The organism is Thermodesulfobacteriota bacterium (assembly GCA_026415035.1).
In the GTDB taxonomy this organism is placed as follows: domain Bacteria; phylum Desulfobacterota; class BSN033; order BSN033; family UBA1163; genus RBG-16-49-23.
The window spans coordinates 1-57,671 of sequence record JAOAHX010000017.1 but is presented as its reverse complement, the minus strand read 5'-3'; the positions used below and the strand labels follow the sequence as shown (position 1 = coordinate 57,671).

The 57,671-nt window shown below is 57.8% G+C and carries 49 protein-coding genes and 1 tRNA gene (1 of these 50 running past the window's edge); 13 read left to right on the top strand and 37 right to left on the bottom strand.

Features of this window, described 5'->3' with window-relative positions; genetic code table 11:
- From N3G78_10575 to N3G78_10560, 4 genes are all read left to right on the top strand, one after another.
- Positions 1–1,169: the 3' portion of an MFS transporter gene (locus N3G78_10575; GenBank protein MCX8118365.1), read on the top strand. 124 nt of this gene lie to the left of the window's left edge; 1,169 of the gene's 1,293 nt are visible here — the last part of the coding sequence; its start codon lies beyond the left edge, outside the window; its stop codon occupies positions 1,167–1,169.
- Entirely contained in the window at positions 1,166–1,879 is a 714-nt protein-coding gene (locus N3G78_10570) for a nucleotidyltransferase family protein (protein ID MCX8118364.1), read from the top strand. The genes N3G78_10575 and N3G78_10570 overlap by 4 nt, the downstream gene beginning before the upstream one ends.
- Before the next feature lie 80 nt (positions 1,880–1,959).
- Entirely contained in the window at positions 1,960–2,958 is a 999-nt protein-coding gene (locus N3G78_10565; GenBank protein MCX8118363.1) for a phosphotransferase, read from the top strand.
- A complete protein-coding gene (locus N3G78_10560) occupies positions 2,955–4,421 on the top strand; it encodes a glycosyltransferase (GenBank protein ID MCX8118362.1) in 1,467 nt (488 codons plus the stop codon). The genes N3G78_10565 and N3G78_10560 overlap by 4 nt, the downstream gene beginning before the upstream one ends.
- Positions 4,422–4,426: 5 nt before the next feature.
- On the opposite strand, the gene N3G78_10555 is transcribed toward N3G78_10560, so the two are convergent.
- Complete coding sequence (locus N3G78_10555) at positions 4,427–5,644, bottom strand: MFS transporter (protein MCX8118361.1); 1,218 nt, start codon at positions 5,642–5,644, stop codon at positions 4,427–4,429.
- Between the two features lie 10 nt (positions 5,645–5,654).
- Positions 5,655–5,990: a cupin domain-containing protein gene (locus N3G78_10550; GenBank protein ID MCX8118360.1), complete on the bottom strand. Its 336-nt coding sequence runs from the start codon at positions 5,988–5,990 to the stop codon at positions 5,655–5,657.
- A 348-nt stretch (positions 5,991–6,338) separates the two neighbouring features.
- On the opposite strand from N3G78_10550, the gene N3G78_10545 reads away from it, so the two are divergent.
- Genes N3G78_10545 through purL form a run of 3 tightly spaced genes read left to right on the top strand, consistent with a single transcriptional unit; the run spans position 6,339 to position 12,763 of the window.
- The gene (locus N3G78_10545; protein ID MCX8118359.1) at positions 6,339–8,201 is read left to right on the top strand and encodes an aldehyde ferredoxin oxidoreductase family protein; all 1,863 of its coding nucleotides are present in this window, start codon (positions 6,339–6,341) and stop codon (positions 8,199–8,201) included.
- 28 nt (positions 8,202–8,229) lie between these two features.
- Positions 8,230–8,973 (top strand): formyltransferase family protein, encoded by a 744-nt coding sequence (locus tag N3G78_10540; GenBank protein ID MCX8118358.1) that lies wholly within the window; start codon positions 8,230–8,232, stop codon positions 8,971–8,973.
- Positions 8,945–12,763, top strand: a complete 3,819-nt coding sequence (purL, locus tag N3G78_10535) for a phosphoribosylformylglycinamidine synthase (GenBank protein MCX8118357.1) — start codon at positions 8,945–8,947, stop codon at positions 12,761–12,763. Before N3G78_10540 ends, purL begins: the two co-directional genes overlap by 29 nt.
- Before the next feature lie 13 nt (positions 12,764–12,776).
- Here purL and N3G78_10530 read toward each other — a convergent pair whose 3' ends face one another.
- From N3G78_10530 to accD, 12 genes are all read right to left on the bottom strand, one after another.
- Complete coding sequence (locus N3G78_10530) at positions 12,777–13,667, bottom strand: lysophospholipid acyltransferase family protein (protein MCX8118356.1); 891 nt, start codon at positions 13,665–13,667, stop codon at positions 12,777–12,779.
- A 43-nt stretch (positions 13,668–13,710) separates the two neighbouring features.
- The gene (locus N3G78_10525) at positions 13,711–13,890 is read right to left on the bottom strand and encodes a Trm112 family protein (GenBank protein MCX8118355.1); all 180 of its coding nucleotides are present in this window, start codon (positions 13,888–13,890) and stop codon (positions 13,711–13,713) included.
- 51 nt (positions 13,891–13,941) lie between these two features.
- Positions 13,942–14,535 carry a D-glycero-beta-D-manno-heptose 1,7-bisphosphate 7-phosphatase gene (gene gmhB, locus N3G78_10520; protein MCX8118354.1) on the bottom strand — a complete coding sequence of 198 codons (594 nt, stop codon included), beginning with the start codon at positions 14,533–14,535 and terminating at the stop codon, positions 13,942–13,944.
- Positions 14,525–15,319, bottom strand: a complete 795-nt coding sequence (locus N3G78_10515) for a UDP-2,3-diacylglucosamine diphosphatase (protein MCX8118353.1) — start codon at positions 15,317–15,319, stop codon at positions 14,525–14,527. Before N3G78_10515 ends, gmhB begins: the two co-directional genes overlap by 11 nt.
- A gap of 12 nt (positions 15,320–15,331) precedes the next feature.
- Positions 15,332–16,630, bottom strand: a complete 1,299-nt coding sequence (locus N3G78_10510; protein MCX8118352.1) for a UDP-glucose/GDP-mannose dehydrogenase family protein — start codon at positions 16,628–16,630, stop codon at positions 15,332–15,334.
- A 3-nt stretch (positions 16,631–16,633) separates the two neighbouring features.
- Positions 16,634–17,536, bottom strand: a complete 903-nt coding sequence (gene rfbD, locus N3G78_10505; protein MCX8118351.1) for a dTDP-4-dehydrorhamnose reductase — start codon at positions 17,534–17,536, stop codon at positions 16,634–16,636.
- A 33-nt stretch (positions 17,537–17,569) separates the two neighbouring features.
- Positions 17,570–18,586, bottom strand: a complete 1,017-nt coding sequence (gene rfbB, locus N3G78_10500; GenBank protein ID MCX8118350.1) for a dTDP-glucose 4,6-dehydratase — start codon at positions 18,584–18,586, stop codon at positions 17,570–17,572.
- Between the two features lie 63 nt (positions 18,587–18,649).
- Positions 18,650–19,105 carry a dTDP-4-dehydrorhamnose 3,5-epimerase family protein gene (locus N3G78_10495; GenBank protein MCX8118349.1) on the bottom strand — a complete coding sequence of 152 codons (456 nt, stop codon included), beginning with the start codon at positions 19,103–19,105 and terminating at the stop codon, positions 18,650–18,652.
- Positions 19,106–19,152: 47 nt separating this feature from the next.
- Entirely contained in the window at positions 19,153–19,884 is a 732-nt protein-coding gene (locus tag N3G78_10490) for a sugar phosphate nucleotidyltransferase (GenBank protein ID MCX8118348.1), read from the bottom strand.
- Positions 19,885–19,908: 24 nt separating this feature from the next.
- Positions 19,909–22,056 carry an LPS assembly protein LptD gene (gene lptD / locus N3G78_10485; GenBank protein MCX8118347.1) on the bottom strand — a complete coding sequence of 716 codons (2,148 nt, stop codon included), beginning with the start codon at positions 22,054–22,056 and terminating at the stop codon, positions 19,909–19,911.
- On the bottom strand, positions 22,053–23,345 hold the full coding sequence (locus N3G78_10480; GenBank protein MCX8118346.1) for a bifunctional folylpolyglutamate synthase/dihydrofolate synthase: 1,293 nt from the start codon (positions 23,343–23,345) through the stop codon (positions 22,053–22,055). The genes lptD and N3G78_10480 overlap by 4 nt, the downstream gene beginning before the upstream one ends.
- 4 nt (positions 23,346–23,349) lie before the next feature.
- Positions 23,350–24,213: an acetyl-CoA carboxylase, carboxyltransferase subunit beta gene (gene accD / locus N3G78_10475; protein ID MCX8118345.1), complete on the bottom strand. Its 864-nt coding sequence runs from the start codon at positions 24,211–24,213 to the stop codon at positions 23,350–23,352.
- A gap of 133 nt (positions 24,214–24,346) precedes the next feature.
- Here accD and N3G78_10470 point away from each other — a divergent pair, with 133 nt between their 5' ends.
- The 3 genes from N3G78_10470 to N3G78_10460 all read left to right on the top strand — a co-directional run bounded on the left by N3G78_10470 (position 24,347) and on the right by N3G78_10460 (position 27,655).
- Positions 24,347–25,618, top strand: coding sequence for a class I SAM-dependent RNA methyltransferase (locus tag N3G78_10470; GenBank protein ID MCX8118344.1), 1,272 nt, complete (start codon positions 24,347–24,349; stop codon positions 25,616–25,618).
- Between the two features lie 550 nt (positions 25,619–26,168).
- The gene (locus N3G78_10465) at positions 26,169–27,158 is read left to right on the top strand and encodes a hypothetical protein (GenBank protein MCX8118343.1); all 990 of its coding nucleotides are present in this window, start codon (positions 26,169–26,171) and stop codon (positions 27,156–27,158) included.
- 137 nt (positions 27,159–27,295) lie between these two features.
- Positions 27,296–27,655, top strand: coding sequence for a hypothetical protein (locus tag N3G78_10460; protein MCX8118342.1), 360 nt, complete (start codon positions 27,296–27,298; stop codon positions 27,653–27,655).
- Positions 27,656–27,834: 179 nt separating this feature from the next.
- On the opposite strand, the gene N3G78_10455 is transcribed toward N3G78_10460, so the two are convergent.
- The 5 genes from N3G78_10455 to N3G78_10435 form a co-directional block, all read right to left on the bottom strand.
- On the bottom strand, positions 27,835–28,467 hold the full coding sequence (locus N3G78_10455; GenBank protein MCX8118341.1) for a YkgJ family cysteine cluster protein: 633 nt from the start codon (positions 28,465–28,467) through the stop codon (positions 27,835–27,837).
- 285 nt (positions 28,468–28,752) lie between these two features.
- Positions 28,753–30,624 carry a GNAT family N-acetyltransferase gene (locus N3G78_10450; GenBank protein MCX8118340.1) on the bottom strand — a complete coding sequence of 624 codons (1,872 nt, stop codon included), beginning with the start codon at positions 30,622–30,624 and terminating at the stop codon, positions 28,753–28,755.
- Positions 30,625–30,667: 43 nt separating this feature from the next.
- Positions 30,668–31,591, bottom strand: a complete 924-nt coding sequence (hisG, locus tag N3G78_10445) for an ATP phosphoribosyltransferase (GenBank protein ID MCX8118339.1) — start codon at positions 31,589–31,591, stop codon at positions 30,668–30,670.
- Positions 31,537–31,914, bottom strand: a complete 378-nt coding sequence (hisI, locus tag N3G78_10440; protein ID MCX8118338.1) for a phosphoribosyl-AMP cyclohydrolase — start codon at positions 31,912–31,914, stop codon at positions 31,537–31,539. Before hisI ends, hisG begins: the two co-directional genes overlap by 55 nt.
- Positions 31,915–32,009: 95 nt before the next feature.
- Positions 32,010–32,831 (bottom strand): DUF72 domain-containing protein, encoded by an 822-nt coding sequence (locus N3G78_10435; protein ID MCX8118337.1) that lies wholly within the window; start codon positions 32,829–32,831, stop codon positions 32,010–32,012.
- Between the two features lie 135 nt (positions 32,832–32,966).
- Here N3G78_10435 and N3G78_10430 point away from each other — a divergent pair, with 135 nt between their 5' ends.
- The 3 genes from N3G78_10430 to N3G78_10420 are packed head-to-tail and all read left to right on the top strand — an operon-like array spanning position 32,967 to position 38,752.
- Complete coding sequence (locus tag N3G78_10430; protein MCX8118336.1) at positions 32,967–36,437, top strand: alpha-amylase family glycosyl hydrolase; 3,471 nt, start codon at positions 32,967–32,969, stop codon at positions 36,435–36,437.
- A gap of 14 nt (positions 36,438–36,451) precedes the next feature.
- Positions 36,452–37,873 (top strand): class II fumarate hydratase, encoded by a 1,422-nt coding sequence (locus N3G78_10425; GenBank protein ID MCX8118335.1) that lies wholly within the window; start codon positions 36,452–36,454, stop codon positions 37,871–37,873.
- A gap of 57 nt (positions 37,874–37,930) precedes the next feature.
- Complete coding sequence (locus N3G78_10420; GenBank protein ID MCX8118334.1) at positions 37,931–38,752, top strand: cytidylate kinase family protein; 822 nt, start codon at positions 37,931–37,933, stop codon at positions 38,750–38,752.
- A gap of 80 nt (positions 38,753–38,832) precedes the next feature.
- Here N3G78_10420 and N3G78_10415 read toward each other — a convergent pair whose 3' ends face one another.
- The 18 genes from N3G78_10415 to N3G78_10330 form a co-directional block, all read right to left on the bottom strand.
- A complete protein-coding gene (locus tag N3G78_10415) occupies positions 38,833–39,570 on the bottom strand; it encodes an ABC transporter permease subunit (GenBank protein ID MCX8118333.1) in 738 nt (245 codons plus the stop codon).
- Between the two features lie 3 nt (positions 39,571–39,573).
- A complete protein-coding gene (locus N3G78_10410; GenBank protein MCX8118332.1) occupies positions 39,574–40,317 on the bottom strand; it encodes an ATP-binding cassette domain-containing protein in 744 nt (247 codons plus the stop codon).
- Entirely contained in the window at positions 40,314–41,264 is a 951-nt protein-coding gene (locus N3G78_10405) for a MetQ/NlpA family ABC transporter substrate-binding protein (GenBank protein MCX8118331.1), read from the bottom strand. Before N3G78_10405 ends, N3G78_10410 begins: the two co-directional genes overlap by 4 nt.
- A 9-nt stretch (positions 41,265–41,273) precedes the next feature.
- Complete coding sequence (gene ubiA / locus N3G78_10400; GenBank protein MCX8118330.1) at positions 41,274–42,134, bottom strand: putative 4-hydroxybenzoate polyprenyltransferase; 861 nt, start codon at positions 42,132–42,134, stop codon at positions 41,274–41,276.
- Positions 42,135–42,141: 7 nt separating this feature from the next.
- Positions 42,142–43,584, bottom strand: coding sequence for a menaquinone biosynthesis decarboxylase (locus N3G78_10395; GenBank protein ID MCX8118329.1), 1,443 nt, complete (start codon positions 43,582–43,584; stop codon positions 42,142–42,144).
- A gap of 48 nt (positions 43,585–43,632) precedes the next feature.
- Positions 43,633–44,274 (bottom strand): TetR/AcrR family transcriptional regulator, encoded by a 642-nt coding sequence (locus tag N3G78_10390; GenBank protein MCX8118328.1) that lies wholly within the window; start codon positions 44,272–44,274, stop codon positions 43,633–43,635.
- 48 nt (positions 44,275–44,322) lie between these two features.
- Positions 44,323–45,093 carry a prolipoprotein diacylglyceryl transferase gene (gene lgt, locus N3G78_10385; protein ID MCX8118327.1) on the bottom strand — a complete coding sequence of 257 codons (771 nt, stop codon included), beginning with the start codon at positions 45,091–45,093 and terminating at the stop codon, positions 44,323–44,325.
- Positions 45,094–45,219: 126 nt separating this feature from the next.
- A complete protein-coding gene (gene rpoC / locus N3G78_10380) occupies positions 45,220–49,338 on the bottom strand; it encodes a DNA-directed RNA polymerase subunit beta' (protein ID MCX8118326.1) in 4,119 nt (1,372 codons plus the stop codon).
- Positions 49,339–49,361: 23 nt separating this feature from the next.
- Entirely contained in the window at positions 49,362–53,822 is a 4,461-nt protein-coding gene (rpoB, locus tag N3G78_10375) for a DNA-directed RNA polymerase subunit beta (protein ID MCX8118325.1), read from the bottom strand.
- A 276-nt stretch (positions 53,823–54,098) separates the two neighbouring features.
- The gene (rplL, locus tag N3G78_10370; protein ID MCX8118324.1) at positions 54,099–54,488 is read right to left on the bottom strand and encodes a 50S ribosomal protein L7/L12; all 390 of its coding nucleotides are present in this window, start codon (positions 54,486–54,488) and stop codon (positions 54,099–54,101) included.
- A gap of 25 nt (positions 54,489–54,513) precedes the next feature.
- Positions 54,514–55,047, bottom strand: a complete 534-nt coding sequence (gene rplJ / locus N3G78_10365; protein MCX8118323.1) for a 50S ribosomal protein L10 — start codon at positions 55,045–55,047, stop codon at positions 54,514–54,516.
- An 80-nt stretch (positions 55,048–55,127) separates the two neighbouring features.
- Positions 55,128–55,835 (bottom strand): 50S ribosomal protein L1, encoded by a 708-nt coding sequence (rplA, locus tag N3G78_10360; GenBank protein MCX8118322.1) that lies wholly within the window; start codon positions 55,833–55,835, stop codon positions 55,128–55,130.
- A gap of 10 nt (positions 55,836–55,845) precedes the next feature.
- A complete protein-coding gene (gene rplK / locus N3G78_10355) occupies positions 55,846–56,268 on the bottom strand; it encodes a 50S ribosomal protein L11 (GenBank protein ID MCX8118321.1) in 423 nt (140 codons plus the stop codon).
- A gap of 77 nt (positions 56,269–56,345) precedes the next feature.
- The gene (gene nusG, locus N3G78_10350) at positions 56,346–56,876 is read right to left on the bottom strand and encodes a transcription termination/antitermination protein NusG (GenBank protein MCX8118320.1); all 531 of its coding nucleotides are present in this window, start codon (positions 56,874–56,876) and stop codon (positions 56,346–56,348) included.
- 70 nt (positions 56,877–56,946) lie between these two features.
- The gene (gene secE / locus N3G78_10345) at positions 56,947–57,201 is read right to left on the bottom strand and encodes a preprotein translocase subunit SecE (protein ID MCX8118319.1); all 255 of its coding nucleotides are present in this window, start codon (positions 57,199–57,201) and stop codon (positions 56,947–56,949) included.
- A 51-nt stretch (positions 57,202–57,252) separates the two neighbouring features.
- Positions 57,253–57,329: transfer RNA gene (locus tag N3G78_10340), tRNA-Trp, on the bottom strand.
- A 70-nt stretch (positions 57,330–57,399) separates the two neighbouring features.
- Positions 57,400–57,549 carry a 50S ribosomal protein L33 gene (gene rpmG / locus N3G78_10335; protein ID MCX8118318.1) on the bottom strand — a complete coding sequence of 50 codons (150 nt, stop codon included), beginning with the start codon at positions 57,547–57,549 and terminating at the stop codon, positions 57,400–57,402.
- A 46-nt stretch (positions 57,550–57,595) separates the two neighbouring features.
- Positions 57,596–57,671 (bottom strand): hypothetical protein (locus tag N3G78_10330; protein ID MCX8118317.1); only part of this gene is annotated, 76 nt, incomplete at its 5' end.

The following is a 57,671-nucleotide window of genomic DNA, read 5'->3' as shown; positions in this document are numbered from 1 at the left end:
CCAACACCGAAATCGCCCTCTACACGAGCTGGCTCTACCTCCCTTGGGTCATCAAACCCCTCTGGAGCCCCCTGGTCGAGCTCTTGAGAACGAAACGATTCTGGATCCTCCTCACCCAGCTCCTTGTCGGGGCCTCCCTGGCCTCCATCGCCCTCTCCCTCCCAACCTCCCGTTTTTTTCAGCTCACCCTCGCCTTCTTCTGGCTCATGGCCTTCTGCTCCGCCACCCACGATATTGCAGCCGATGGGTTCTACCTCCTCGGGTTGGAGGAGCATCATCGGGCCGCCTTCGTCGGCGTCCGGACCACCTTTTACCGTCTCGCCATGATCGCCACCCAGGGCGGGCTGGTCATCCTGGCGGGCACCCTCGAGGGAAGGGGGCAGTCGGTTCCGGCCTCTTGGACGATGGCTCTCTTGATGGTCTCGGGGCTCTTCTTCCTCTTTTTCCTTTACCACTCCCTGGTCCTCCCTTTTCCGGATTCGGATCAACCGGCACCCCGAAGGCCTGCGGCCTCTTTTCTCCCCGACTTCTTCCGTCCCTTCGGACTCTTCTTCAAAAAGAGGGAGATCTTCTCCATCCTCGCCTTCCTTCTCTTCTATCGTTTTGCCGAGACCCAGATCGTCAAGATCATCGCGCCCTTTCTTCTCGATCCCCGGCACAAGGGGGGACTCGAACTGACCACCTCCCAGGTCGGGATGGTCTACGGAACCGTCGGGGTCATCTCGCTCATGTTGGGAGGTCTCTTGGGCGGGTATGCCATTTATCGAAAGGGGCTCAGGTTCTGGCTCTGGATCATGGCAGCGGCCCTCCACCTGCCCGACCTCGTCTATGTCTACCTTTCCCAGGCCCTGCCCTCCCATCTCCTCTGGATCACCCTCTGCATCGGCCTGGAACAGTTTGGCTACGGCTTCGGGTTTACGGCCTATACGATGTTCATGATGATGATCTCGGAGGGCGAATACCGAACGGTCCACTACGCCATCGCCACCGGGATCATGGCCCTCGCCATGATGGTCCCCGCCATGGCAAGCGGCTGGCTCCAGGAACGGTTGGGCTATCCCGACTTCTTCCTCTATGTGATGGCGGCCACCATCCCCGGGTTTATCGTTACAGGCCTGGTGAAGATCGATCCCGACTTCGGAAAGAAGAAAGAGACGAAACGGGTATGAAGAAACGACGGTTCAGGACGGCTTTTATCCTCGGCGCGGGACTTGGAAAGCGCCTCAGGCCTCTGACCGAGAGGTGTCCGAAACCTCTTCTCGAGATCGGAGGCCGTCCCCTGATCACCTATGCGATGGATCACCTTATCGATGCCGGCGTAGACCGCCTCATCGTCAATACCCATCACCTTCCGGAGGCCTTTCGCCAAGCCTTTCCGGAGGGAAGGTGGCGGGGGGTTCCGATCCTCTTTCGCTATGAACCCGTGCTCCTCGACACCGGAGGGGGACTAAAAAATATCGAGGACCTTCTAAAAGAGGACGAGGCGATCTTCTGCTACAACGGGGATATCCTCTCCGACCTTCCCCTCGAACGCCTCCGAGAGGCACACGAGGAGAGGCGGCCCGAGGTGACCCTCGCCCTTAGAAGCCAGGGCCCTCTCCTCAATGTAAATCTTGACGAAGACGGAGCCGTCTGCGACCTCAGGGGGATTTTGAAAAATTTAGGGAGGAGGGCCTGCCAGTTCACGGGGATCTATGCGGTCGAAACCTCCCTCCTCAAGTCCATTGAAGCGGGCAGGGTGGAATCGATCGTCGATGTCCTGGTAAGAAGGATCAGGGAGAACCCGGGCTCGGTTCTGGGCGTCGTCATCGACGAAGGAGACTGGAAGGGGATCGGATCGGTCGAAGCCTACGAAAGATTAAGGGTTGCAAAACCTTGAGTTCCAATCGTGGAAGGCCTTTGGGAGGTATCGCTTTGTCGGCCAAGGGGCCTGATATCCTAAGTCTGAAAAAAGAGGGGATGATCCATTTTGTAAGGGCGGCCTTCGGCCTCGAGGAGAAGACCCCTGTCGAACTCTCACCTCTCGAGGGAAGGGGTTCGGACCGAAGCTTTTTTCGGGCCACATGGAACCTCACCGATACGGCCATCCTGATCCATTACGATCCCAAACGGACCGAAAACGCCTACTACGCTGACATCGGCCTTTTTCTGAAAGAAATGGGATTGCCCGTTCCGAAAGTATACGGGCACGACCCCGATCTCTCTCTGGTCGTCATGGAAGATCTCGGTGAGACAGACCTCTTTTCCTTCCGAAACGCTCCCTGGGAGGTCCGGAGGCGGCTCTATCGAAAAACGCTATCGGTCGCTTCCAAGCTCCATCGCCTGACCGAAAAAGACCTTCCAAGAGGCGGCCTTAAGCTCATGGAAGGGTTTGACCTCGATCTCTACCGCTGGGAACAGAACTACTTCAAAACCCACTTTGTCAAAAACCTCTGCGGGATCGAGCTCGGAATGGCCGATGAGGAGAAGATCGAAGGAGAATTCTTAAACCTCGCCCTGAGCCTTCTTCGGACAAAACCGTGCCTCATCCACCGGGATCTCCAATCGCAAAATGTGATGGTCCGTGACGGCGAACCCTATCTCATAGACTTTCAGGGGATGCGCTTCGGAAGTCCCTTTTACGATCTCGCCTCCCTCCTCTGCGACCCTTATGTCGGATTCGAAGAGGGGGAGCGGATGGAGCTCCTCGAGCACTATTACAGCCTCTTCGATCCGAACCTATCGCGGAATGAGTTCGAGAAGATCTTCTGGGAGGCCTCGGCCCAGCGCCTCATGCAGGCCCTCGGTGCCTATGGATATTTGGGGCTCGAGAAGGGCCTCCGGAGGTTTCTCTCCTATGTCCCGGCCGGCCTGAAGAACCTCATGCTGGCCCTTGGCCATCTGGAAGGTTTTCCCAATCTCACGCAACTGGCCTACAGGTGCCGGGAGAGGATCGAAACGAAAGGATGGCATCGATGAAACCCCTGACGATCCTCCTTCCGGATGGCTCCCCATCGGTCCTGGAGAAGTTCCTTCCCTTGAGGCGGACGGACCTTGTCGAAACCCTGATGACCTTTACCCGGGAATCGATCTGTTCGCCTTTTTCAGAAACCATTTTTCTTTCGGGGAGCTCCCTCACAGAAGGCAAGGTCCTCAATCGAATCCTTACTCTGGTGAAGACGGGCTACCTCCTTCTCGTCCTCGACCCGGAGGCCGTCTCGATTCGACCCGAGGGATTGAAGAGGCTTCTCGAGATCGCGGAATCGAGGGGGGCTGGCCTGGCCTATTCCGACTACTTCGAAGAGAGCGGTTCCCTGAAGAGGATACACCCCCTAAACGACTACCAGTTGGGAAGCGTGAGGGACGATTTCGACTTCGGAGCCCTCATCCTCCTCTCGGTCGAGGCAGCCAGGCAGGCCCTCGTTCGCTACGGTCCTGTTGAGGAGGTGAACTGGGCAGGCCTTTACGACCTTCGACTGAAACTATCCATTGACCACCCGATCCAACACGTCCCCGAACCGCTCTACTCCCTTCGGCAGAGGGAGGAATCTCCTTACGAGGCAAGGTTATTTTCTTATCTCGATCCCAGAAATAGGTCGCTTCAGCTGGAGATGGAATCGGTCTTTACCGACCATCTGAAGAGGATCGGCGCCTATCTTCCCCCACGGGTCAAGACGGTCGAATCGGCAAAAGCTCCTTTTCCGGTCGTGGCCTCGGTCGTCATCCCGGTCCGGGACCGGCGTGAGACGATCGGAGAGGCCGTAAGAAGCGCCCTCTGCCAGGAGGCCGACTTCTCCTTCAACGTCATCGTCGTGGACAACCACTCCACCGATGGGACAAGCGACCTCCTCTCCGGTCTGGCCAAGATCGATCCGCGCATCATCCACCACATTCCCGAAAGAAGGGATCTCGGGATCGGAGGCTGCTGGAACGAAGCCCTCTCCCATCCCTCCTGCGGTCGCTATGCGATCCAGCTCGATTCGGACGACCTCTATAGCAGCCCCTACGCCCTTCAAAGGATGGTCGATAAGCTTCGGCAAGAAGGCCTGGCCATGGTCATCGGCTCCTACACCCTGGTCGACTCCTCCCTGAAGGAGATTCCGCCGGGTTTGATCGACCACCGGGAGTGGACCGACGAGAACGGCCACAACAACGCCCTTCGCATCAACGGCCTTGGAGCCCCAAGGGGGTTCGACACCTCCCTCCTTCGAGAGATAGGATTCCCCAATGTGAGCTACGGGGAGGACTATGCGGTGGCCCTGAGGATCTGCAGGGAGTACCGGATCGGCAGGATCTACGAAAGCCTCTATCTCTGCCGTCGCTGGTCGGGCAATACCGATTCTGCTCCAGGGATCGTCGAGCGAAACCAGAGGGATGCCTTTAAAGACAAACTCCGTTCCGATGAAATATCGGCCCGCCAGAGGCTCCTCCGGGAGGGATGAAGGGGCTACTTCGAAGGACCTCCCCCCTCCAGTCTCAGATATCTCACCAGAAAGGCACCTCCCCCGACGATCCCGCCGAAGAGGACGAAACCGAGGCCGAAGGCACCGGCCTCACCGATCAGGCCGAGACCGGCCGTACCGACCCCTCCTCCGATGAGGAAACCGATGGGGACGGTGAGGGAGACGGTGAGGTTCTTCGTCCGGGGAGATCCGATCTTCGAGAGGGCGGCAAAGCCCGCTGGGAAGAAGCCTGTGGCCAAGATGGGCTGGAGAAAGATGATGGGAAGCACCCAGGGGACCGGGACCAGGCCGATCAGGCCGGTCGTCAATCCCGAGCTGGAGAAGACGATCTTCAGCGTCTTTTGTATCCCCAGACGGTCGGTCATCCACCCCGCCAGAAAGGAGGTGACCAGAGGCACCATCCTCGAAAGGGAGAGCAGGGTGTTGGCCAGAGTACGATCCATCCCCTTTTCCGAGACGAGATAGAGGGGAAGCATCGCATAGATGGCAAAACTTGCCCCCACTCCCAGGGCGAAGAAGGCGATCATCATGAAAAGGGAGGGTTCCTTCAGGATCGCCTTTAACGTGTCATAACGGGGGGCCTCTCCGGGAAAGTCCCCTCCCTTTCCCCATAAGAAAAAGAGCGCTCCCGACATCAAGGAGGCCCCTCCAAGGACAATCAGCGTCTCCTGCCAAGAAAACCATCTCAACAGCACTTCGGTGAGGAGAGGGGCCACGATGAAGCCGAGATTGGGCGCAAGTTCATGGATGCCGATGGCCTTTCCCCAGTGGCGCTGGCTCACCAGGCTGGTGAGGGTGGAGATCCCAGAGGGGAGGTAGAAGCCGGCCCCCAAGCCCAGGACGAGAAGCCCCGAGCGGATCGCCCAGGGATGGCGGGTCAGGCCAAGCCAGAAGAGTGCGCCTGCCAGGGCCAACGAGGAGAAGAGGATCGCCCCCCTGTGACGGAGCCTCGAAGAGATCGTCCCAGAGATCAACAAGCCGATGCAATAGCCCAGGGTGACGAGGAAGAAGAAAGAGCCCGCCTCATCGTGTCCGATCTTTAAATCCCTCTCGATCGTGGGCATCAGGGGCGAGAAGATCACCCTCGAGAGGAAGTTGATGAAGAAGATCGCCACGAGAAAGAGGAGAGGCCCCACATAAACCCTGAAGGGGGCATCGGGGGATCTCTTCTCAGCCGGCTCGTCACGAATCTCGCTTCCCATAGAAGAGGGATTATTTCAGGAACTCCTCGCGGATGGGTGAAAAGGCGTCGATCAACCTCGCCTTTGGCGTGAGGACCTGGACGCTATGAGGAACATGGGGAGGGACGCTGAAGAGGTCGCCGGGCCCGAGTTGAAGGACCTCGTTCCCGAGGAGGACCTTCACCTCCCCTGAGACCACATAGGAGATCTGTTCGTGGGGATGGGAATGGGGTGGGTCCATCTGGGAGGCGGGACCGTCTTCGAAATCGATCACCACCATCATCAGATTGGAGAGATGGGAAAGATATCGTTTTCTACCTGGGGCGATTTGCGTCGGCACGACCTCGGAAGATTGAATAAATCCCATCAGAGCGATTCCTTTCGGTTAAAATATCTCCCATCATAAAAATTACGGACGATTCTGTCAAGGCAACAAAAAGGCCGGCATCCTCTACCGGCCTTTTAAAGAATGTAGATTGTCCGGTGAGCAGTTTTACGTCATGCTCAGGACCAACGCATTGAGCCGCAGGTCGAGCAATGGGTCGCGTGGGGGAACAGCCATCTCATGGACCTCACCTCCTTTTCTTAGAGTTCATTGTAAAGGGAGGCTCCTCATCTGTCAAGGCGTTTTGCTCGATGGATGAAATCCTCTTTAAATTATGGCATAGTGGAAAGGGATAGCTTCCTGACCCCTGGGCCAGCGAAGGAGGATCCTATGAAACGAAAAGGCTACATCGGTCAAATTTTGAGGGTCGACCTCACCCGTTTCGAAATGGGAGAAGAACCCTTGAAGGGGGATTGGCTCGATGCCTTCATCGGAGGAAGCGGCCTCGGAGCAAAATATCTCTACGAAATGACCGATGAGAAGACCGATCCCCTCGGTCCCGAAAACCCTCTGATCTTCATGACCGGACCCTTCACAGGGACCTCTGTCCCCCTTTCGGGCCGCCATGCGGTGGTCTCACGCTCTCCCCTTACCCGAATCTTCGGGGAATCGGATGTCGGCGGGACCTGGGGCGCCGTCCTTAAAAAGGCCGGATATGACGGGATCCTCGTCACGGGAAGGGCAGAAAGGCCGGTCTATCTCTGGGTCCATGAGGGAAAGGTGGAGATCCGGGAGGCCTCCCACCTCTGGGGGAAAGATACCTATGAGGTCGATGCCCTTTTGAGGTCCGAAACCCACCCAGAGGCCGTCATCAGCGCCATCGGTCAGGCAGGGGAGAATCAGGTCCTCCTCGCCTCGATCATGACCGATGGCCGCGATGCCCGCGCGGCAGGGCGCTGCGGCATGGGCGCGGTGATGGGGTCGAAGAATCTAAAGGCCATCGCGGTCTTCGGAAGCCGGAAGGTGGAGGTCTTTCAGCCCGAAGAGGTGGAGTCCCTTCCGAAACAGTTCGGACCCATGATCAACAAGAATGCAGAGAACTTCAGGAAATGGGGCACGGCGGGGTCGCTCTCCCTCTTCGAATCGATGGGAACCCTCCCTCTCCAGAACTGGAGGTACGTGGGACGGTGGGAGGAATCGGCGGAGAAGATCAACGGGGTGACCCTCTCGGAGACCGTGCTCACCGGAAGGTACTTCTGCGATGCCTGCACCCTCGGCTGTGGGAGGAGGGTGAGGATCGACCGGGGTCCCTATGCCGGGGTCGATGGAGCGGGTCCGGAATACGAAACCCTTGCCCTTCTGGGGAGCAACTGCCTGATCGACGACCTGGAGGCCCTCTGCTATGCGAACGAACTCTGCAACCGTTACGGCCTCGACACCATCTCCACGGGCGCGGTGATCGCCTTCGGGATGGAGGCCTATGAAAAGGGCGTGATCGACGAGGAAGAGACCGATGGGGTCGAACTCCGGTGGGGGAGTCCCTCCGCCCTCATCGATATGATCAGAAAGATCGCCCACAAAGAGGGGTTTGGCGAAATCCTGGGGAAAGGGGTCAAAAGGGCCTCCGAGATCCTCGGAAAAAACTCCATCGAATTCGCCCCCCACATCAAGGGACTCGAGCTTCCGGCCCATGACCCGAGGGGCTACAATGCCGGTGCGGTGGGCTTTGCCACCTCTTCGAGGGGGGCCTGCCACCTCTCCGGCCTCAGCCACACCTTCGAGAGGGTCTTGAAATCTCCCGAGATGGGAATCCCCGAACCCGTCGATCGCTACGAGGTGAAAGGGAAAGGCATCATCGCCGCCAAAAGCCAGAACCTCATGGGGATGATGGACTCCCTCAAGCTCTGCAAGTTCATCCTCTTCGGAGGGGTCACGATCACCGACATCGTTCGGTGGTATCAACTGGTCACGGGAAGGGAGATGTCCATCGAGGAGTTTCTCAAAACCGGAGAGAGGATCTTCAATCTCAAACGCCTTTACAATGTGAGGCTCGGGATCAGCCGAAAAGATGACACCCTGCCCTTCCGGCATCTCACCTTCAAGAGGATCGGCCCCGGGTTGACCCCCAATCTCCCGCCCCTCGGCCAGATGCTCAGCGAATACTACGAGTACCGCGGCTGGTCAGAGGAGGGGCTCCCAACCCCTCAAAAGCTGAAGGAGCTCGGTTTGGGGGAGAACCCGATCGGGGAGTGACTTTTGGACGAAATCCCTTCACCTCCCAATGGAAAGGAAGGCTTCCATCATCGGGGAGACGAGGATGGCCGCGAGCATTGAAAAGGTAAGGGTCTTGGTCTTTGCCAGTGGCGATGCCACCGGAGGAGGCTCCGGTTTCCAGGAGCTGGTCGAATTTTCCCGGACGAACCCGCCCGTCCTCGACGCCGACATCGTCGGGGTCGTCTCCAACCATCCCCATGGGGGGGTTCGAAAAAGGGCCGACGCCCTGAAGGTCCCTTTCGAATACTGGCCAGGCCCCTTCGAAGCCGAGGGATACCGATCCCTCGTGGAGAAGTACCGGGCCGATTATGTGATGTGCTCCGGATGGTTGAAATTCGTAAGAGGCCTCGACCCGGCCCGGACCGTCAATATCCATCCCGGTCCCCTTCCCCGTTTCGGCGGGCCGGGGATGTATGGCCATCATGTCCACGAGGCCGTGATCGCCGCCTACAGGAGGGGCGAGATCACCCAGAGCGCCGTGACCATGCATTTTGTCGACGAGACCGCTTACGACCACGGCCCCGTCTTCTTCGAGATGCCCGTCTTGATCAGACCCGAGGACGATGCCGAGAGCCTGGCCCGAAGGGTGAACGAAAAGGAGCGGGCCTGGCAGAGCTACATCCTGAACCTGGTCGTTCATGGCCACATCGCCTTGAAAGATGGAAAGGTCCTTTACCGAGACGTCCCGGCAGGAAGATTCTCGATCCATCGAGAGGAGAGATATGCTTCACCTCTATCAACCGAGGAGTGACCACCTCGAATACTGTTTCAATGTGGAGACCTCTTCGCCCCTCGAACCGGAGGAGCTTTCCCTCCTGCGAGAGATCCTCGCGGAAGGGTTCGTCTCAGAGAACATCCGGTTGAAGACGGCCTACCCAGAAGATGCCGAGATCGTGGAAGTCGGTCCCCGGATGAATTTCGAAACGGCCTACTCCACCAACCTCGTCTCCATCTGCCACACCTGCGGGTTGAAGAAGGTCCTCAGGATCGAACGCTCCAGACGCTATCGTCTGCCTCCGGGCGCAGACCGGGCCCGCTTCATTCAGGAGCACCATGACCGGATGACCGAATGCCTCTATGAGCGCCCCCTCGAGAGCTTCGAATCGGGCATCGAACCCGAACCGGTCTTCGAGATCCCCCTCCTCGAAAAAGGCCTGGAGGCCTTTGACGAACTCCCCGGCCTTGCCATGGACGAGTGGGATCGGAGGTTCTACTACGACTACTTCGTGAGAGAGGAGGGGCGGAATCCCACCGTCGTCGAGATCCGGGACCTCGACAATGCCAACAGCGAACACTCCAGACATGGCTATTTCAAGGGAAGGCAGGTGATCGACGGCCTGGCCATGCCGGAGACGCTTCTGGAGATCGTCAAATCGACGCTGAAGGCCCATCCCTCCAACAGTGTCATCGCCTTCAAGGACAACTCGAGCGCCATCCGGGGTTACGAGTGCTGGACCATCCTTCCCGAACGGCCCGGAGGGCCCTGCCCCTTTCAGAGGACGAAGGTCCTCTACCACATCCTCTTCACGGCCGAGACCCATAACTTCCCGACGGGCGTGGCCCCCTTTCCCGGAGCAGAAACGGGAACGGGAGGAAGGATTCGCGACGTCCACGCCACGGGAAGGGGGGGGTTGGTCGTCGCAGGAACGGCCGCCTACTGCGTGGCCCATCTGTTGATCCCTGGGTATGACCTCCCCTGGGAGGATCCAAAGGCGGTCTATCCCTCCAACCTAGCCAACGCCCTGACGATCGAGATCCGAGCAAGCGACGGGGCGAGCGACTACGGAAACAAATTCGGAGAACCCGTCATCCTCGGATTCACCCGCTCCTTCGACCAGAGGCTTCCCAACGGCGAGCGTTGGGCCTGGATCAAGCCCATCATGTTCACGGGCGGGATCGGACAGATCGACGAAAGGCACATCGAGAAAGAGGAGCCCCAGAAGGGGATGCTCATCGTCCAGGTGGGGGGACCGGCCTATGGCATCGGCATAAGCGGCGGGTCGGCCTCGAGCAAGCTGCAGGGAGAAAACGTGGAGGAGCTCGACTTCAACGCGGTCCAGCGAGGGGATGCCGAGATGGAGCAGAAGCTCAACCGCGTCATCCGGGCCTGTGTCGAGATGGGAGACCGAAATCCCATCCTGAGCGTCCACGACCAGGGCGCGGGCGGACCTGCCAACGTCCTGAAGGAGCTGGTCGAGAAGGCGGGAGGCCGAATCGAGCTGAGGCGGATCCGGCTGGGCGATCCGACCCTCTCGGTCCTGAAGATCTGGATCGCCGAATATCAGGAGCGGTGCGGCTTTCTCATCTGGCCTGGAAGGATCGGAGAGTTCGAGGCGATCTGCCGGAGGGAGAAGGTGGCCTGTGAAGTCCTCGGAGAGGTGACGGGGGACGGCCGCTTCGTGGTCCATGACGAAAAGGACGACACGACGCCGGTCAACCTCAACCTTGCAAGGGTCTTAGGCCAGATGCCCCAGAAGACCTTTCAAGACCGGAGGGTCGTCCCGGTCCTCAAGCCCCTCGAGCTTTCCGATTCCCTCACCGTGGAAGAGGCCCTCTCTCGCGTGCTTCGCAACTTGGCGGTCGGATCGAAACGGTTTCTCACCAACAAGGTGGACCGCAGCGTCACGGGATTGATCGCAAGACAGCAATGTTGCGGACCCCTCCAGCTGACCGTGGGCGATGTGGCGGTGATCAGCCAGAGCCACTTCGGGTTGACGGGCGCGGCCACCTCCATCGGAGAGCAGCCCATCAAGATGCTCCTCAACCCGGCCGCAGGGGCGAGGATGGCCGTGGGAGAGGCCCTCACCAACCTGGCTTGGGCCCGCATCAGCCGATTCGAGGACATCAAATGCTCGGCCAACTGGATGTGGGCGCCCAAACTTCCGGGAGAGGGCGCGGCCCTGTACGAGGCGGCCTGCGCCATGCGGGACCTGATGATCCGTCTCGGGATCGCGGTCGATGGCGGGAAGGACAGCCTCTCCATGGCGGCAAGGGTGGGAGAGGAGATCGTCAAATCCCCCCGCCAGCTCGTCATCTCCGCCTATGCCACCGTCCCCGACATCACCAAAGTGGCCACACCCGACCTGAAAGCCCCGGGCCGGAGCCAACTCCTCTTCATCGACCTTGCGAGGGGAAAGGCCCGGCTCGGCGGCTCGGCCCTGGCCCAGGTCTACGGACAGTTGGGAGACGCCGTCCCCGATGTGGAGGACCCCGACCTCCTCAAAGTGAGTTTCAACGTGATCCAGCAATTGATTTCTGAGGACCTCCTCCTGGCAGGCCACGATGTAAGCGATGGCGGCCTCATCACGACCCTCCTTGAGATGGCCTTCGCTGGCAACTGCGGCCTCGAGGTGGAGATGGAGGGGCTCTGGAGCCCCATCGAAAGGCTTTTTGCAGAGGAGCTCGGCCTGGTCTTCGAATGCCGAAAGGAGGAGCTTTCAAACGTCACCGAGAGGCTTCGCTTTAACGGGATCCCTTTCAGGATCATCGCCGAGACCAAAGAGACGAAGGAGGTTGGTGTAACCTTCAATTCCCAAAGGGTGTTCGAGGCGGACATGCGTCTTCTCCGGCAGTGGTGGGAGGAGACCTCCTACCAGATCGAGCGCCTCCAGATGAACCCGCAATGCGCGGACGAGGAGAAGCGGAACATCTTCGACCGAAGAGGGCCGACCTACGTCCTCACCTTCGATCCCCAGCCGACCCCTGCGATCCTTCTCGAGGGAAGGGATAAGCCCGACGTGGCCATCCTCCGCGAAGAAGGAAGTAACGGCGATCGGGAGATGACCTCGGCCTTCTTTCAAGCCGGATTTCGGCCCTGGGATGTTACCATGACCGACCTCCTCGAAGGCCGTATCACCTTGGATCGTTTCAGAGGCCTGGTGGCCGTGGGAGGGTTCTCCTATGCCGACGTTCCCGAGAGCGCCAAGGGTTGGGCTGCGGCCATCCGGTTCAACGAAGATCTGAGAAGGATGTTCGACGACTTCTACCATAGGCCCGATACCTTCTCCCTCGGGGTGTGCAACGGCTGTCAGCTCTTCGCCCTGTTGGGGTGGGTGCCCTGGCGGGGCCTCCCCGATCACCTCCAGCCCCGTTTCGTTCGAAACACCTCGGGCCGGTTCGAGTCGCGCTGGGTGACCGTGAAGGTCCTCGAAAGCCCTGCGATCATGTTCAAAGGCATGGAGGGCTCCATCCTGGGCGTCTGGGTGGCCCACGGAGAGGGAAGGCTCCTTTCGCCTGATCCTTCTCTCATCGACGAAATCTTGCAAAAGAAACTCGCCCCCCTCGTCTTCGTCGACGACGAGGGCCGGCAAGACGGAAGGGTTCCTGAAAGTTATCCTTTCAATCCCAACGGATCGCCCTTCGGGATCACCGGCCTCTGTACGCCTGATGGCCGACACCTAGCGATCATGCCCCATCCGGAAAGGGCCTTCCTCAAATGGCAGTGGTCCTGGCTTCCTCCGGACCTGGATCGGAGGTGGAAGGCCTCGCCCTGGTTGAGGATGTTTCAGAATGCGAGGATGTGGTGTGATCGCAACGTCTGAGGAAGGTTCGACCTCAGCGCCGTTTCGGCTTCCTCTCGAACCTCCGGTGGATCCAGAGCCATTGTTCGGGATATTGGCGGATGATCGATTCGAGGACCTGATTGAAGAGCTGGGTGTTGGCCTCGACGTCCTTCCGGAAATGTCCGGTCTGAATGAGGGGGAGAGGGTCCTTGATGATGAGCCGATGTCGTCCGCCCCCCTCCCGGATCATGAAGACGGGCAGGACCGGGGCGCCGCTTCGAAGGGCCATCACGGCCAACCCCGCCGTCGTCGGCACCTTCCGCCCGAAGAAGTCGGCCCAGACGCCCTGGCTTCGCTTCCCTCGCTGGTCGAAGAGGATGGCCACCGGAATATTCTCGGAGAGCGCCCGGATCACCTTCGGGGTGGCGTTTACCGGCGGGATGATCCTCAACCCCACCTTCTGCCGGCTCTCGATGATCCATCGATTCAGCCAAGGATTTCGTTTGATCGGTTTGGCAATGGCCAGGATCGGCCTCTCGATCATCCTGGCCATCGGGGCCATCAACTCCCAGTTTCCGAAGTGGCCAAGCAGAAGAAGGGCTCCCTTTCCCTCCTCGAGGATCTTCAGCGCGCCTTCGAGGCCCTCCACGGTCACCCTCTCCTGATAGCGCTTCAGGTCCATCTTCGGGATCTGGAAGAATTCGATGGCCATCATCCCGAGGTTCTGGAAATTCTTCCTCGCGATGGCTCGCCGTTCCTCCCTCGTCTTCTCCTCTCCGAAGGCGATCTCGAGATTCCTCAGGGCGACCCTTCGATGCTCAAAATCGACGAGGTACATCAGGTCGCCGAGGCGTCGGCCGATCCAGAGCGCGATCCCGTCGGGAAGGCGGTTGACGATGAAACCCAAGGCTTTGAGAAGAAGGTAAGCGGGATAGGCGAACAATTCGGTTCCAGAGCGTTGAATCTCGAAGGTCGAATGCAGGATCTTATTCTTCCCCCGTATAAGGGAGGGCCTCGTCGATGAGCATGATGGGGATATCCTCCTTGATCTGATAGATCAACTTGCACGATCTACAGATCAACCCATCTCCGGCCTGGTTGAGATAAATATCTCCCTTGCACTTCGGACAGGCCAAAATATCGAGCAACTCCTTGCTGATCGCCATCGTCACCCTCCCTTTGGAAATGCTTATATAAAACTCCAACCCCACCTTCGCTCACCGGTTTCTGCCCGAGTGGCCCTCCCGAGAGAGGACCCACTGAACCGCCTCGTAGAGGTCCTCGGCCACGAAATCGGGGGAAAAGGCCTGGTCGTCTCCCAGGCGATCCCGCTCCTCCCGCCCGTGTCCTGTCAGAACGAGGATGGCCCGGGCCCCGATCTTGCGGCCGAACTCGATGTCCACCCTTTTGTCTCCAATGGCGTAACTCCTAAGGCAGTCGATTTCGAGATCTTTCACCGCCTCTTCGACGAGGCCGGTTTCGGGTTTCCGGCAGCGACACCTCTGGCGGTAAGGGGGCTCCCCAATCTCCGGATGATGGGGGCAGTAGTAAATCCCGTCCACGTGGGCTCCCTGTTCCTTTAACTCGTCCACCATCCTCTCATGGACCTGATGGACCAACGATTCGGGGAAATACCCCCTCGCCACCCCCGACTGGTTGGTGATCACCACCACCTTGATCCCTGCCTGGTTCAACAGGCGGATCGCCTCCGCCGACCGGGGAAGGAGCCGAAACCGAGAGACCTGATTCAGGTAGCCCACTTCCTCGTTGATCGTCCCGTCCCGATCGAGAAAGACCGCTTTATGTCCCATGACGATCTCTCAACGGGGTGCCTTCCCATCTTTCCAGCCGGAATCGATCTGGCGGCGTGAAACGGAGAAAAGAGCGTCGCTCCCTCCACTCTCCCGTGTTGAAATAGAGGCACCGCCTTCCTTCCAAGATCACCTCCCACTGATCGGGGACATGGGAGTGGCCGAGAATGACGAGATCGAAACCCTCTGAAAATTTTCGATGGGCAAACCGTCTGAATTCCGGCGGTGGGGCCGAAGCAGGGGCCGCATGATTCTTGTTAAAACTCCTCTCGCTGAGCCATCTTGCCACCCGTTTTGAAAAGGCTGGGCCCACCGCCTCGATCAACCCGTAGGTCAGGCGATTCTTGATCATTCTTCGGTAGATCCGGTATCCCCAAAGATGGGGGTTGGCCAGGTCTCCATGGGCCACATAGGCCCTCCGATCTCCGATCCGCTCTTCCTTCCCTAAGGGGACGATCTCGGCCTCGAGCTTCAGCCATCCCCTGAAAAGGGGCTGAAGGAAAAAATCGTGGTTTCCCTCCACATAGGTGATTCGAACCCCTTCCTGACCCAATCTCTGAAGGCGATCAAGCAAAGAGAGATAGGCGGGATAGGGAAAGGCCTTCCCTTCTTCGCCCCCTCCTCGAAATCCGAAGAGGAATTCGAAGAGGTCTCCGAGCAGGACGAGATGGCCCATTCGATCCCGTTCCCGATCGAGAAAGGCCTCAAACCCCTCCATCGCCTCCCGATCCCTTTCGGTGAAATGGGCATCGGAGACGAAGATCCAATCCTTCTCCCCGTCCATCCCGCCGGCACCCTACCTTCCTACGCCGCAGTAACGAAAGCCGAGCCGTTTCATCTGCTCCGGTTCATAAACGTTTCGAAGATCGATGAAGACAGGCTCTTTGAGCAGCCCCTTGATCCTCGAGAGGTCGAGCCTCCGAAATTGATTCCATTCCGTCACCAAGACGAGGGCATCCGCATCCACGGCGACGTCGTAGGCGTTGTCTCCGTACTCGATCTCCGGAAGGACCTTCCGGGCCTCCTCCATCGCGGCAGGATCGAAGGCCTTGATCTTCGCCCCCCTTTTGAGGAGCGCCTCGATGATGAAGATCGAGGAGGATTCCCGGATGTCGTTCGTATTCGGTTTGAAGGAGAGGCCGAGGATCCCGATCTTCTTGCCGGAAAGCCCGCCTACCATCTCCTCGATCTTCTCGACCATCCTCTGCTTCTGAAACTCGTTGGCTTGGATGACCGATTCGAGGACCCGGAAGGTATAGCCCTTCTGTCTGGCCAACCATGAGAGGGCCCGCGTATCCTTCGGAAAACACGACCCTCCATAACCTGGCCCCGGATGGAGAAACTTCCTTCCGATCCGGCCGTCGAGGCCCATGGCCTTGGCCACGTGGTGGACGTCGGCCCCGACCTTTTCGCAGAGGTTGGCGATCTCGTTGATGAAGGTCACCTTCGTGGCCAGAAAGCTGTTGGTCGCATACTTGATCATCTCGGCCGACTCAAGCGTCGTCAGGATGAAAGGGGTTTCGATCAGATAGAGGGCGCTGTAGATGTCCTTCATGATGGCGAAGGCCTGTTCGCTTTCGGCTCCGATGACGACTCGATCTGGCCTCATGAAGTCCTCGATGGCGGAGCCCTCCCTCAGGAACTCCGGGTTGGAGACGATGTCGAAGGGGATGGGCCTCGGCTGATGTCCCTGGATCAACCCTTTGAACCACCTCGCGGTGCCCACCGGGACGGTCGATTTCATCACCACCACCTTGTAGCCATCCATCTGGGTGGCGATCTCCTTCCCCACCTCCTCGACGTAGCGGAGATCCGCGGACCCGTCCTCCCGAGGCGGTGTCCCCACGGCCACGAAGACCACCAGGCTCTTCCGGATGGCCTCTCCGAGGTCGGTGGAAAAGTGGAGCCTCCCCTCCCTGGTGCCCTTTGCCACCAAGGTCTCAAGCCCGGGTTCGTAGATGGGGAGCTTCCCCGATTTGAGGAGGTCGATCTTTTGGCGATCGTTGTCCACACAGATGAGGTTCATCCCGAACTCTGCCAAACAGGCTCCGGTGACCAGCCCGACATAACCCGTCCCGACGATGCAGATATGCATTGCTCACCCCTCGATCCATTGAAGTTCGCCCTGCTGCTTCAGCAGGGAGAGGTAATCGGAAAGGGCCTCCCTCCAGTGCCTCGGCTCGATCCCGAATTCCCCCCTCAGCTTCTCGGTGCTGAGGACGGAGTAGGCGGGGCGGAGGGCCTTGCGGTCCAGCTGGTCCGAAGCGATGGGGATGACCTCGACGTCTCGAAGGCCGCAGAGGTGCAGGATGGTCTGTCCGAATTCGAACCAAGAGCAACTCCCCTGGTTGGTAGCGTGAACGATCCCGGCCGCCCCTTTTTGAATCAACTGCACGATCATTCTCGAGAGATCGACTGTATAGGTGGGATTTCCAAACTGGTCATGGACGATCCTGAGGGATCTTTCGGCGCCCACCTTTCCCCGCCGCTCTTTGGCCTGGTTGAGGATCGCCGAGACAAAATTTCGACCATACCGGCCGTAGAGCCACTGGGTCCGGATGATCAACCCGTCTTTTCCCGAGCGAAGGAGGGCCTCCTCCCCTACCCTTTTCGACTGGCCGTAGACATTGATCGGGTTCGGTTCGTCCTCCTCCGTATAGGGGACGTTCTTGCGACCGTCGAAGACGTAGTCGGTGCTCAAGTAGACGACCTTGGCGTCGCACCGGTTTGCGGCCAGGACGAGATGCTTCGTCCCCTCGCCATTGACCCGAAAGGCCTCTTCCCGATGGATTTCACAACCGTCCACATCCGTATAGGCGGCCAGATTGAGGAGGATCGTCGGCCGAACCTCGAGGATCTTTTCGATCGTCTCTTTCTCGTTCCGGATGTCGATCTCTTCGAGGTCCCACCCCAGCACCTCGCCCTCGAAGGCGGAATGGAGTTGGGGTAAAAGGTCCCGTCCCAACATGCCCTTCGCACCGATCACGACGATCCGTTCCATGCCCGCGTGGCTCGACGTCCTTCCCTCAACGGCCTAACGGTTCTGATACATCCGCCGGTAATAGTCGAGGTACTCGCCTGTCTTGATCTTCCTCCACCACTCGGAGTGGGTTCGATACCAGTCGATGGTTCGATCGATCCCCTCTTCGAAGGAGACCGTGGGCGACCAGCCCAATTCCCTCCGGATCTTGGAAAAGTCGATGGCATAGCGTCGGTCATGGCCAGGCCGATCCGTGACGAACCGGATCAGGGAGTGGGGCTTCCCCAGGCGATCCAGGATGGTTTTGGCCACGTACAGGTTTGTCCGCTCGCTTCCTCCTCCGATATTGTAAACCTCTCCCTCCTTTCCCTGCCAGAGGACCAGGTCGAGGGCCCTGCAGTGGTCCTCCACGTAGATCCAATCCCGAATATGGAGCCCGTCGCCGTAGATCGGCAGTTCCTTCTCTTCCATGGCATTGGAGATCATCAGGGGGATCAACTTCTCTGGGAATTGATAGGGGCCGTAGTTGTTGGAACAGCGGGTGATGAGGGTGGGAAGGCCGTAGGTATGATGATAGGCCCGGACGAGCATGTCGGCGGAGGCCTTGCTTGCGGAATAGGGACTGTTGGGGGCCAGGGGCGTCTCCTCCGTGAAGGCCCCGGTCTCTCCCAACGACCCGTAGACCTCGTCCGTGGAGATGTGGAGAAACCGGATCCTCCTCTCCCTCGAATACTTCCTCAAGGCCTCGAGCAGGACGAAGGTCCCGAAGACGTTGGTCCGGATGAAGGCGCTCGGGTCTTCGATCGATCGATCCACGTGCGATTCTGCGGCGAAGTTGACGATGGCGTCCACCCCTCTGCCGACCAGCTCCTCCATCCGTTCCCGATCTGCGATGTCGGCCCGGACGAATTGATACCTTTCGGACCGAGAAAGGTCGGAGAGGTTCTCGAGGTTTCCCGCATAGGTGAGCTTATCCACGTTGATGACCGAGCTCTCGGGATAGGTCTGCAGATGATACCGGATGAAATTGCTTCCGATAAACCCACAACCGCCCGTGACCAGGATTCTCATCGCCCTCCCCCTCTCTCGAGCCCGCCTCGATCGTCCCTCACGCCCGTCGCCCGTCCGCCTTTCTCATCCGTCTTTCCGCGACCAGTCATAGGGGATGTCCTTCCCGTGAGGAGGGAGACGGTACTCGTCAGGTTCTTCATAGTTGTAGACTTCCGTGGGGATGTTGATGATGACCGCCTCCTCCTCGCTCACGCACTTCCACCCGTGATAGACCATGTTCGGGACCTGGACGAGCATCGGGTTATGGACGCCGATGTAAAACTGATTGATCTCCCCCCGGGTCGGTGATTTCTCCCTGGGATCGTAGAGGACCAGTTTGATCATCCCCTGGATCGCCACGATGTTGTCGGTCTGGACCTTGTGGTAGTGCCAGGCCTTGACCACCTGGGGGTAGGTGGTCGTCAAATAGACCTGGCCGAACTTCGAAAACAGAGGATCATCCGCCCGGAGGATCTCCATCACCCTTCCCCGTTCGTCCGGAATGACTCTCAGCATCTTCGTCTTCACGCCTTGAATCATCGCTGCCTCCTGTTTCATTGGGTGCCCGTGGTCAGAGGACGAAAAGATCAATCCAGATTGTTGGCCCCGGTTTGAGCCACCAGCTGGTTGGCTCGCAGCAGGGATTCGAAGGTCCCGGCATCGGTCCACCATCCCTCCAGGATGTCATAGGTCATCTTTCGCTGCTCGATGTAACGGTTATTCACATCGGTGATCTCGAGCTCTCCCCTCTCGGAAGGCTTCAGGCCCTTGATGAAATCGAAAACGGTCGAATCATAGAAATAGATGCCGATCACGGCATAATTCGTTTTGGGCTGTTTGGGCTTCTCCTCGATCCTCACGATCCGATCTCCCTCCAGTTCGGCCACGCCAAACCGATGGGGGTCCGGAACCTCTTTCAGAAGGATCTTCGCCCCCTCCTTCTGTCGCTCAAAAGCCTCTTTGGCCTTCCGGATATTCTTCTCGATGATATTGTCCCCCAGGACGACGCAGATGCTCTCCCCCGCGGCAAAGAATTCCGCCAAGCTGAGGGCATCCGCGATGCCCCCTTCTCCTTCCTGATAGGTATAGTTGATATGCCGGAGCCCGAACTCCTTGCCGTTTCCTAAGAGGCGAAGAAAGTCCCCGGCATTGTTTCCGCCGGTGACGATCAAAATGTCGTCGATGCCCGCATTGATCAAGGTTTGAATGGGATAATAGATCATGGGCTTGTTGTAGACCGGCAGCAGGTGCTTATTGGTCACCTTCGTCAGCGGATAGAGCCGGGTTCCTAAGCCCCCGGCTAAAATGACCCCCTTCATCTTCTCCTCCTTTGCCCTGTTTGGTTAAAGGCCCATCAGGGAGGGCCTTTTCCCCAAGGAACCGAGCCCTAACAGGTTGAGATAGGCCTGGACCTTGACCTCCTTCCTCTGCTTCTTGTCCGGCGACTCTCCCTTGTCCTCGACCATCAAGCCCAGCGTCCAGCACTGGGCCCGGTATTCCGCCCCATAGAGATTTTCGACCTTCCAGCCGTCTTTCAAATTATAGCGGGTGGATCCGAACAGATAAAGGGTGGGCCTCACCTTGATTCGGACTCCTGCAGAGAGCTCTTCGAGCTGGCTCCGACCGTATCGATATTGAACCGAGAGGAGGTCTTCCCGCCGATCCTGGAGGGTGAGGCTCACGTTGCCTGTATCGAAATGGCCATCGTACGGATCGAATTCTCCATCGATCCGGCCGCTCAGATAGGGGCTGAACTGCCACCAGAGCTCCCCCCGAATATTGGAAAAGGACCTCTTCCTACCTCTCGAATCCCTTTCGAAGGGGTCACCGAAACTGTAGGATTGGAAGATCTCCAGCCTCGCGTACTCCCAAGCCCCGGCGTTCGCCTTGGCCTCGGCTGACCTCCCGATGAACTTTTGGATGACCCCGTAGGTGATCTGATTCACATAGGGCACCCGGTCGATGTCATCGAAAAGGGGGATGTTCTTCTGTGTTACCCGAGGGCTGTATCCATAACGAATCATCGGTTCTATGGTATGCATCCATTTCCCCACGGGGAAGAGGTCCAAAAGACCTCCGATCAGGTCTGCCTCGTAGACCCGGTAGATCTCGGCGGAGACTTCCATCTGAGCGACGAAGGTCTCCCGGGACTCCCATCCCTGGTAACGTCGGGTGGGGTCGTCAAAGGGCCGATAAAGGGTCTCTCGGAGACCGAGGCTCGGCTCCACCTTCAACACATTGAAGAGCCTTAGAGGAAAGAGGAACCTGGGGAAGAGATCCCACCGGTGGGCTTTCACCCCCTTCTCCCGCCAGAAATGGTTGTAAGTGAAGACTCCTTCAACAAAGAGTGGGGTTTGGATCAAAGATTGGGGGAGGGCGTAAAAACCGACTTGAGGAAGCCTCTGAAGGGTCTCGTCGTTGCTCTCCTGGGTGAGGTCCTGATAGACCGATCCTTCGGTTAAAAAGCTGAAACCGTCCCAATTTTTGCCTCCGAAGAGGGTGGACCTGAGTTGCCGCCGGCTCCGGGCATCGATCTTGGCCTCTCCCGGAAGATCTTCGTCGAAGTCACGCTGGTACCGGATATCGCTCAACCAGTTGACGTCGCCCCTCGCATAGAAACCCTGGGGAAGCTTCTGCTGACCCTGAAGAAAGAAGGCATAGCGGTTCTTCTCCAAGACCTGATCGTCGATGAAAAAGAAATTGGCCTTTCCCGAGGTCTCAGGGGCAAAGGCGTAGCGGTATTCGATGCCACCCTTGACCCCCCTCTCCCCCAAATAGTCGAGGTAGATCGTAGAATCCATATCTTTCGTCATCGCCCAAAAGAAGGCGGTCTTCACCTCCGGGCCGTACTTCTCCGAGTATCCGACCTGGGGCAAAAGAAACCCCGTTTGCCTCTCCCTCTTGACCGGGAAGATGGCCCACGGAAGATAGAGCGAGGGGACCCCTTCGAGGTAAAAGGTCGGGGCCTTGGCAACCCCGTACCCCTCGATCGTGACCTCCAATTCTTTGACGGTAAATTTCCAAGGGGGACGCGGGGCGTCGCAGGTGGTGAAGGAGCCCTCGATAAGGCGATAACGATTCTCTCCAAGTTTCACCGCCTCCTTGCCCGTGATGTGGAAATTCTGCTCTTTGAGAAAGAGCCTGGCCTGGTAGATCCTCCCCAAACGCGTATCGAGGTTGATCTCCAGCCGTTCGCATTCGAGCACATCCTCTCCCTCCCGGAGGACGATGTTCCCCCAGGCGACCAGGTCTTTGGTGGCCATCTGAAGTTGGGCGTGATCGGCCCGGAGGAAGAGCGTCCCCCTTCTCACCTCCACCCTTCCATGGGCTTCATAAATTTGCCGATCCCGATCGTAGGAAAGTTCGTCGGCCTCGATGTCCACCGGCCCCTCCTCCCGGCCCACCCTCTTTTCGGCAATCTTTCCCTCTGCAGGGGAAATGGTAAATAGGACGAGGAAGAGGAGGAAGGCTATCGCCCCGTTGGACTTCATGACCTTCCTCTGGGCAGGAAATAGGAACGGGCCTCGCCCACGGTATAGAGGGAACCGGTAATACAGAGGAGATCGTCCTCCCCTGTAAGGGAGAGGGCCCGGTCTATGGCCTTCTTGAGGTCTTCGACGACCTCTGCTTTCTTTCCATTTCGACCCGCGGCCTTCAGGAGATCCTCCGGAGGGGCCGCCCTCTCGACCTTGGGCCGGGTGAAGATGATATGGTCTGCCAGGGGGGCCAGGGGGCGGAGGATCCCAGGAATATCCTTGTCCTTCATAATCCCGATGAGGAGAATGAGGCGGTGGTAGGAGAAGTCTCGCTCCAAGGCGGCTCGGAGGGAAAGGGCCCCTTCGGGATTATGGGCCCCGTCGAGAAGGACCCGCGGCATGGATTGAATCAACTCGAGCCTTCCTGGCCAATGGGCCGTTTTGAGGCCCTCGACGATGGCATCGTTCGAAATTCGGTATCCGAGGTCGTCTAAAACTTCGGCAGTGCCGATGGCGGTAGTGGCGTTGACGAGCTGGTGGGGCCCGTAGAGGTTCAACGAGAGGTTCCAGAGTTTCCGATGGAGGCCCTCATAATGGAAAGTCCTCTCGCCGGAAGACACGAAGCGAAATTCTTTTCCCACCTGGAAGAAAGGGGCCTTTTTTTCTCGACAGATCTTCGCAAAGAGGCCGATCACCCCGGGTTGGGTCGCCGCGGTGATCAGGGGACGCCCCTTTTTGATGATCCCGGCCTTTTCGGCCGCGATCTTCATGATCCCTTTGCCGAGGACATCCTCATGGTCCTTCCCGATATTCGTGATCACGGAGACCAGAGGATCAACCACATTGGTCGAATCGAGCCTCCCTCCCAACCCCACCTCCAGCACGGCCAGGTCAACCATCTTCTCCCGGAAATAGAGAAGGGCCAGGGCCGTGGTGAAATCGAAGAAGGTAAAGGGAGGAGAGACCCCTGCGGCTTCGATCCTCTCCCGCAAAAACTCCGTCAGCTCGACCACCTTCTCGGGTTCGATCTCCTTTCCGTCGATCTGGATCCGTTCCGTGAACCGAAGGAGGTGCGGCGAGGTGTAGAGGCCCACCCGATATCCTTCCTTCTGTAGGATCGAAGCGGTCATGACTGCGGTCGACCCCTTCCCGTTTGTCCCTCCGATGTGGATGGCCTGAAGGTCGTGGTGGGGGTTGCCGACGGCCTCGAGGATCGCCTCGATCTTCTTCAGACCGAAGATCATCCCGTATTTTTCGAGGCCGAAGAGATAATTGAGGGATCGTTGATAACCGTTCTGTTTCATGTTCTCAGGACCTGGGGGTTTCGACTTTGAGCATCTTGAGAAGCAGGGCGATGGTATGGCGGAGGTCTTTTCGTTCGACGATGAGGTCCACCATCCCATGCTGGAGAAGATATTCGGCCCTCTGAAACCCCTCGGGCAGCTCCGCCCGGATGGTGTCTTTGATGACCCGGGGCCCAGCAAATCCGATCATGGCCTTGGGCTCCGCGATGATGACATCCCCCAGCATGGCGATGCTCGCCGATACCCCGCCCGTCGTGGGATCCGTCAGAACCGTAATATATGGGAGCCTCGCTTCGTGAAGCCGGGCCAGGGCCGCGCTCGTCTTGGCCATCTGCATCAAGGAGAGGATCCCTTCCTGCATCCTCGCACCGCCCGAGGCACAGAAGATGACGACCCCGATCCTCTTCTCGATGGCCCTTTCGATCAAACGGGTAATCTTCTCTCCAACGACCGACCCCATGCTCCCACCCATGAAATTGAATTCGAAGACCGCGATCATCGCCGGCTCCCCTTCGAAAGCCGCCTCGCCGCAGATGACCGCATCCTTCTGCCCGGTGGCCTCCTGGGATTCTTTGATGCGGTGGGAATACCGTTTCGAATCCTTGAATTCGAGAGGGTCGGTGGGGAGGAGGTTGGAATCGTATTCGACAAATGTCCCCGGATCCACCATCCACTCGATCCGTTTCCTCGCGGGGATTTGAAAATGATAATTACATTTGGGGCAGACCTGGAGGTTTCGCTCGATGACCTTCCGGTAGATCATCTCGTTGCAGGATTTGCACTTTACCCAGAGCTCGTCAAAGGCCCTGGTCTCCTCCCGCCTCTCCCCTCTTTTTTCTTCCTCCTCTCCCTTTCTGAACCAGGCCATGGAATGGAAAAACGCCTCTCCATCAGATAGAGTAAGGGTGACGTAAATATCTAACAAAACAAGGGGGATAAGTCAATCGAACCCGCCTGGAGGCAATTGAATCCTCTGCGGCGGGATGATATCTTAGGCAAGGATGAGGCGGGTCAAAATCTATTCGATGGCTTTTGGAGGAACGGGGGTGGGACGGATCGATGGCAAAGTGATCTTCGTCCCAGGCACCCTTGCCGGAGAGGAGGTCGTCGTTGAAATCACCTCGGAGAAAAAGGACTACCTGATCGGCCAGGTAAAAGAGATCCTGACCTCTTCTCCTCTGAGGGTCCAGGCCCCCTGTCCTTATTTCGGGACCTGCGGGGGTTGTCAGTGGCAGCATATCGACCCCTCCGCCCAGGAGACGTTCAAGAAAGAGATCTTGATCGACCTGCTCCACAGGATCGCCGGGCTGAAGGAGGTCCCTGTTATCTCCACGGCCCCCTCCTCCCCGCCTTTTGGATATCGAATTAGGGTCCAGTGCAAGGTTCAAAGAAGCAGGATCGGGTTTTTCGCCCAGCAATCCCGTCGAATCGTCGAGGTGGAAGGATGTTTGATCGCTCATTCCCTGATCAACCTCATCCTCCGGCATCTCCGAGAGAGACCGCACCTCCTTTCCGGTGCCGCGCAGATCGAAATCAACGTCTCGCCCGATGAGGGAAAAGGGATATTGGTCTTGCATGGTTGTCTGCCTCCGAAGGGGAAAAAGCCATTTCTGAAAGATCTCCTCCAACCCCCCTCCCCATTAAAGGGGATCGCCCTGACAAGGAAAGGGGACTGGGAGTTCCTTGGCGATCCTTATCTGAATCTGACGGTTCCGTTAAAGAGAGGGGAGAGGACGATGGCCTTTCGCTTCCGCGTCTCTCCGGGAAGCTTCTGCCAGGTCAATCCCTACCAGAATCCTCAACTGATTCAGACAGTCCTGGAGTTCGGGGATTTGGGAAAGGGAGATCGAGTCCTCGACCTCTACGCGGGCATCGGCAACCTCTCGCTCCCTTTGGCGGCGGAAACGGGGTGGGTCATGGGAATCGAGGAGGATGCGACAGCAGTTGCCGATGCCCGCTACAACGCCAAGGTCAACCGGATAAAAAACTGTCAGTTCCGCCTGGGCAGGGTGGAAGAAAAGTTAGGGGAGGCCGGGGAAGGATGGAAACTTTTGGTTCTCGACCCACCCCGGGCAGGAGGCAAAAGGATCACTGAGGAGATCACACGATTGGCCCCTGAAAAGATCGTCTATGTCTCCTGCGATCCCGCGACCTTCTCAAGGGATGTCCACTTCTTCGTGAAAAAGGGCTATGCCCTCCAACAAGTCCGTCTCATCGACATGTTCCCACAAACCTATCACATGGAGGTGGTGGGATTGTTCTTAAGATCTTGACCTTCCCCTTCGAAGGATTGAAACGATCCAAAGGCCATCCCTTTAAATCCCCCTCGGAAGCCCCCTTCTCAACTCGTAACTATTGGATTTTTTTAACAATAACATAGGACACCCTTTGGGGTAGTTGGCCTGTTATTATCATGAACTAAAAGAACCCATCCTAAGGGGGTTTTCATGGAGAGGTGATCTGCCCCACTCTGCGGATCATGGGCCATTTTGAAGGCTTCATCTCCTTAAACCGGAACGAGAAAGAAAAGCCAAAAAACTTGGGACATCCATCTCTTCAAGCACCTGCAGGAGGTCGACCAGGATCTGATCGGAATGGAGGTCATCTCCTCGTAAACCTCTTCAGACAGAGTTGACATGAAGTCAGAGAAAAAAGGGAAGAGGGGTAGGGATATCGACCCCGAAAAGTTTAAGATGGCCTGGTGCCCCTCTTGCGGGGGCACCGGCAAATTGATTAACGGGGGAAAGAAGATCGAAGTGTGTTTCCGATGTAACGGGTTCGGTTGGATCAAAAAAGAGCCCCCATCGGAGAAAGGAGGAACAGATGAATCCCATCATCGTTGAATTCTTGACGAAGATCGAATTGGGGGAACCGAGGGTTTTTGAGAACATGGCGGTCGTTGCCTTATTCACCTCCCTCGAGGGAGGTCCTCCCTATATCACACTCGGGGAGGCCCTTGAAAAGAGGCTCCTGACCATCACCGAGGTCAGCCAGGCCGGTTCGGTGCCTGAATTGAAAGTGGTGAACAGGGCGGATATTCCGATCCTTCTCCTCGACGGAGAGGAGCTTGAAGGGGCAAAGCAGAACAGGGTGTTGAACACGACCATCCTCCTCAAAGAAGGGGCTGAGACCATCATCCCCGTCAGCTGCACGGAACAGGGAAGATGGGCCTATGCTTCAAGAGAATTTGAACCCTCAGGGAATCTGATGTACAAGAAGGCCAGGGCGAAAAAGGTGGCATCGGTGAGCCGAAGCTTGAAGGATTCGCTCGCCTATGCCAGCAACCAGAGGGAGGTCTGGGATGAGTTGACCTATTTGGCCAAAGACGCCCAGGTCTTTTCTCCAACCCAAGCCATGAGGGATGTCTTCGAGGCGAAGGAGGAGGAGCTGGCCGTTTTCCTGAAGGCCTTTCCCTGTCTCGAGGATCAGAAAGGGATTTTGGTCATCGTCAACGGAAAGGCCGTGGGTTTCGACATCCTTTCCCGAAGCCAGGCCTATAAACAAATTCATGGCAAGCTGGTGAAGAGTTATGCGATGGACGCCCTATTTAGAAAGGAAAAAGGAACCCACTCCCCCATCGAAAGGGAAGCAAGTCGTTTTATCGAAGAAGCCAAGACATGCCAAGAGGAGCGGTACGAATCCGTCGGATACGGTTGGGATCACCGCTTCGAAGGAAAGACCATCGTGGGGTCCTCCCTCGTATATCAGGACACAGTGATCCATATGGCCTTCTTCAGGGCGGAGGAGACTGATCGAGCCGGAAGGATCTCGAGCCCCAGCCGACGCCGAGCCTTCAGGTTTTGGGAGATCTGAGGGATGTAAGCCTTGCAACGGATTTCAAAGGAGGGTAGAGTAAGACAAAGGCTCAGAAGGCGTTCGTCTTGAAAAGGGGCGGATGACCTCCAAGAGGCCGAATTCTTTGGGGGAGAAAAAATATGGGCCAAAAGGAGATGGAGAACCTTGTTGCCGAGACGGTCCAGATTAAACCGCAGTTCGGGCCGGCCATCGATCGGGTGTATCAGCTCACGAAGGCCCTGAATAATCGGAACGTAGATTCGGCCTTCCGTAAATATTTAAAGAAGATCGCCACGTCTGACGATGCGGAAGGAGCCCGCTTCGTTGCGGAGATGGAAAGACATATCCATGCAATCCAGGGGACTCTTAAGAGTTTGGAGTCGACCGATATGGACCGCGATGAAGCGTTGAGCCGCCATTTTCCTCAAGCCCGCAAATTCATCGGAAGCCTTTTACTCATCTTGACCGGTCTTGTGGCCCTGATTCTTTTCATCTCTCTCATCGGCTTGAAGTGAAGACCGTAAAGAAAGGCCCTTGTCTAAGATAGCCCCCAACCAATGATCCACCCCAAAGGGCTAGTCTTTCATGAACCCCCTCTATGGCGAGAGGAAGGAAAAGCCTCTGTCTGAAATGACCTCAGGGCTGAATCCTTGGGCCTTCAGACTCCGGCCGGGATCGCAAGAATTGTCTAAGTTCAAGGTCTTTCACCTTTTTTCTCCGATTCAAAACCCTCGGCCTCAACCAGTTGAACCATGAGCCCGTATCTCTCGAGGGCAAGGCGGAGGGCCCGGTTGATCGGCATCCGATCTCCTCGAAGGGAGGGCTCCAGCGCAAACAACCTGAGGAAGAAGTGATCGTAGCTCGGCGCGACACCCCCTTTTGAGAGGGCTTCCTGGGCCTTTTCGACGAGGAGAGGCATCTCCTCCTTCTGGCGACGGCAGGCCTGCAATATCAATCGTCCCTCCCTATCTTTCATCCCCGCAAAACCAAACAGGCGACACACGGAGGGCCGGAAACCGTAAAATTGACAAAGCCCGTTTCCCCGGATCGAAGGATCGGGTTCGTAAAAGACGCATCTCGCCCCCTCCCCGGACGAGGCAATGCGCTCCAGCCATCGGTCGGCCGTCCCCCGAGCAAACAGCTCTCCTGCCGCCGGCAGCATCTCGAGCACGGTCACCTGAGGCGTTTGAGTTTCGCAACATTGGCCACAGCCGGGAGGACAGCGGAGTCCCGTGGCCCTCCGGAACTCGGCCGTTTGCCGATCCATTTCAGCATACAACTCGGAAAGAGCCTCGATGAGCTTCCGGTTAAAAGAGGAAAGAGGCATCGATCCTTCACACCCCTTAACCCAAAACCCCAAAACCGGAAGAGGGAAAACGTCCTTGGGGATTTCCGGGATGTCGGCGGCTCCCCCGCAATCCCCTTTCACATTAACATACCATAGGGGACTCCCAAGTCAAAGGGGCCGGGAAGACTCAGGAAGGGTTCGATGAACCAGGGGAGGGGGGCTCATTTGAAAATGAACGGAGAAAGAATTTTTTGGAGGAGGGTTAATGCCCATCCGTTAAAAGGCCCTTGCCCATTGCCTAAATCATCGAAAGGGCCCGAGCCCTCAGGGAAAGGTCATGTTCAACTCGTAAATCCGTTCGTCCCGTCTCTTCTCGATTCGAAAACCCATTTTTTCGAAGAGATGGAGCATGGGGCGGTTCTCCACGAGCACCTCTGCATAAAATCCCAGAAGCCCTTGCTGTTTGGCGAGAAGGGTGAGATAGGCGAGCAGCTCCGTCCCGATCCCCTTGTTCTGGTAATCATCCCTGACGGCAAAACCGACCTCGGCCGTGTAGGTGGCCTCATCGATGGAATATTGTCCCATGCCCACCACGACGTCTCTTTCACCCTCCCGAAGGACGGCCAGAAGGACCATCTCTTTCGTATAATCAATGACGACGAAGGATTGCAATCGTTCATGGGGCATGTCCTTTCTCAGGGAGATGAACCTCCGATAGAGACTGTTCTCCGACAGGGAATAAAAGAACTCTTTGAGAAGGGGCTCGTCGTCCAGCCTGACGGGCCTTATCAAAAGCCCCAGGCCGGTCTTGGTCGTCCGGTGGATTTCCAGATGTTCAGGGTACTCTCCCCTCAAACCCGGAATGAAGGCTTGATCCGGATAGATGAGATGGGATTTCTTCGCCTCCTCGATCAGCCAGGACCTGAAGTTGGGATGGGCGATGGCGATGAGGGCCATCGCCCGCTCCCGGATATTCTTGCCCCGCAGGTGGGCAATGCCATATTCGGTCACCACATAATGGACATCCCCGCGATGGAGGGTCACCCCTGCCCCCTCCCGGAGAAAGGGAACGATCCGGGAGCGCCTTCCTTGATCCGCCGTGGAGGGAAGGGCGAGGATCGTCTTCCCCTCCCTGGCCAGGGCCGCCCCCCGCATAAAATCGGCCTGTCCCCCGATGCCGCTGTAGAAGGTCCTGCCGATCGATTCGGCGGAGGCCTGGCCCGTCAGGTCGATTTCGAGGGCCGTATTAATGGCCGTCATCCGTTCGTGTTGGGCGATAATGAGGGGGTTGTTGGTATAATCGATGGTCCGCAATTCGATGGCGGGATTGTCATGGAGATACGCATAGGTCTCCTGACGGCCCATACAGAAAGAGGCGATGGTCTTTCCGCGGTTGATCGTTTTCCGGGTGTTGTCGATGACCCGCCTCTTCATCAGCTCGACCACGCCGTCGGTGAGGAGCTCCGAATGGACGCCTAAATGTCGTTTTTGGCCCAGGTGGGTCAGAATGGCATTCGGGATCGCCCCATAGCCGATCTGAATGGTATCTCCGTCTCGAATCAATCGGGCCACATATTTTCCGATCTGGTCGGCTATGGCCGTGTCGGCCTCCGGGACAAATTCGAGGATGGGCTCTTCGTGGGGGAGGATGAAATCGACCTCCTCAATATGAATAAAGCCATCGCCATGAACCCTCGGCATCCGCGGGTTGACCTGCGCCACCACCAGGCGGGCCTTTTCGGCTGCGGCCTTGACAATGTCGACGCTCACCCCGAGGTTCATAAACCCGTGATCGTCGGGAGGGGACGTTTGAATCAGGGCGACATCGATCGGGACAAGTCCCCGGTAGAAGAGGCTGGGGACCTGGGAAAGAAAGACAGGGGTATAGTCCGCGGCACCCTGGTTGACGGCCTCCCGGATGGGATCGGAGATAAAAAAGGAGTTGTGCCGGAAAACGTCCTTCCATATTTCATCCGCGTGGGGGTTGATCCCCATCGTCCAGACCTGGAGGAGTTCCGCATCGGTGAGGCTCTTGGGATGCTTTTGGACGTATTGGCTCAGGGCCTTGACCAGATGCTGGGGCTCCCCGCATCCGGTCCCGATGAAGATCCGATCCCCACGGTGGATGTGGCCGAAGATGAACTCCTCGGCCAAAAATTTTTGGGGGAATTTCTCTTTCCACTTCTCCAGGCCCACGATGCCACCCTGCCTTTAAAACCGATGGGGCCTCCCGGGCCCGTTAGATCACTTTGTTTAGAGGATATTCGATGATCCCCACGGCCCCCCGTTTGAGGAGCTGAGGGATGAGCTCCCGAACCTCCTTCTCCGAGACCATCACCTCCACGGCAAACCAATCGCTCTGAAAGAGGTTGGAGATGGTCGGTGCCGTGATGCAGGGAAGGATCTCGATGACGCTCTTCAGATCGTTGGCCGGGACGTTCATCTTCAGCCCCACCATCCCCTCGGCCCGAAGGGCGCCCTGAAGCAGGAGGGAGATCTGCTCGATCTTCTCCCTCTTCCAAGGGTCCTCGTAGGCCTCGCGGTTCGCGATGAGTTGGGTATTGGTCTGAAGCAGCTCCTCGACGATCCTCAGTTTATTGGCCCGGAGGGTGCTTCCCGTCTCGGTGACCTCCACGATCGCGTCGCAAAGGCCTTCGATCACCTTTCCTTCGGTCGCTCCCCAGGAGAACTCCACATCCACCTTGATGTTCCTCTCGGCGAAGTATCTCCGGGTAAAATTGACCAGCTCCGTAAAGATCTTCTTCCCCTCCAGGTCATAGATCGACCGGATGGGGGAATCCTCCGCCACCACCAAGACCCACCGGGCCGGAGCGGTGCTCGTCTTCGAATAGACCAGGTCTTGAACCACGACGACATCGGACCCATTCTCCAGGACCCAGTCTTTCCCCGTCAGCCCCGCGTCGAGGGTCCCCATCTCCACAAATCTCGACATCTCCTGGGCTCGAACGAGGGTACATCGAATCTCCTCGTCATCCACCGTGGGGAAATAACTGCGGGCACTGACCACGATCTTCCACCCCGATTTTCGAAAGAGCTCGATGGTGGCATTCTCAAGGCTTCCCTTCGGGATCCCCAATTTAAGGGTGTTCACTTTTGATAGACCTCCTCCGGATCGAAGATTTTTTCCCCTCGGATCACCCATCGACCGTCCTCGTATCGATGGTGGAAACAACTCTGAAAGCCGGTATGGCAGGCGGCCCCTCCGATCTGCTCGACCCGGATCAAGAGGGTGTCCCCATCGCAATCGAGATAGATCTCTCGGACCACCTGAAAATGGCCCGAGCTCTCCCCTTTCAACCAGAGCTGTTTCCGAGATCGAGACCAGTAGGTGACCCTTCCGGTCTTCAGGGTCTCCTCCCACGAATCTCGATTCATGTAGCCCAACATCAGGACACGGCCGGTGGCATGATCCTGGATGACCGCCGGGATCAGCCCCCCGCCCTTTTCGAAGTCGATCTGGATCACGGTGCCTCCTTGAAAACGTTCATCGAAATGGATTCCGCCCGCGCGGGATTCTCCGGGAAGGGGCGTCGCCCCCATCCCTGACCAGGCCGAGCCTGCTACGGCTTGGCCAAGAGTTGGGCCAACTGGGCCGCATTTTTAGCCGCGGAGCCGGCATGGCAATTGTTGAAGAAGACGAAGGTCTTGGCCGTCTTTTTCGAAATCTCCAGGATATCCGGGACAAACGTCCTGATTTCTTCCTCGCTGTAGAGGTAATCGTACCTTACCGAGGAAGGGACCTGAAACCAGTTGGGATTTCTCCCGTGGAACCGGAAGTAGCCGATCGAAGAGGTGGCCCTCGGAAGGTAAGGCATCAATTGGGGAAGTTTGGGCTCGTCCACGATGCAGTAGCCGATCTCCTCCTTCGAGAGGAAGTCAAAGGTCTCCTCTCTCATCCAGGCTTCGTTCCGAAATTCGCAAACGAGAGGAACCCCCTCCATCAGCCCCCTGAATCTATGAAGATAGTCGAAATTCTCTCGGATCGGGAAGAAGCCGTAGGGAAATTGAGCCAGGACCGTGGCCAGTTTCCCCTCCGCAATCAACGGATCGAGGCTCGATCTGAACTGACGGAAGGTCTCCCGATTGTCGATCCACTTTTTCGTTTCCCGATCCCGGATCTCGTGGGTGAGGCCTTTGTGGGCCTTGACGACGAATTCAAAGTCCGGCGAGGTCTTCTTGGCCATCGCCGCAAGGCTCTTCTGAGAGGGAAGGCTATAGTAGGTGAAGTTCACCTCCAGGGCACGGAAACCGAGTTCCTTCTCGTAGTAGGACAGCATCTCCCTCTCGGGAAGACCAGGGGGATAGATCGTCCCCTTCCAATCCCTGAACGAAAACCCGCTCGTCCCGACCTTGATCGTCGGGTCTGCTCCTACGGACACCATCCTTCAAAGCCCTTTTCGCCCTTAACGTATCATATTAAGAGGGATCCGGTCAATCCGAGGCGATGTTCCGGTTTTTCTTGAGTCTTGGGGTGGATTGGCCTATATTAAGGAAAACACGTCGCTGAGGGGGTCGGTATGGAATTCCACATCTCCCGGAAGGCGAGGGATCGGTATCGCTTCGACGCGTCCCTCATCACGATCCGGGGCAACGTGATCTTTCCCGATCTCCGTGCGGTCAGGCGATTCGCCCAACAGATGAACGCAAAAAGGGAGGCTGACCGGTTTCCCGAGCGAACCGTTCAACCGGGAGACCTCTACGCCATGGGTCTGATCGACGAAATCCTTCACCATGTCGTCGCCCTTTACAGAGAGGAAAAAAAACCTCTCGTCATGGAAGAGGCCCTCCAGTGGCTTCATAAAAATTTGGGAAGAGGCGAGGTGGAGAAGGCCTTGAGGAAATTCTCCGAAGAGTTTCCCTCGATAAGCCTTTACCGCGGGGAGATCGACTTAGACACCTACCTGGAAGGAAAGACGGAGGGCATCGAAAACCGTCAGGTCGCCCTCGAAGAGATGCTCCTGCTCTGGCTGGCCAACGTCAACCCCGCCTTCTCACCCTTCCTCGAACTTTTCGATGACACGGTCCTCGCAGAAGAGACGGCCTATGCTTCGATCATCGAGCAACTCTCCGACTTCTTCAGGAGCCAGCCGACCTTCGGACCCGAGGACCAATCCCTCCTCGAGATGCTCCGGAGCCCCGCCCGTGCGGTGCCTCATTCCCTCTGGGGCCAGCTCGAATACATCCTCAAGCGCTGGGGCTATCTATTGGGCCGATATCTCCCCCTTCTCCTCCGGGGCCTCGACCTTCTCAAAGAAGAAGAGATCGCTCGCATGAGGAGATTCTCTCCCTTAAGCCATCCTCCGCCAGCGGAAGTCTACCAATATACGGGCCAGGAAGAAGAGCCGGAACGGTTCAGCCCCGATCTCGAATGGATGCCGAAGGTGGTCCTCCTCGCCAAAAACATCTACGTCTGGCTCCATCAGCTCTCGAGAAAGTATCGTCGGTCCATCAATCGCCTCGACCAGATCCCGGATGAAGAACTGGATCTCCTGGCCCGCTGGGGGATCACCGGCCTCTGGCTCATCGGCATCTGGGAACGTAGCCTTGCTTCCAAGAAGATCAAAGAGTTGATGGGAAATCCGGAGGCCGCGGCCTCGGCCTACTCCCTCTTCGACTACGAGATCGCCGGGGACCTGGGCGGGGAGGAGGCCTTTCAGAACTTGAAGGACCGCGCCGGAAGAAGGGGCATCCGGTTGGCGAGCGATATGGTCCCCAACCACATGGGGATCGATTCGAGATGGGTCATCCACCATCCCGACTGGTTCATTCAATCCGAGGAAAGCCCCTTTCCGTCCTATCGTTTCAACGGGCCGGACCTCTCCTGGCACGGCGAGATCGGCATCTATCTCGAGGACCACTACTACGATCGGACCGATGCGGCCGTCGTTTTTAAATGGGTCGATCGGAGAACGGGGCAGGAGCGCTACATGTACCACGGCAACGACGGGACCCGGATGCCCTGGAACGATACGGCCCAGCTCAATTTCCTGAAAGCAGAAGTCCGGGAGGCCGTGATCCAGACGATCCTTCACGTCGCGCGGAAGTTTCCGATCATCCGCTTTGATGCCGCCATGACCCTCACCAAAAAACATTACCAGCGGCTCTGGTTTCCCGAACCCGGCACCGGTGGGGCCATCCCGTCGCGGGCGGAACACGGAATGAGCCGCGAGGAGTTCAACCGCCATATGCCCGAGGAATTCTGGCGGCAGGTGGTGGACCGCGTGGGAGAGGAGGCCCCGGAGACGCTTCTCCTCGCCGAGGCCTTCTGGCTCCTTGAGGGCTACTTTGTCCGGAGCCTCGGGATGCACCGCGTCTATAACAGTGCCTTCATGAACATGCTGAAGGACGAAGAGAACGCAAATTACCGATCGGTGATGAAGAATACCCTGGAGTTCAACCCGGAAATCCTGAAGCGGTTTGTCAACTTCATGAGCAACCCGGATGAGGAGACCGCCATCGCCCAGTTCGGAAGGGAAGATAAATACTTCGGGATCTGCACCCTCATGGTCACCCTGCCCGGCCTTCCCATGTTCGCCCATGGCCAGATCGAAGGGTTTAGAGAAAAATACGGGATGGAGTATCGAACCGCCAAATGGGACGAGGAACCCGATCTCGAGTTGATCGACCGCCACGAGAGAGAGATCTTCCCGCTTCTAAAGCGCCGTCCCCTCTTCGCCGAGGTGAGACATTTTTTGCTCTACGATTTCTTCACCCCCGAGGGATGGGTCAACGAAGACGTCTTCGCCTATTCGAACCGTCTGGGAGAGGAGCGGGCCCTCGTCCTCTATCATAACCGTTACGGCCACACCTCCGGCTGGGTTCGCACTTCGGTGGCCTATTCGACCGAAGCAGGGGGAGAGAGGATCTTGATCCAGAAGACCCTGGGCGAGGGCCTGGGCCTTCAGGGGGACCCCCACCATTTCTGTCTCTTTCGAGATCACATCTCGGGCCTCCAATACATCCGAAATTCCAAAGAGCTCTGTGAAAAAGGCCTCTACGCGGAATTGGGGGCCTACGAGTACCATGTCTTCCTCGACTTCCGGGAGGTCCAGGACAACCTCTGGGGTCACTATGAGCAGCTGAACCGGTGGCTCGGGGGACGGGGCGTGGCCGACCTCGAAGCGCCTTTGAGGGAGATCCGGTTCTCTTCGGTCCGCCAGGCCTTCAGGGCCTTTGTCTCTGCCCCTTTCTTCCAAAGGCTCATGGAGGCCCGTCTGACCCGGTCCGGAACCTCGGTGGACCGAAGCTTGCTCGATGAGGTCGAACAGAGGCTTCGCCATTTCCTGAGGGCGGTCGACGAGGCCTTAGAAGGCCCTCCCTCGGGAGAGGCCCTCTCGCAGGAGATCAGACAGAAATTGGAGGCCATCCTTTACCTTCCGGTCCTCACCCGGAGGCCACAGCTCTTTCGGCCGAAAGGCCTCAAGGCCCTGGCCGAATACCTTCACCAGAACCTCCAGGGTTCCCCCGATCCCTATCCAACCCTCTTGTCTTGGCTCTTCGTCCATTTTGCAAAAAGGGCCATGGACCGCAAAGAGGGGCCGAAGGGCCTTGGCCCCGATCCCGAGCAGGGATGGATCGATGAGGCCGTGGTCGATACGTTAAGGGGATTGGGGGTTGAGGAAGAGATCGCAAGTAGATCGGTGAGGCTCATCCACCTCCTGATCCGCCATGGGGGATGGTTCGAAGAGGAGGACCTCCTTCGGGTCGTGGAAGACCTTTTCGAGGACCCCGAGGCCTCTCAATTTTTAGGGGTCAATCTTTACCAAGACCTCCTCTGGTTTCACCAAGAGTCCTTTGAGGAACTTCTCTGGTGGTGGATGCTGATCGCGGCCCTTCAAATCGGGTACCATCCCCTTCGGCCCGCCAAGGAGGTGATCCGGGGACTTGAACGATCCTGGTCGATGATCCAGAGGCTCCAGGAGGCGGAGAGGCGCTCCCAATATCAGGTGGGGCGATTGAAATCGATCTTGAGGACGGAAAATCCATGAGAAGGAGGCCAACCATGGTGAATTCAGAAAAGGGATACAGGATCGAAAGAGATTCGATGGGGCCCGTTCGGGTTCTCAAAGAGGCCTATTACGGGGGAAACACGAAGCGGGCGATCGATAATTTTCCGGTCAGCGGATACCGTTTCGGTCGGGAATTGATCCATGCCCTGGGCCTCATCAAGTATGCCGCGGCCAGGGCCAATGCCGAACTGGGCCTCCTCGACAGGAGACAGGCCAGGGCCATCGAACAGGCCGCCTATGAGGTGATGCAGGGGAAATGGGACGACCAGTTTGTCATCGATGTCTTTCAAACCGGCTCCGGCACATCGACCCACATGAACGCCAACGAGGTGATCGCCAATCGGGCCAACGAGATCCTGGGGGGGCAGAAGGGAACCTATCACCCGGTCCATCCGAACGACCACGTCAATCTCTGTCAGTCCAGCAACGACGTCTTCCCCTCCGCCCTCCACATCGCCGCGGTCACCCTCCTCCTCGAAAGGCTCCTGCCCGCCCTCACGGACCTCCACGAGTCGCTCGACCAGAAGGCGAAGGAATTCTACCCCGTTCTCAAAATCGGACGGACCCATCTTCAGGATGCCCTTCCCATCCGGTTGGGACAGGAGTTCGAGGGTTATGCCCAGCAGGTTCGATTCGGGATCTTTCGAATTCTGATGGCCATGGGTTCCCTGTACGAACTCCCCCTGGGCGGGACCGCGGTGGGCACGGGGGCCAACACCCATCCCCTCTTCGCCAAAAAGGCGATCGCCATCATCAACAAAACGATCCGGGGGCAATTTCGGAAGGCGACCTCTCCCTTCGAGGCCCAGGGCGCCCGCGATGCCTCGGTCGAGGTCAGCGGCGCTTTGAAGACGGTGGCGGTCGGCCTCCTGAAGATCGCCAATGATATTCGGTGGCTCGGGTCAGGACCCCGTTGCGGCCTCGGAGAGATTCACCTTCCCGAGGTCCAACCCGGCTCCTCCATGATGCCGGGAAAGGTCAATCCCGTCATCCCTGAATCCTTGATCCAGGTCTGCGCCCATGTCATCGGGAGCGACACCGCCATCACCCTGGGGGGGCTCCAGGGCTATTTCGAGCTCAACACCATGATGCCCCTCATCGCCTTCCATCTCTTAGAATCCATCCGCCTGCTGGCCAATGGGGTGGCCACCTTCAATCACCGCTGTGTGAAAGGGTTGAAGGCCAATCGGGAGCGATGCGAGGAGATGATCGAGAAGAGCCTCGCCCTGGTCACCGCCCTGGCCCCGACCATCGGTTATGAGGAGGCATCGCGGCTGGCCAGACGGGCTTACCAAGAAGGGAAGACGATCCGGCAGATCGCCGAGGAGGAAGGCATACTCCCCAAAAAGAAACTGGACCGCCTGCTGAATCCCGTTTCGATGCTTGGACCGAGGAAAAAGTGGAAAGGGCCTTGACAGGATCTTTTCCAATGACCATCATTAACTCAGAGATCAAGAAAGGAGGGCCCACGGATGTATTTCATCACTGTTTCTTCGATGCTGGGAACGAATGGGGAGGCCATTGCGAGAAAGGTGGCCAAGGACCTCAATTACACCTTTTACGGCGAGGAGGAACTCCTCAAGGCCGCGGAGGACTTAGGATACCTCTCCGACCTCCAAAAGTTGGGGGAGAAGAGCCCGGCCCTCTGGGAACGCCTCTTCAGCGAGAAGCCCAAAATCTATCTCGATCGGCTCCAGTCGGTGATCTACGAGGTAGCTAAACAAGGCGACGCCGTCTTCTTCGGAAAGGGCAGCCAACTTCTGCTCCACTCCTTTGATTGCGCCTTTCATGTCTTGATCATTGGCTCCCTGGAGAAAAGGATCCGAAGGCTCATGGAGGAGAGGGGCGTCGCTCAGGAGGTGGCGGAACGGATGATCCAACGTTCGGACGAGGACAAGAAGGGGTTCATCCACTTTGCCTTCCACGAGGAATGGCTCAACCCCCACCTCTACGACCTGGTCCTCAACACGGATAAGCTGAGCGTCGACTTTGCCGCCCGGATGATCGTCGAGGGGGCCAAGACCGAAGAGATCAAATCCTGTGGGGTGGATTCGATCCTCAATCTGAGGAGGCTCTCTCTCCAGCGGCAGGTCGAGTCCGCTCTCCTCGAATCTGGCCTCCTGACCTCTCATGTCTTCTTTTCGATCGAAGCGGACGAAACCGTCCGGGTCTTCGGAATGGTCAATTCTCAGGAGGCAAAGGAGAAGATCGAGGCCCTGATCAAGCGGGTCAAAGGGGTCCAGAAGGTCTCCAACGATCTGTTGGTGGTCCAGATGGCCATGAGCGGTCTCTGATCAGAGGTCCTTGGACTCCGAGGGGGGCGATGGAGTTCGGTCGACCCTCCTCCGTTTCCCTTTAAAAAGGCCCTGACCGTTTAGGCCGGAAACATCCATCGACACACCTTTCGTTCGATCCGGTCGACCATCTCGTACAGGATCACCCCCAAAAGGCCCATCCCGACGATTCCGCCATACATCGCCAGGTAATCGAGCCTGGCCCACGCGTCGAGAATGAAGAACCCGAGGCCGTTTTCGGTCGCGAAGGACTCCACAAAGAAGAGAACGGCGATGGCCGTTCCGATACTGATCCTCAGAGAGGTCAAGACCTTGGGAAGACAGGCCGGAATGACCGTGTGGAGAAAGATTTGAAACGGACTGGCCCCGAGCGAAAGGACCGAGAGGATCTGCTCCTCGTCGATCCCCTTGGCCGCATCCCGGGTCGTCACCAAGATCTGAAAGAAGACGATGAGGTAGAGGATGAAGATCTTGGAGCCATCGCCCAGACCGAAGAGGAGAAGGACGAGGGGAAGGAAGACGATCTTCGGGATGGGATAGAGGAGATAGATCATGGGAGAGATCAGCTCATCGACCTTCTTCCGCCTGCCTAAATAGAGACCGACGGGAACGGCGGTGACCAGGGCCAAGAGGAGCCCCATCAGGGCCCGGTAGCCGCTGACCAAAAAATGTCCTGCCAGTCCTTTCCGGAGGTAGAGCGGAAGCGCAAAAAAGACGGTGTGAGGAAAGGGCAGAATGGGACTCTCGAAAGAGACGGCGAGGAGATACCAGATCGCAAAGATCATCGTCAACGCCCAAAGGGTTCGTCCCCTCAACATCCTCTACCTCTTCAGATGGCTTCTCATCAGGTTGCAGTACCGATGGAAAAGGTCGCTCTTCCGATACTCGGGGTCTCTTTCCACCATCCGGATCCCGTCGAGGGAGAGCAGATCGTATCCCCCTTCGTGCATCACCAGCGCCCTCTCTCCTAAGAAGACCGCCTCTTCGATACTGTGGGTCACATGGACGAGGGCCAGTTCCCTCTGGCGGCAGATCTTCAGAATAAGGTTCTGCAGGTGCTCCCGGGTGAAGGCGTCGAGGGAGGAGAAGGGTTCATCCAGAAGGAGAAGGGAAGGCCGGAGGGCCAGGGCCCTCGCAATGGCAACCCGCTGTTTCTCCCCGCCGCTCAACTGACCGGGATACCGCTCCAGGAGGTGCTCGATCGCCAGCTCACGAAGGATCGGAAGGACGATCTCCTTCGAAGCCTGCTTCGAAAAGCCCCTGATCTTCAATCCGAGCGAGGCGTTCTGATAGACCGTCTTCCAAGGGAGGAGTCCGTAATGTTGAAGGACCAGGGCGATCTCCCTCCGGTGTCCATCGAGCGGCTCTCCCTTGAAGAGGATCTCTCCGGCATCCGGTTTTTTCAGGCCCGACAGCACGTAAAGAAGCGTGGTCTTGCCGCACCCCGAGGGACCGATCACGCTTAGGGGAACGCCCGAAGAGATCTCGAAGGAGAGCCCTTTAAAAACAATCTTTCTCGATCCCTTCTCCCCATAGGAGGTGGAGAGATTCCTGACTTGGATCATCGCACCCCATGAACCCAGAGGTCGTTGACCAGCAAAGGAGAGGACACCTTCGAGGTGTCGAGCCCCTTTCCCTCCATCCAAGTCCTCACCGCCTGGATCTCATCGGGTTGGGGGAGGGAGATCTCGGAGAAGGGGTTCATCTCATAGATCTCCTTGATCGGAGCGGGCAGCCTCCCCTTCTCCACGAGGAGTTCCCTCCACCGCAAGGGGTCTTCGTTGATCATCCGGACGGCCTGGGCATAGGCCTTGCCGAAACGGACCAGGAGTTCCCTTTCGGAACGGATTAGGGGGTCTTGGAAAACGAGAACGACCTGGGTCCCTTTCAGGCCATAATCCCCACCCAGCTTCCTCGCCCCCTGAAAGAGGGCCAGCGAGGCCAGGGGCTCCGGAAGGGTGGCCGCCTTCAACTTTCCTTCCATGAGCATCTGAAAGCGGAGGGGGATCTTCTTCACCTCCACCTTCTTTACCTCGTCGATCCGCACCCCTCTCTGGCCGAGGAGGGAATCGGTGACATATTCGGCCACCGTGTAGGAGGAGAGGCCGATCTCGTTGCCGCGGAGGTCTTCGATCGTCTTCAGGCCGGAGCCCGGTGAGGCCAGGACGACGAAGAGGTCCTTCTTCGAGGTCGGCAGGGTGATATTGGTGACGATGCGGTAAGGGAGGTCCCTGCTCTTAAACAAGCACATCCCGAGAAGGTCCTGGATCGCCCCGTGAATGGATCCGGCTTGGAGGGCGCTGTCCCGCTCCAAGGCGCTCGCAAAGGAGACGATCTCGACCTTCACCCCAGAGGCCTGAAACAGTCCCTTCTCCTGGGCGACGAAGAAGGGCAGGGATTCCACGATCGGAAGTACCCCGATTCGGATGGGGGAGGCCTCGGCTTGGGCCGTCAGGAAAAACGCCACCATCCCTCCAAGGATCAAGCCGAAACAGATGAAGTGTCTTGGCATCTCTTCCTCCTATTTTTGGATGGTATCGAAAAGGATGGCCAGAAAGAGGACGATGCTGACCATCCCGTTCATCGTAAAGAAGGAGACGTTGATCTTCGAAAGGTCCTCCGGAGAGAGGATCGCATGCTCCACCGAAAGGAAGACGAAGACCAGCAAGGTCCCCAAGAAATAGATCGTCCCCATCCCGCCCCAGATTCCGGTCAGAAGGAAGAAGAGGAGGGCCAAGGCATGGAAACCTTTGGCCACGTGCAAGGCCTTTGATATGCCGAACAATCTCGGGATGGAGAAGAGGCGGGCCTTTCGATCGAATTCGTAATCGAGGCACGCATAGAGGACGTCGAACCCCGCCACCCAGAACATCGTTCCGAGTCCGAGAAGGATGGGGAGGAATTCGATGGCCCCTTTGATGGCGATGTGGGCCCCGATGGGAGCGAAACTCAAGGAAAATCCGAGGACGAGGTGGGACAGGGCGGTAAAGCGTTTGGTGTAAGAGTAGAAAAGGATCCAGGCCAGCCCCGGAAAAGAGAGGGCAAAGGTCAAGGGGTTGAGCATCCAGGCGGATAGGATGAACACCCCCGAGGAGAGGAGGATGAGGCCGATGAAAAACCTCTTCGAGAGCAATCCCCGGGGAAGGGCCCGATCTTTTGTCCTCGGGTTCTGCCCATCGTAGGTCGCATCCACCAGTCGATTGAAGGCCATGGCGCTGCTCCTCGCCCCGACCATCGCCAGAAGGATCCATCCCCCTTGACGAAGCGTGGGCAGTCCTTCGGCGGCGAGGACCGCCCCTGAGAAGGCGAAGGGAAGCGCAAAAATCGTGTGCTCGAATTTGATCGCCTCCAGGACGATTCCGATCCGTTTCAAGAGGTTCATGCTCCCCTTACTCCAGGCCGAGGAGGGGCCACAACTGATCAATCCGTCTTTTCACCTCCCGATCCATCTCGATCTTATTCGGCCAGGGCCGCTGAAATCCCTCCTCCGGCCATTTCTTGGTCGCATCGATCCCCATTTTACTTCCATAATGGGGAAGGGGCGAGGCATGATCGAGAGCGTCGACCGGTCCCTCGGCGAAGAAGACATCTCTCTTCGGATCGATGTTGGCCCCCAGGATCCAGAGGCACTCGGAGAGGTTCTGAACATCCACCTCCGCATCGAAGAGGACGATCACCTTGGCAAACATCATCTGTCCCATCCCCCAGAGGGCATGGCCGACCTTCCTTGCATGGCCGGGATACCGCTTCTCGATAGAGACGAAGACAAGGTTGTGGAAGACCCCCTCGGCCGGCATATGGAGATCGACGATCTCGGGCAGCTGCATCTGGATCAGGGGGAGAAAGATCCTCTCCGTCGCCCATCCGAGATAGGCATCCTCCATGGGAGGGATCCCGACGATCGTGGCCGGATAGATGGCATCCCTCCGATGGGTGAGTGCGGTGACATGGATCACGGGGTAGAGGTCAGGGAGGGAGTAAAAACCGGTATGGTCTCCAAAAGGTCCCTCCACCCTCCTCTCGCCAGGTTCGATATACCCTTCGATGACGAACTGGGATTGGGCCGGTACCTCCAGGGAGACCGTGAGACCTGAAACCATCTCGACCGGCTCTTCCCTCAGAAGGCCCGCAAAGAGGAACTCATCCATTCCCTCGGGAAGCGGTGCCGTGGCCGCATAGAGGGTCGCAGGATCCGGACCCAAGGCCACCGCCACCTCCAGCCTCTCCTTTCTCCTCTCAGCCACCCGGAGGTGGTGAGCCCCTCCCTTCTGGGGATGCCAGTGAACCCCCAGGGTCTTCGCGTCGAACACCTGTAACCGGTACATCCCCATATTTCTCTTGCCCGTTTCAGGATCCCGGGTGATCACCACCGGAAAGGTGATGAACCTTCCCCCATCTTCAGGCCAGCACTGAAGGGCCGGGAGGATCCCGAGGTCGGGCTCCCTCAGGATGATCTCCTGACAGGGGGCCCTTTGCGCCCTTTTGGGGAATACCTTCGAAAGCTGAAGGAGGTCGGGGATGGCCTTGATCTTCTTCCAGAGGGTATCGGGCGGTTCCATCCCCAACAGGGTCTTGATCTTTCTTCCGATCTCCTCAGGGGATCGTCCCCCAAAGGAGAGCCGGATCCTCTTTTCAGAACCGAAGAGGTTCGTCACCACGGGAAAGCGATGTCCTTCTACCCTTTCGAAATAGAGCGCCGGACCTCTCCTCTTGCTCACCCGATCGGTGATCTCCGTGATCTCGAGTATCGGACTGACGGGATGCCCAATCCTTCTCAGTTCCCCTTCCTTTTCCAGCGAGGCGATCAATTGCTGGAGATCCCTGAAGGACATCGCTCCTCCCCTCGGAGTGACCGGTTGGTCATTCTCACCTCAAAATTTTTATTTGCCGATCCCTGTCCGGATCACCTCGACGAGCCTATCGATCTTTCGTTCCAATTCGGATCGATCGGCCCGATGAAGACGCAGGCCGGGATCGAGATAAGCGACGGCATAGGCCTGTAAGCATCGATCCATGACGGCATCGAGGAGAAAGACCATGGTCTCGAGGTCCACGTCCGTCCGGACCTCTCCCCTCTGCCTTCCCTCGACGAGAATGGAGGTCAGGTAATCCGATGAGAAAAGCCGGATCTTCTTCAAGAGGTCTTCCCGAAAGGGGACCTCCTTTTCGAACATCATCTTTAGATAGCCCCGATAGATCAAGGGGTGCTCTTCGATGAAGTCGACCCCTGAAAGGAGGGACCTTCGAATCCTTTCAAAGGTAGGCTCCTCCTTGGTCTCCTGTTTGACCTGCTTCAACCTCTTCCGGACCAATTCGACCGCATAATCGAAGATGTAGAGGAAGAGGCTCTTTTTGTCGGAGAAATACTGGTAGATGGAACCCTTGGCGATGCCGAGCCTCGAAACGATCAGGTTGATGCTTGCCGCCCGGTAGCCTTTTTCTGAAAACTCCTCGAGGGCCGTTTCCAACACCCTCCTCTGCTTCTCTTCAGGCAGGTTGAAGAAGGTCTTCTTGGCTTCCATGGAGGACGATGACCACCCGGTCATTTTTACGACAAAAAAGAGAGAAAATCAAACCCGTTTTCTCAGGATGAAATAGAGCGCGCTACCTCCCCCTATCATGATCAGGGAGAAGACCTGGCCCAGGGTCAGGGGCCCGAGGACGAACCCGAGATGCGGATCGGGTTCCCTGAAGAATTCGACAAGAAAACGAAAGAGGCCGTAGAGGAGGAGAAAGAGGGCCAGCAATCCCCCCCTCGGTAACCCTCTGTCTTTGAGAGACCAGAGGAGGAGGAAGAGGAGCCCCCCTTCCAAGGCGCACTCATAGAGCTGCGAAGGATGGCGAGGATGAGGCCCTCCCCTCGGAAAGATCATCGCCCAGGGAACCGAGGTCACACGTCCATAGAGCTCGCCGTTGATGAAGTTGCCGATCCGTCCCAGTCCCAATCCGATCGGCGCGGTGACGGTGATCAGGTCGGCGATCCTCCAGAAAGACTTCCGGTGTTTCCACGAGAACAAAAGCCCCACGATCAGGACGCCGATCAACCCTCCGTGGAAAGACATCCCCCCTTTCCATACGGCAAAGATTTCGAGGGGGGCTTGAAGATACATCTTCAAATCGTAAAAGAGGACGTACCCCAGACGGGCACCCACCATCAGGCCGATGATGAGATAGAAGTAGAGGTTTTCGATCTCCACCCGGGTCACCCCGAAGTCCTTCTTCTTCATCTGATAACGGACCAGGAGGTAGGAGGCGATGAACCCCAACACGTACATCATCCCATACCAGCTCACCCGGATGGGCCCGAGTTCGACCATGATCGGATTGAAATCGACCGTCATCGCCCCTCCTGATCGGCAGGCCGGATCGCGGCCCCCTTCGGCAATAGGAGCCTGCCAAAAAAGAAGGCCCATCCTCTGGAAGGTCAAAGGACGGGCCTCGGTTGGCTCTGTTCGGGGGAGGCGAATTTAGGCGGTGGCTTCGACGCCCCCCTCCGGTTGGGCCTCCTCCTCCGTATACCCTTCGACCCAAATCTCCATATCGCGATATTTGGGAAGGCCGGTCCCCGCGGGGATGAGCCGTCCCATGATCACGTTCTCCTTCAGCCCCTTCAGGTGATCGATCTTCCCGGCGACGGCCGCCTGCGTCAGGACCTTGGTCGTCTCCTGGAAGGAGGCCGCTGAGATGAAACTGTCGGTGATGAGGGAGGCCTTGGTGATGCCCAAAAAGAGCGGCTCGGCCACCGCGGGTTTGCCCCCCTGGGCGATCACCCTTGCATTCTCCTCCTCGAAGACATGCTTCTCGACCTGGTCATCGACCAGGAAGTGGGTGTCGCCCACCTCTTTGATCCTGACCCGTTTCAGCATCTGCCGGACGATCACCTCGATGTGTTTATCGTTGATCTTGACGCCTTGAAGTTTGTAGACCTCCTGGATCTCGTCCACCAAATATCGCGCCAGGGCCTTATCGCCCAAGACCCTCAAAATGTCATGGGGATTGGCGGGTCCATCCATCAACGCCTCCCCCGCCTTGACGAAGTCCCCTTCATGGACGCTCACGTGTTTTCCCTTGGGGATGATATACTCTTTGGGTTCGCCCACCTCGGGCCGGATGATCACCTTTCGCTTTCCTTTGAGGTCCTTGCTGAATTCCACCACCCCGTCGATGTCGCTGATCAGGGCATACTCCTTCGGTTTTCGGGCCTCGAAGAGCTCGGCCACCCTGGGAAGCCCTCCGGTGATGTCCTTGGTCTTGGTCGTCTCCCTGGGAATCTTCACGATCACATCCCCCGCCTCCACCATATCCCCCTCGGAGACGAAGATATTGGCCCCCACCGGCAGGAGATATCGCGCCTGGGAGGTGGAACCGGGGAGGTTCATCGTCCTCCCCTTCTCATCTTTGATGGAGATCCTCGGCCGGAGATCCGGATCTTTCGACTCGATGATCACCTTCCTCGAGAGGCCGGTGAATTCGTCCACCTGCTCCTGCATGGTCACCCCTTCGATGATGTCCCCGAACTTCACCCGGCCACTCACTTCGGTCAGGACCGGAATGGAGTAGGGATCCCACTCGGCCAGCAGATCTCCCTCCTTCACCTTCTGTCCGTCCTTGACCTTCAATTTCGCTCCGTAGATGACCGAATAGCGACGCCTTTCCCTGCCGTTTTCGTCGAGGACGGCCAGTTCGCCGTTTCGGTTCATCACGATGAGATGTCCCTCTCGGTTCTTGACCGTCTTGAGATTGATAAATTTGATCCTCCCGTCGATCCGGCTTTCAAGGGTCGTCTGCTCGGCCCTCCGGCTGGCCGCCCCACCGATGTGGAAGGTCCGCATGGTCAGCTGGGTTCCGGGCTCTCCGATGGATTGAGCGGCGATGATCCCGATGGCCTCGCCCACGTTGACCAACCTCCCCCGGGCCAAATCCCGGCCGTAGCAAAGGGCGCAGACCCCTCGCTTCGACTTGCAGGTCAGGACGGAACGGATCTTCACTTTATCGATGCCCGCATCCTCGATCTTTTCGGAGAGGGCTTCGTCAATCTCTTGATTCCCCTTCACGATCACCTCGTCGGAGAAGGGATCCCGGATGTCCTCCAAGGCCACCCGGCCCAAGATCCGGTCCTTCATCGACTCGATGATCTCGCCTCCTTCGATCAGGGATTCCACCTCGATGCCGTCCAGGGTTCCGCAATCATACTCCGTGATGACGACGTCCTGGGCGACATCGACCAGGCGCCGGGTCAGGTATCCGGCATTGGCCGTCTTCAGAGCGGTATCGGCCAACCCCTTTCGGGCTCCATGGGTGGAGATGAAGTATTGCAGCACCGTCAGGCCTTCCCGGAAGTTGGCCGTGATCGGGGTCTCGATGATCTCTCCAGAGGGCTTGGCCATCAGACCGCGCATCCCCGCCAACTGCCTCACCTGCTGGGCGCTTCCTCGGGCCCCCGAATCGGCCATCATGTAGATGGGGTTGAAGCTGTCGATCACCATCTTCTCTCCCGAAGGCCCTTCGATCACTTCGGTCCCCAGCTCTTTCAACATCACCTCGGCGATGTTCTCGGTCACCTCCGCCCAGATGTCGATGACCTTGTTGTAGCGTTCTCCGTCCGTGATCAGCCCCTCGGTATATTGCTCCTGGACCTTCTCGATCTCTTTCTGGGCCTCCTCGAGGAGCTCCTGTTTGTTGGAGGGTATCAGCATGTCCCCCACGGAGATGGAGATGCCGGCGAGCGTGGCGTAATGGTATCCCAGGGTCTTCAGACGGTCGGCCAGCAGGACCGTCTTCTTGTCCCCGCAGTGGCGATAGCAATAATCGATGAGGGTGGCCAGGTCGCCCTTCTTCATCACCTTGTTGATCAGGCTGAAGGGGATCTCCTCGGGAAGGATCTCCTTGAGCAGGACGCGGCCGACGGTCGTCTCCACCAGGTTCCCGTCGATCCGCACTTTGATCCTCGCATGGAGGTCCATCTCCTGGGCATCGTAGGCGGCCCGCACTTCTTCGGGATTGGCGAAGATCTTCCCCTCCCCTTTCACATAGGGCCGTTCCCGGGTCATGTAGTAGATGCCGAGGACGATGTCCTGGGTGGGGATGATGATGGGCTTGCCATTGGCAGGCGAAAGGATGTTGTTGGTCGACATCATGAGGACCCGAGCCTCGGCCTGGGCCTCCACAGAGAGGGGGACGTGGACCGCCATCTGATCCCCATCGAAGTCCGCGTTGAAAGCGGCGCAGACGAGGGGATGGAGCTGGATGGCCTTCCCCTCGATCAGGATGGGCTCGAAGGCCTGGATTCCCAATCGATGCAGGGTCGGGGCCCGGTTCAGCAGGACGGGATGTTCACGGATCACCTCGTCCAGCACATCCCAGACCTCGGGCCTCTCCTTCTCGATCATCTTTTTGGCGCTCTTGATCGTCGAGGCCAGCCCTTTGGCCTCTAACTGATGGTAGATGAAAGGCTTGAAAAGCTCCAGGGCCATCTTTTTCGGAAGGCCGCATTGATGCAACTTCAATTCCGGCCCCACGACGATCACGGAGCGACCGGAGTAGTCCACCCTTTTCCCCAAGAGGTTCTGTCGAAAACGGCCCTGTTTGCCCCGGAGCATGTCGCTGAGTGACTTGAGGGGCTTCTTATTGGCTCCGAGGATGGTCTTTCCCCTCTTGCCGTTATCGAAGAGGGCGTCCACCGCCTCCTGCAACATCCGCTTTTCGTTCCGGATGATGATCTCGGGGGCATTCAATTCGAGAAGGCGTTTAAGCCGGTTGTTCCGGTTGATCACCCTTCGATAGAGATCGTTCAAATCGGACGTGGCAAACCTCCCCCCATCGAGGGGCACCAGGGGCCGGAGGTCAGGGGGGATGACCGGGATGACCTCCAAGATCATCCACTCGGGTTTGTTCCCCGACTCGAGGAAGGATTCGATGATCTTCAACCGCTTCGCCAGACGCCTCTTCTTCGCCTCCGAGGTCGTCTCCTTCATCTCCTCCCTCAGTTTTTGGGAAAGCTCTTTCACATTCGTTCCCTTCAGGAGTTCCCGAATCGCCTCGGCTCCCTGGGAGACGACCAGGGCGTCCCCATATTTCTCCTTCGCCTCCCGGTAGCGCTCCTCGGACAGGATCTCCCCCCGTTTGTAAGGGGTGCCCTTCCCGTCGAGCACCAGGTAGGCCTCAAAGTAGAGGATCCGCTCCAGCTCCCTCAAGGTCATGTCGGCGAGGATCCCGATCTTGCTGGGGATCGACTTGAGGAACCAGATATGGGCCACCGGCGTGGCCAGACGGATGTGCCCCATCCGTTCCCTCCGGACCTTCGACTGGATCACCTCCACCCCGCACTTCTCACAGACGATCCCCCGATGTTTCATCCGTTTGTATTTGCCGCAGTTGCACTCGTAATCCTTGGTGGGGCCGAAGATCTTGGCGCAGAAGAGACCGTCCTTCTCCGGCTTGAAGGTCCGGTAGTTGATCGTCTCGGGTTTTTTCACCTCCCCGTGAGACCAGGACTCGATCTTCTCCGGAGAGGCGATGGAGATGCGAATGGCGTTGTAGTTGATGGCGCTCTTTCCTTTTTCGAAGAACGAGAGATAGTCTTCCAAGGGTCCCCTCCTTTTTTAAAACTTCAGATCTCCTCCCTCTTCTCCTCCAACAATTCGGTATCGAGGCAGAGGCTCTGGAGTTCTTTGACCAAGACATTGAACGACTCAGGAAGGCCCGGTTCCAAGGTGTGCTCGCCTTTCACGATCGCCTCATAGACGCGGGTCCGCCCGGTGGTATCGTCCGACTTCACCGTCAGAAACTCCTGCAAGGAATGGGCCGCCCCATAGGCCTCGAGGGCCCAGACCTCCATCTCTCCCAAGCGCTGGCCACCGAACTGGGCCTTCCCTCCCAGGGGTTGCTGGGTGACCAGAGAATAGGGCCCGATCGAGCGGGCGTGGATCTTTTCGTCCACCAGATGGTGCAATTTCAGGAGATACATATACCCCACCGTCACTTTATGGTGGAAGGGCTCGCCTGTCCTTCCATCGTAAAGGATGGTTTGGCCGCTCGTGGGAAGCCCCGCCTTATTTAAATGGTCCCGGATCTCTTCCTCGGAGGCCCCATCGAAGACGGGGACGGACATGTAGACCCCCCGCCCGAGCCTCCGGGCCAGTTCCACGATCTCTTCGTCGCTGGCCTGGTCCAGGTACTGGTTGATCTCCTTGGAGGAGTAGATCTCTTTGATCTTCCTCCGGAGGATTTTGGGATTATAGTGTTTCTCGAGATATTGGGCGATCTTCCAGCCCAGCCCTTTGGCCGCCCAACCGAGATGGGTCTCGAGGATCTGTCCGACATTCATCCTGGAGGGCACGCCCAGGGGATTGAGAACGACATCGACCGGAGTGCCGTCCTCGAGGAAGGGCATGTCCTCCTCCGGAAGGATTCGGGAGATGATCCCTTTGTTTCCGTGGCGACCGGACATCTTGTCCCCCACGGAGAGCTTCCTTTTGATGGCGACATAGACCTTGACCGATTTGATGATGCCCGGCGCCAACTCGTCTCCCCTCTTCAATTTGGCCAACTTCTCGGCGAAGACCTCCTTGACCACATTGATCTGGAGTTCCGCGTGGTCGAGGATCTTTCGGACGTCCGGGATCACCCGCTTTCCCTCCACCACATCGATCTCCTTCAGCCGATCGAAGGGGATGACGTGGAGGTGATCCTCTTTGATCCTCTCTTTGGCTTCCAAGAAAACGCGGTTCTTCTTTTCATCGGCGATCCGGTGAGCGGCCTTCTTCCCGATGAGGTATTTGCCGATCTTCCGCCTGGCGCTGTTCTGGATGATCCGGATCTCGTCGGCCTGGTTTTTGAGCAACCGGGCCCTCTCCTGCTCCTCGATGGCCTTCATGCGCTCGTCTCGCTCCTGGCCTTTTCGAGAGAAGACCTTGGCGTCGATGACGATGCCTTCGATTCCGTGAGGCACGCGCAGGGAGGTATCCCGCACATCCCCCGCCTTCTCGCCGAAGATGGCCCGGAGCAGCTTCTCCTCCGGGGAGAGCTGGGTCTCCCCTTTCGGGGTCACCTTTCCGACCAAGATATCCCCGGGTTTGACCTCGGCCCCGATCCGGACGATCCCGCTCTCGTCCAGGTTTTTCAAGGCCTCTTCTCCGACGTTGGGGATATCGGAGGTGATCTCCTCCTTACCCAACTTCGTATCCCGGGCGACGCACTCGAATTCCTCGATGTGGATGGAGGTGTAGGTATCCTCTTTCAGAAGCCTCTCGCTGATGAGAATGGAATCCTCGAAGTTGTAGCCGCCCCAGGGCATAAACGCCACGAGGACATTGCGACCCAGGGCCAGCTCCCCCATGTCAGTGGCGGGCCCGTCGGCGATCACCTCTCCCTTCCTCACCCGGTCCCCCACCTGGACGATGGGCCTCTGGTTGATGCAGGTATTCTGGTTGGACCGTTTATATTTGATCAGGGTGTAGATATCCACCCCGGAGTCGTTCAGATCGTCGCCCTCCTCGTCGGCTCGGATCACGATGCGGGAGGCATCCACATCTTCCACCACGCCGTCCCGCTTGGCGACGACCGCCACGCCGGAGTCCCTGGCCACGATCCCCTCCATCCCCGTTCCCACCAAGGGCGCGTCCGTCCTCAGAAGGGGAACGGCCTGCCGCTGCATGTTGGAACCCATGAGGGCCCGGTTGGCATCGTCGTTTTCGAGAAAGGGGATCAGCGAAGTGGCCACGCTGACCAGCTGCTTGGGGGAGACGTCCATGTATCGGATCTCCTCCGGTTTAACCATCACAAATTCCCCTCCCCGTCTGGCCGAAACCAAAGGGGCGATGAATCGGCCTTCCCGGTCGATGGGCGCATTGGCCTGGGCAATGGCGGGTTTCTGGCCGTTGACCTCTTCCTCCTCATCCAGCGCAAAAAGGTAGCGGATCTGATTGGTCACCCGGCCGTTGACCACCTCCCGATAGGGAGTCTCGATGAACCCGTAGTCGTTGACCCGCGCGTACGTGCTCAGGGAGGTGATGAGACCGATGTTCGGCCCCTCGGGCGTTTCGATCGGGCAGATCCTGCCGTAATGGGTGGGGTGGACGTCCCTCACTTCGAACCCTGCCCGTTCCCGGGTGAGACCTCCCGGGCCGAGGGCCGAGAGCCTCCGTTTATGCGTGATCTCGGAGAGGGGGTTCGTCTGATCCATAAATTGAGAGAGCTGACTCGAACCGAAAAACTCCTTGATCACCGCCGAGAGGGGTTTGGAGTTGATCAGGTCGTGGGGCATCAGGGTCTCGATGTCCTGAAGGCTCATCCGTTCCTTGATCGCCCTTTCGATCCGTACCAAGCCGATGTGGTACTGGTTCTCCAGCAGTTCTCCCACGGTCCTCACCCGGCGGTTGCCCAAATGATCGATGTCGTCCACCGATCCCTGGCCGTCCTTCAACCGGATGAGGTATTTGACCACCTCGAGGATATCGCGCCTCCGGAGGGTGGTCTTCTCGTCCTCCAGGATCTTCTCGATCTGGCCCTGGAGGTCTTCGGTCAGGGTGCCCTCCTTGAGGGAAGGCATCATCCCGATGGGGTGGAGAACCTTGGCCAATCGCGGGATCTCGTCGGCCATCTCCGGAGTGGCGAGGACTTCATCGAAATCGAGCCAGCCGGCCAGGATCCGATCGATCAGCTCCTTTCCGCCGGCATAGGTAGCCCCCGCCCCCAGGGCCTCTTTCTTCCACTTCTCGGTGAGCACCAGAATTTTGGGAGGCCTGCCCTTCAATCCGAGCTTGTGGTTCAACTTCATCCTCCCCACCTTGGACAGGTCGTACCGTTCAGGATTGAAAAAGAGGTTGTAGAAGAGGTTGATGGCCGTCTCGATGGTGGGGGGGTCGCCGGGCCTGAGCCTTCGATAAATGTCGATCAACGCCCGCTCCGCTTCTTTTTCCCGGACCGATTTCCCGGGCTCTTCCCTCGCCAGCCTCTCCTTCTCTTCGCGGCTCAACTCGATCCGGTCGAGGGTCAGGGTGTCCCGGAGGGAGGAGCTGACGTTGATGTGGTCGATGAAAAGGATCTCAAAACTTTCGATCCTTCTCTCCTTGACCTGTTCGAGAAAGGCCTCCGTCACCTCCTGGTTGTACTCCGCGATCACCTCCCCGGTCTCCGGGTCGACCACATCTCGGGCCAGGTACTTTCCGATCAGGTCCTCCGGCTCCACGGGGATGGTCGTGATCTTGCTGGCCTCCAGCCGTCGATAGGACTCCTCGGTGATCCGGCGATGCTTCTTCAGGATCACCTTCTGGGTTTCCGGATCGACGATATCCATCGTGGCCTTCTGGCCGATGAGGACCTCTTTGGAAATCTCTTTGACAAACCTCCCTTTCCGATAGAAGATCTTTTCCCGATGATAAAAGTAGTCGAGCAGCTCCTGGCCCGTATATTTCAGGGCCCGGAGGAAGACCGTGACCGGAATTTTCCGCCTCCGGTCGATCCGGACGTAGAGGAGGTCTTTCTGATCGAATTCGAAGTCGATCCAAGAACCCCGATAGGGAATGATGCGGGCATAGTAGAGGATTTTCCCTCCCGAATGGGGTTTCACCTGGTCTCGGTCGAAAAAGACCCCGGGGGAGCGGTGCAGCTGGCTGACGATGACCCTTTCGGTGCCGTTGATGATGAAGGTGCCGTTTTCGGTCATCAGGGGGATCTCGCCGAAGTAGACCTCCTGTTCTTTGACCGCTTTGATGTTGCGGACCTTCGTCTCCTCGTTCACATCCCAGACGACCAGACGAACCGTCACCTTGATGGGGGCGGCGTAGGTCATGCCCCTCAGCAGACACTCTTCCACATCGTACTTGGGTTCGGTGAGGCGGTAGCTGACAAATTCGAGCGAGGCCGTTTCATAAAAGTCCTTGATGGGAAAGACGGTTTTGAACACCCCTTGAAGTCCCACCGGCTCCCGTTGTTCAGGATCGACATGGGCCTGAAGGAACTTCTCGTAAGATTTTTTCTGGACTTCGATCAGGTTGGAGATCTCTAATACTTCTTTGATCTTTGAAAAGTTCTTTCGATAGCGACGGTAGATCGGAACAGTTTGGGCCATAGAGACTCCTTCCTCAAATAAAAAGTCCCCTCCCTTTCGGACCCTCACGTGATTCGATTTCGTCCGTCTGGGAAGAGACTGAACTGTCTCGCCATGGACCGGTTCGTAGAGTTCTTGCCTCCGTCCCAAAGGTGCCGATCGAGGAGGATTCACCCTCCGATGGCTATTCGACGAGACAATGGGAGATGAATCGGATGTCTTCTTTTCAGCTGCCCCACCCTTGGGGAGGTCTTAAAAACGAAGGAATGTCGGTTCTTGGACAGCGGCCTTCCACGATTATCGGATCTCGACCGTTCCGCCCCCTTCTTCCAACTTCTTTTTGAGGGCTGCTGCCTCTTCTTTGCTCACCCCCTCTTTCACGGGTTTCGGAACGCCCTCGACGAGATCCTTGGCCTCCTTCAATCCCAGGCCGGTGATCTCCCTCACCACCTTGATCACCTGGATCTTCTTGTCCCCGTAGCCGGTCAAAATCACGTCAAATTCCGTCTTCTCCTCTTTGGGAGCCGCCTCGGCACCGGGGGCCACCCCCGCGGCCGGAATGGCCGCAACGGCCATCGGGGCGGCGGCCTTCACGCCCAGTTTCTCCTCCAGGACCCTTACCAGCTCCCGGGCTTCCAATAAAGTTAGCGTGCTGATCTCATCTGCGATTTTCTGAATATCCGCCATTGACACATCCTCCTGTCTCTTAATTCTATTGTCCACCTTCTGGCTTGGCCAGTTGGTCGGCCCGGGCTTGAATCACCCCCAGGACCTGCTGGACCCCGCGATAGAGAAGGCCCACCACCTCCTGGGCCGGTGCTTGAAGGCCTCCCAAGACCTGGGCCATCAGGACCTCTCGTGAGGGAAGGGTGGCCAGTTCTTTGATCTCTTCGGGGGTGCTGACCTTCCCCTGAATCAACCCGACCTTGATCTCGAGCTGGGGTTGGGCTTTGACAAAATCGGTCAGGATCTTTGCCAGAGACACGGGATCGCCGTGGGTGATGGCCACGGCCGTGGGCCCCTCGAAATAATCGGTCAACTTCTCCAAGGCGGTTCCGGTGGCCGCCCGCTTCATCAACGTATTCTTGACCACCTGATAGACGATCTTCTCCTCTCGAAATCGGCGTCTCAGGGTGTTCATCTGCTCCACGTTGAGGCCCCGATAGTGGGTCAGGACGACGGCCTGAAACCCTTCCAACTTCCTGGACAGCTCAACCACCATCTCTTGCTTCTCAGCCCGATTCACGGATGACCACCTCCTCGATGAGGTCGCGCAACCCTAACCGCGATGGATGAAGGAATCCGAAGGGATCGCCCCGATCGACCTCAGACCTTCAAGGCGCCTTTGATCTGATTGGGATCGATTTTGATCCCCGGTCCCATCGTGGTGGACAAGGCAATGCTTCGTAAATAGGTCCCTTTGCTGGTCGGTGGCTTGGACCGCAGGATCACCTCCAAGACGGCCTTGATGTTTTCCAACAGGCGATCGTATCCGAAGGAGACTTTCCCCACCGGGACGTGGACGATCCCCGCCTTTTCGACCTTGAACTCCACCTTCCCCGCCTTGATTTCCTTGATCGCCCTTTCCAGGTCGAAGGTGACGGTTCCCACTTTCGGATTGGGCATCATTCCCCGGGGCCCGAGGATCTTTCCCAATTTGCTCACCTGGCCCATCAGGTCGGGGGTGGCGATGGCCTTATCAAATTCAAGCCATCCTTTGGAAATCTTTTCGATCAGGTCTTCGGCCCCGACATAGTCGGCCCCCGCTTCGAGCGCCTCCTTCTCCTTCTGGCCTTTGGCAAAGACGAGGACCCTCACCTTCTTGCCGGTTCCATGGGGGAGGATCGCCGTGCCCCTGACCATCTGATCGGGCTTTTTGGGATCCACCCCGAGACGCACGGCCAAGTCGACCCCTTCGTCGAATTTGGCATAGGCCGTATCGAGGACGAGTTTCACGCCCTCCTCCAGATCGTACCGCTTCGTTCGATCGACCTTGCTTCGTGCTTCTAAATATTTTTTCCCTCGGCTTCCCATCGTCCTTCTCTCACACAATCTCCAGCCCCATGCTGCGGGCCGTCCCTTCGATCGTCCGGATCGCCCCATCCAGGTCCACGGCATTGAGGTCTTTCAACTTGAGCTGGGCGATCTCCCGAATCTGTTCCTTGGTCACGGTCCCCACCTTGACGCGATTGGGCTCGCTCGACCCCTTGACGATCTTGGCCGCCTTTTTCAACAGGACCGATGCCGGTGGGGTCTTCGTCACGAAGGTGAAAGAACGATCTGAGTAGATGGTGATCACCACCGGGATGATCATCCCCTCCTGGGATTGGGTCCGCGCATTGAAGGCCTTGCAGAACTCCATGATATTCACGCCGTGTTGTCCCAAGGCCGGCCCCACCGGCGGGGACGGGTTGGCCTGCCCCGCGGGGATCTGCAGTTTCACCATTGCCACGACTTTTTTTGCCATCCTCGACTCCAGCCTGAAGAAGGTTGGGTGGCGTCGAAAGCCTCCGAGCCCTTCTCAGGCAACGCTTGGACTTTTGATCAATTCTTTTCGACCTGGATGAAATCCAGCTCGACCGGCGTCGACCGCCCGAAGATCGAAACCAGCACCTTCACCTTTCTCTTCTCGGGCTTCACTTCCTCAATGGTCCCGATGAAATTGACGAAGGGGCCGTCGATGACCCGAACGCTATCGCCCACGCTGAAGGAGACCTTCGGCTTGGCCTTTGAGACGCCCTCTCTCATCTGGGCGAGGATCTCCTCCACCTCTTTATCCGAAAGGGGGGTGGGTTTCAGGCTATCGCCCGCAAACCCCGTGATTTTGGGCGTCTCCTTCACGATATGCCAGGTCTCCTCGTTGAGCTCCATCTGGACCAATAGATAACCCGGAAAGATCTTTCTCTGGGAAATCTTCTTCTTCCCCTTGGAGGCCTCGATGACGGTCTCCGTGGGAACGAGGATGGAAGCAAAATATTGCTCCTTTCCGAGATTTTTGATCCGTTCCTCAAGGTTCTGCTTCGCCCGGTTCTCGAACCCGGAATAGGTATGGACGACATACCATTTCATAGCCATAATGTTAGCGATCTCCAACCCGCCGGAATCCACCTCAAAAAGAGGCGGTCGGGAACCTTCGATCCTGACCTCAGGAACTGACCGCCCTCTTCAAGAGGGCGCGAACAAGGTAGGAGAGACCCGAATCCACCAGGCCCAAAAAAAAGGCGATGACAAAAACGGTGACGAGCACGACCGCGGTCCCGGCTGCCGCGTCCTTCTTGGAGGGCCAAGTGACCTTTTTCAATTCGGTCTTGACTTCCCTCAAGAATTGCTTGGCGGCCTCAACCTTTTCCTTGAACTCCAACCGCATCTGAGCTGCCTTTCCGAGGCATCCTTGAGACATCCCTCTGGTCTATGTTTCACGGCCCGTCCCGATGGGCCACCTCAAGGTCAATGGCAGGCCAGGAGGGATTCGAACCCCCAACACCCGGATTTGGAGTCCGGTGCTCTATCCGTTAGAGCTACTGGCCTCTCTTGTCTTCTCTTGAGCTCAAGCGGACCCCCCAGCTGCGAACTACCCTCCGGTTGGGCCCCTCGCCCCTCACTTCGTCTCTTTATGGACCGTATGTTTACGGCAGAATCGACAGTATTTTTTCAATTCCAGTTTGTCCGGGGTGGTCCGTTTATTCTTCGTCGTTGAATAATTCCGCCTTTTACATTCTGTGCAAGCCAGATTGATGATGGTTCTCATTCACATCGCTCCTCAGGAGAAGGGCCGCTTCCCGGGATGAGGCCCCCTATTCGAGGATATCGCTGATGACGCCGGCGCCGACGGTTCGTCCGCCCTCCCGGATGGCAAACCGCAACTCCTTC

Bases quoted from the DNA above. Each gene is read 5' to 3' on its own strand.
- N3G78_10570 (MCX8118364.1), top strand. From the start codon at position 1,166: ATGAAGAAACGACGGTTCAGGACGGCTTTTATCCTCGGCGCGGGACTT.
- N3G78_10565 (MCX8118363.1), top strand. From the start codon at position 1,960: ATGATCCATTTTGTAAGGGCGGCCTTCGGCCTCGAGGAGAAGACCCCT.
- N3G78_10560 (MCX8118362.1), top strand. From the start codon at position 2,955: ATGAAACCCCTGACGATCCTCCTTCCGGATGGCTCCCCATCGGTCCTG.
- N3G78_10555 (MCX8118361.1), bottom strand. From the start codon at position 5,644: ATGGGAAGCGAGATTCGTGACGAGCCGGCTGAGAAGAGATCCCCCGAT.
- N3G78_10550 (MCX8118360.1), bottom strand. From the start codon at position 5,990: ATGGGATTTATTCAATCTTCCGAGGTCGTGCCGACGCAAATCGCCCCA.
- N3G78_10545 (MCX8118359.1), top strand. From the start codon at position 6,339: ATGAAACGAAAAGGCTACATCGGTCAAATTTTGAGGGTCGACCTCACC.
- N3G78_10540 (MCX8118358.1), top strand. From the start codon at position 8,230: ATGGAAAGGAAGGCTTCCATCATCGGGGAGACGAGGATGGCCGCGAGC.
- purL (MCX8118357.1), top strand. From the start codon at position 8,945: ATGCTTCACCTCTATCAACCGAGGAGTGACCACCTCGAATACTGTTTC.
- N3G78_10525 (MCX8118355.1), bottom strand. From the start codon at position 13,890: ATGGCGATCAGCAAGGAGTTGCTCGATATTTTGGCCTGTCCGAAGTGC.
- gmhB (MCX8118354.1), bottom strand. From the start codon at position 14,535: ATGGGACATAAAGCGGTCTTTCTCGATCGGGACGGGACGATCAACGAG.
- N3G78_10515 (MCX8118353.1), bottom strand. From the start codon at position 15,319: ATGGACGGGGAGAAGGATTGGATCTTCGTCTCCGATGCCCATTTCACC.
- N3G78_10510 (MCX8118352.1), bottom strand. From the start codon at position 16,630: ATGCATATCTGCATCGTCGGGACGGGTTATGTCGGGCTGGTCACCGGA.
- rfbD (MCX8118351.1), bottom strand. From the start codon at position 17,536: ATGGAACGGATCGTCGTGATCGGTGCGAAGGGCATGTTGGGACGGGAC.
- rfbB (MCX8118350.1), bottom strand. From the start codon at position 18,586: ATGAGAATCCTGGTCACGGGCGGTTGTGGGTTTATCGGAAGCAATTTC.
- N3G78_10495 (MCX8118349.1), bottom strand. From the start codon at position 19,105: ATGATTCAAGGCGTGAAGACGAAGATGCTGAGAGTCATTCCGGACGAA.
- N3G78_10490 (MCX8118348.1), bottom strand. From the start codon at position 19,884: ATGAAGGGGGTCATTTTAGCCGGGGGCTTAGGAACCCGGCTCTATCCG.
- lptD (MCX8118347.1), bottom strand. From the start codon at position 22,056: ATGAAGTCCAACGGGGCGATAGCCTTCCTCCTCTTCCTCGTCCTATTT.
- N3G78_10480 (MCX8118346.1), bottom strand. From the start codon at position 23,345: ATGAAACAGAACGGTTATCAACGATCCCTCAATTATCTCTTCGGCCTC.
- accD (MCX8118345.1), bottom strand. From the start codon at position 24,213: ATGGCCTGGTTCAGAAAGGGAGAGGAGGAAGAAAAAAGAGGGGAGAGG.
- N3G78_10470 (MCX8118344.1), top strand. From the start codon at position 24,347: ATGAGGCGGGTCAAAATCTATTCGATGGCTTTTGGAGGAACGGGGGTG.
- N3G78_10465 (MCX8118343.1), top strand. From the start codon at position 26,169: ATGAATCCCATCATCGTTGAATTCTTGACGAAGATCGAATTGGGGGAA.
- N3G78_10460 (MCX8118342.1), top strand. From the start codon at position 27,296: ATGGAGAACCTTGTTGCCGAGACGGTCCAGATTAAACCGCAGTTCGGG.
- N3G78_10455 (MCX8118341.1), bottom strand. From the start codon at position 28,467: ATGCCTCTTTCCTCTTTTAACCGGAAGCTCATCGAGGCTCTTTCCGAG.
- hisG (MCX8118339.1), bottom strand. From the start codon at position 31,591: ATGGGTGATCCGAGGGGAAAAAATCTTCGATCCGGAGGAGGTCTATCA.
- N3G78_10435 (MCX8118337.1), bottom strand. From the start codon at position 32,831: ATGGTGTCCGTAGGAGCAGACCCGACGATCAAGGTCGGGACGAGCGGG.
- N3G78_10430 (MCX8118336.1), top strand. From the start codon at position 32,967: ATGGAATTCCACATCTCCCGGAAGGCGAGGGATCGGTATCGCTTCGAC.
- N3G78_10425 (MCX8118335.1), top strand. From the start codon at position 36,452: ATGGTGAATTCAGAAAAGGGATACAGGATCGAAAGAGATTCGATGGGG.
- N3G78_10420 (MCX8118334.1), top strand. From the start codon at position 37,931: ATGTATTTCATCACTGTTTCTTCGATGCTGGGAACGAATGGGGAGGCC.
- N3G78_10415 (MCX8118333.1), bottom strand. From the start codon at position 39,570: ATGTTGAGGGGACGAACCCTTTGGGCGTTGACGATGATCTTTGCGATC.
- N3G78_10410 (MCX8118332.1), bottom strand. From the start codon at position 40,317: ATGATCCAAGTCAGGAATCTCTCCACCTCCTATGGGGAGAAGGGATCG.
- N3G78_10405 (MCX8118331.1), bottom strand. From the start codon at position 41,264: ATGCCAAGACACTTCATCTGTTTCGGCTTGATCCTTGGAGGGATGGTG.
- ubiA (MCX8118330.1), bottom strand. From the start codon at position 42,134: ATGAACCTCTTGAAACGGATCGGAATCGTCCTGGAGGCGATCAAATTC.
- N3G78_10395 (MCX8118329.1), bottom strand. From the start codon at position 43,584: ATGTCCTTCAGGGATCTCCAGCAATTGATCGCCTCGCTGGAAAAGGAA.
- N3G78_10390 (MCX8118328.1), bottom strand. From the start codon at position 44,274: ATGGAAGCCAAGAAGACCTTCTTCAACCTGCCTGAAGAGAAGCAGAGG.
- lgt (MCX8118327.1), bottom strand. From the start codon at position 45,093: ATGACGGTCGATTTCAATCCGATCATGGTCGAACTCGGGCCCATCCGG.
- rpoB (MCX8118325.1), bottom strand. From the start codon at position 53,822: ATGGCCCAAACTGTTCCGATCTACCGTCGCTATCGAAAGAACTTTTCA.
- rplL (MCX8118324.1), bottom strand. From the start codon at position 54,488: ATGGCGGATATTCAGAAAATCGCAGATGAGATCAGCACGCTAACTTTA.
- rplA (MCX8118322.1), bottom strand. From the start codon at position 55,835: ATGGGAAGCCGAGGGAAAAAATATTTAGAAGCACGAAGCAAGGTCGAT.
- rplK (MCX8118321.1), bottom strand. From the start codon at position 56,268: ATGGCAAAAAAAGTCGTGGCAATGGTGAAACTGCAGATCCCCGCGGGG.
- nusG (MCX8118320.1), bottom strand. From the start codon at position 56,876: ATGGCTATGAAATGGTATGTCGTCCATACCTATTCCGGGTTCGAGAAC.
- secE (MCX8118319.1), bottom strand. From the start codon at position 57,201: ATGTCTCAAGGATGCCTCGGAAAGGCAGCTCAGATGCGGTTGGAGTTC.
- rpmG (MCX8118318.1), bottom strand. From the start codon at position 57,549: ATGAGAACCATCATCAATCTGGCTTGCACAGAATGTAAAAGGCGGAAT.